Below are 57,473 nucleotides of genomic sequence, written 5' to 3' on the forward strand. Positions count from 1 at the left end.
TGCTTTGGAATAGATGCCCGCCAGCTTCATGGGGAAGGCAATATTATCCGAAACAGTTTTCGAGGAAAGCAGGTTGAAGTGCTGGAAAATCATGCCGACTTTACGACGGAACGCTCGCAGTTCTGCAGCGCCGTAGCGGGTGATATTCTCGCCATCAATCAGAATATCACCGCCAGTAGGCGGTTCCAGAAGGTTGATCAGGCGCACCAGGGTAGACTTCCCCGCACCGGAATGCCCGACGATGCCAAACACTTCGCCGTTTTCAATGGTCATGTCCGTCGGGTGCAGCGCCGGGATCGCCCGGCCGTCCACCTGATAGGACTTCTGTACCTGGTCAAATACAATCACGATCAGCGCCTTGTGGGTGCAGAATTAAAGCCGGCAATTATAGACTATTCCCATGCCAAACCCGAATCCGGATTTCCCCCACGCATGGCCGGCGCTGACCGCCTTGACACGCTCTCTAATGCAGCGCCCGCAATTGTCTCGGATACAACGCGGCGCTTACTTCCGGCTCCTCCAGGAGATCTGCCAGTTCAAGATCAACATCTGTTTCCTCTCCCTGCTCCGGCAGGGGATCAAACAGTGTGCTGAGCCAGGATGCAATCGAAGGCTCTTCATCACGCCGGTAATCCGTAGACAGCGCCTTGATCCGACGAAAGCCGATGATGCGCTGGTGCTTTGGATCCCGGATTTGCTCAAAACCACGCCAGTACACGTGATCCCGGGTATGGAGTTGTACAAACAGGGTATCTATAGGCTCATTTGACTCTTCCTCGGCGCTGTCTCTTGCCAGGTTTTCATGGCTGTCTGCCGACGCCTCAGCAGAGATTTCGGTGCCCTCACCTTCTGCAACTTCCTTTTTTTTCTGGCGAATGGTTGTCCAGGCGGGGTAGAGAACCGCCACGGCATCCGCTTCAACATGCTCGCGGGCAGCGCGGAGAATCAATCCCCAGCGCGCCTTGTCGGCATCGGTTTCCAGTGAGTTGATGGGCAAGTCATAGCTTTGTTCGCTGGACAGAACAATCGCCATCATCGGAGCATCAAGCTCCCCCATGGCCTCTGCCTGTGCTACTGATACCAGTTCATCGATTGCCATCGGTTGGTTCATAATACGCTCGCCTCCACGATGCCATCAGGGTGTGTCAGGAAAATAATCTTCCTGACACACAGCATAGCCTGTTACGGGTTGAAAGATAAACGTGGGGTTTGATTAACGGATCACAAGCCCGCTGCGGGGAACGCATTTTCAAGCCTTTCGTAATAGCCAAACCAGGGCGCAGCCTCTTCCAGCTGGGCAGCCAGTTGCAGCAAAACGCCTTCACCACCGTGCGGAGCACCCAGCTGCACGCCTACAGGTAAGCCATCCGCCGTCCAGTGCATGGGCACAGACATAGCGGGGGTTCCGGTAAGGTTGGCAAGTTGCGTGAACGGCGTGCGGGCCAGGCTTTCCATCGCCATCTGGTCTACCTGTCCGCTGCGGTGCACCATTTTCCCGGCTTTAAGCGCCAACATCAGCCTCGCCGCCAGTTTCAGATGCGCTGGCGTGTCCAACTCGCCGATCCGGGCCGGCAGCTGGCCAGTCGTGGGGCACAGATAAAGGTCATAGCCACCAAAAAATGCCCCCAGCGCCCGGGCAAATTCATTCCATTGCTGCCGGCGCAGTACGTAATCAGACAGGGGCATGGTGTTGCCCAGCATGCCAAGCAGGCGGGTATCCAACTCGAAATCCCGATCGGAAGCACCGAACTGATCTTTGGCTTTCGCCATCAGCGCAGATACTTCACCGAAATAAAGGCCCAGATAGCAGCGTGCCAGCGCCATACCATCAAATTCCGGCCGGGCATACTCAACCCTGTGCCCCAGGTTTTCCAGAATCCGCGCCGTCTCCTCAACAGCAGCAATGCACTCAGGTGCCACTTCCGTGTCATAGGGCGAGGATGTGAACAGGCCGATTTTCAGGCTACCGGGTGATTTCTGCATCAATTCCCCATAACTGGACCCGGGCGCAGGAATGATAAACGGGTCGCCGGCAGCCGGGCCGCTGAGCACATCGAGCATGGCGGCACTGTCGCGCACCGTGCGGGTGACCACATGGTCGGTGGATGCGCCGGTCCAGGACTCGCCCATAAAGGGCCCGCTCGAGATTCGGCCACGGGAGGGTTTGAGCCCGAACAGGCCATTGTAGGCGGCGGGAATGCGAATGGAGCCACCCCCATCGTTGGCACCCGCCATGGGCACTATGCCGGCTGCAGCGGCGGCGCCAGAACCACCACTTGAGCCCCCCGGTGTGAGATCCGTATTCCACGGGTTGCGCGATGGCCCCCACAGCTCGGATTCGGTAATCGCCTTGAGCCCGAGCTCCGGTGTTGCGGTTCGGCCCAGGATGACCAGACCGCTCTCACAGGCACGGCGTACAAACTCGGAATCCTGGGGTGCTATGTTGTTCTTAAAACCGCGGCTACCGTAAGTGCAGGGCTTGCCGGCCTGCTCCTGAGCCAGGTCCTTGAGCAGCAAAGGAACACCGGCAAAAACCCCTTGCGCGGGAAACTCCCGGGCCAGCGCTTCGGAAAACTGGGGAAAGCAGATGGCGTTCAGGGCACCATTCACAGAGCTTGCCCGTTCCACCGCAGCCTCGCATACTTCCCGGGAGGTCACTTCGCCACGGCGTATAAGATCAGCCAATGCGGTGGCATCATAACGAAGATACTCAGATTGCTTCATAGAGGCGTCCATTTGTTATTGTGGTGCCCGGTTGCCACGGACACACTGTTTATGAACTCAAGATTCGCAAGCTTACGTCAGCTTGTTCTGATTTTCACCCTGGCTACGCTGACGCAGGCTCCGGCCCTGGCCGAAGAGGGTCAGGCCGGGGACGAAGGCGCTGACACCGCTGGCTGGACAGCTATTGTGAGGAATTCGCCTTACTGGGCGAGCCAGGGCGTTTACAGGAATATTCTCACTATCCGCCGCTGGGTACTGAAGGAGTCCGGCTATTGCTCAAACCCTGATCGCCACATTCTGTTCGACATGCGCGGGCAGTTTCTGGGCTGGATCAGCGACGGTGCTGATCGCGCCACTACCCAGAAGCGCCTCAACGATACCCGCCAGTCTTTGCACACCAAAGGGCTCACAGAGGAATGGGTTGCCGGTGATGCACATACCAAGGGCTACCCGTTTGCTCTGGCCTGCAACCAGCCCCATGTAAACCTAGACCTTGCGGTTGCTCGCTACCTCGGAACCCGGGAACAGGACCGCGTGTGGGGCGCCTGGGACGACCTTTCTTTTGCAACCCGGGAACAACCCGGCTCACTTCACGGAGCCCTGATGTACATTGTTCAGCGCCGGAGCGAACAAAACCGGTTTGCGCTGCCGGCGGTTTTACCCAGGTATCTGGCGGGGCAAATCCTGATTGAAAGCGGCGGCCAGGCAAGGGCGCATTCCCGGGCAAATGCCAAGGGCATTCTCCAGTTGTCCCCTCCCGCCCTGAAAGACTGCCAGATCAAACCACAAAACTATTGGCACAGGCTGGCGCAAATCGATTGCGCGCTGCGCCTGATGCACCAGAATGCCCGCAACCTGCAGCCGGCCTTTGATGAACGCTTCGGTCACCTGCCAGAAAACAAACGCAACGAACTGTTCGTGCTCCTGCTGATTCAGGCCTACCACGGTGGCGCAAGCCGGGTGCAGGCACTGCTTGAAGACGAGACGCTGGCCAAGCCGGCAGAATACTTTGCAGCTAATCACGAGCGCTTTACCGCAGGCGATATTGCGTTCGGCATGGTGTTTCACAATCTGGGGCGGGACAGGCTGGGGCTGGCATCACTGTACTACGTAGCCGATGTGCAACTGGCCACCGAGGCGCTTTGCAAAACTGACACACTCGGATCTGCCCGGTTCTGTGCCGGGAAATAACTCTGGTCATTACTCTGGTGCAGGCATCACCACAACCCGGTTGCGGCCCCTGAATTTCGCCACATAGGCTGCCTCATCTGCCCGGGCGATCACGTCCTTGGGTTCGCGGTCTGCCGCCAGCAGCTCGGTCATGCCAATGCTGGCTGTGACTCCGAATGTGCGACCCTCCTGCTCTATTTCGAGCGCTTCAACACCGGCGCGTATGCGTTCGGCCAGGGTCTTTGCTCTGGTCAAACCGCAGGCAGGGAGGATAATACCGAACTCGTCGCCACCCAGCCGGGCGACGGTGTCCGTTTGGCGTACCGACTCCTTGAACAGATCGGCAAGGCGCCGAAGCAGCTCATCCCCGAGCAGATGGCCACCCTCATCGTTTACCGGTTTGAAGTGGTCAAGATCGATAAGCATCAGCACCGAGCGTGCCTCCTGGCGCACTCCGTCACTGAGGCATTTGTTCAGCGACACCGTAAATGCACGACGGTTCAGCAGTTGCGTAAGGCTGTCGTGGGTTGCTTCCCAGGACAGCCGCTCTTTCTCACGCCGGCGCTCGGTGTCGTCCCGGAGCACAAACACCAGGCGCTCATTCTGCCGCCCCTGTCGGATGTGAATCATGCTGAGGTCCACATCAAACACATCACCACTGCGATTGCGCAAGGTAACGTAAAGGCTGTCGAGGTCATCCCGGCCCAGAAACCACTCATGGGTAAGCGCCTGGTCTTCGTGATCAATGCTGACCAGCTCAAACACGTTTTTACCAAGGTGTTCTCCGTCCGCGTTCAGGAAACGGCCCACTGCGTGATTTGCATAGCGGATAACACCGCCGGTATCCACCATCATTACGCCGTCCTGCATCACCCCCAGTATGTTTTCCGCCCTGTGTTGCTCGTCCCGCAGGGCTTCTTCCACTTCCAGCTCGTGCGAAATATCCCGGATCACGGTGATTGTGCCCATGACCTTTTCAGGCGTTTCAAGAGAGGCCGTCATTGCCTGGCACCAAACCGGCCTGGGGCTATGGGGGGCCTTTAGCCTGAAGCTGTCACGGTAAACTTCCTGTTGTTCAAGAGACTGTTGCCAGCGGCTGATAACCGCATCCCGGTCTTCTTCCGAGACACAGTCAAACAGGTGGGCCCCGGTCAGTTCAGCCAGATCCAGGCCAATAATGTTTTCAAACTCCGGGTTTACAAATTCGATACGGCCAAGCACATCCGCCTGCACAATGCCGATAGGTGCGCCACTGGTAATAGACCGGAAAAACGCCTCCCGCTCTGCCAGAGAACCCAGAACATCGTCGCGCTCATCCATCACCATATTGAAGATATCAGCCACCTGCCGGATCTCCGACCCGCCAATGCCACCCACTGGTTTATTGCGTACCCCCAGGTGGCGCTCATGCACTTGCTGCCCAAGCTCCTGCAAAGGCGCCATCAGGCGACGAAACCGCCACATAACCAGAGGAACAACAAGCAGGATTACGGCCAGCAAAATCCAGAGAAAGGCATCCTTGATGCGCGTGGCAGGAGCATAGGCTTCGCCTGACGGCCACACAGCTGCCACAAACCAGGGAACCTCGGACATCTGCTGCACCGACAGAATAATACTCTCGCCGTTGCTGGTGCGTGTATTGGCCGTACCCTCAAATCCGTCCATGGCACTTTTCAGCACCGGGTTGGTGCTTTTTACCGGCTGCATAACTTCACCGCTGCGACCATTGGCAAGAATGATTCCGCTGCGGGTTACGATGGTCAGGTAGCCGGTTTTACCAATGAGGATGTCAGAAAACTCTTCAATCAGGTGTTCTCCGGCAAGGGAAATTGCTCCGCCCAGCATACCGATAAAGCGCTGCTGATGATCGAACACGGGGGCCGCCACCATTACCGCCGGCTTTCCTTCGTAGTGCGAACGATAAGGCTCGCTGATACTCGGAGTCAGTTGCGTTGAAACCTCACGGAAATACGATCGGCTGCTGGCATCCGCCCCCAGCAAGTTAAAAGCCTCGGGGTGCTCTGCAATCACTTTACCTTTTGAGTCAAAGAGATAGACACCGTCAAACAGATGTTGCAGCGCCACCTGGCGGCGCAGCAGTATCTTTGCCCGCGCTTCGAAAGCCGCCTCGGTCATCGTGAAACCCTGCGCCACATGGCTCAGCGTGTTCAGGCGCTGGGACAGTTTGTCATCCAGCTCGCCGGCAACCAGCTGAGCTATGGTGGCCACCTGATTTGTTGCCTGCTGCTCAAGCTCAGACCGGCTCAGAAGTGAACCCGCAAGCGCAACCAGAAGCGCCGTCAGGATAACGACACCAACAACAAGCAGTACTGCCCGGTTCACCAGGCTGTCAAACCAGTCCCTGATCAGCACGACCGGACAAGTCCGTTCTGCATGGGTTGCATATGAGTGGCAAAGCCTCCGGTTTCACATCTGGTTGTATCAGTAGAATGCATTTAGCGGCGACACGAATCTTAGCAGAGGCTATCAACGGGCAGGATTACAGTCTTGCAAAGGCCAGCCGACTGGCCTGGCAATTTCTCGCCCGGCCAGCAATTCCTCGCCCAAAGACAGGGTACAAGTTTGCCTGCTGCCGCCGGCAACCCCGACAAAAAATCATTAGCTTATGTTTTATATAGAGTTTTTCAACCTGGCACAGCTTTTGTTAATACCCAACCGTCCAGGGAACACCCAAGGACATTTACTCATTCAAACGTCATGGAGCAGACTATGCCAACTCCCTGTTATATCTCTATCGAAGGCAAAACCCAGGGCAACATCACCGCCGGTGCATTCACCTCCGATTCCGTAGGTAACATCTACGTTGAAGGCCACGAAGACGAAGTGCTGGTTCAGGAATTCAGCCACGTGGTCACCGTTCCTACCGATCCCCAATCCGGGCAGCCCTCTGGCCAGCGTGTCCACAAGCCATTCAAGTTCACCTCTGCGCTGAACAAATCCACACCGCTGATGTACAACGCCCTGGCGTCCGGCGAAATGCTGCCCAAGGTTGAGCTGAAGTGGTACCGCACTTCTGTTGAAGGCAAGCAGGAACACTTCTTCTCCACCATCCTGGAGGATGCCACCATCATTGACATCAACTGCAACATGCCTCACTGCCAGGACGCCGCCAACGCTGACTTCACCCAGCTGGTTACCGTGTCCCTGTCCTACCGCAAGGTAACCTGGGAGCACGCAGTTGCCGGGACTTCCGGTGCGGATGACTGGCGTTCACCGATCGAGGCGTAAGAAATTTCACTATGGGGCTCCTGCGGGGGCCCTTTTACTATCAAGACGTGTTTTTACGGCAAGGTTTTGTCTGACTCCATCCCGAAAATCTTGTAAATTAGCTGGTATCCTCTCCAAAACCCCGTTTACCAGGTCATGAGGCGTATAGTCCTTTAATTGCCATGAACAGCCCGAAATCCCAGGTCTTCAAGCTCGGCGAACTCATGTGCGCCATTACAGAGCAGGTTCTCTGGCAACCTGTCGCAAGCCGGATCCAGGAACAGACCGCTGGCAGTACCCTGGTATGTCGGGTGGGGTCTGGCCAGGCGACTTATCACCGCTTTGATCCTTCGTGCAAACAGCACCAGATTACCTACGGCGTCCGGATGATTCAGGCCAAGCATCATTCTGATGCGGCCAGCGGCTGGCTATCCAGCCGGGAGATTCACAGCCGGGGCTATTTTGATGGTGAGCTGAATACACTTAACCTGTTGGCACACACCTGCTGCCATGAGTTCGCGCACTTGCTGCAACACAGTGCCGGCCACAGGTATCGCGGTTCGGTTCATAACCGGCACTTCTACACCATTCTTGATAGCCTGCACGAGAGTGGTGAGGCGAACGCCTTGCGGCGCACACTGGCGCAGCGTGCACAGCAACTGAACATCCATCTTCCTGAACAGCCTTTCAAAATGCCCGATTTTGAAACGCAGAAAACCACCTGGAGCGTTGGTGAAGCCGTGCGTTTTGGCCACGGCCAGCGGGAGTTTGAGGGCGAGATATCCAGAGTTAACCGCAAGACCTGCACTGTGGATGGCACAGGTAATTGCCGGGGTCTGCGCTACCGGGTGCCAATGCAGATGCTCCGGCGTACAAGCTGACAGGATACTGCTACTCTTGGTTAAGAGTAACGCCGGAAAATTATAAAAGGATGCCACCGTGAAGCCTCTCAGCCCAACCGATCAGATTTTCCTGTGGCTGGAGAAGCGCCAGCAACCCATGCATGTGGGAGGGCTGCAGATTTTCTCGTTTCCCGAGGACGCACCCGGTGATTACGTGGCCCGGCTTGCGGAACAACTGCGAACCGACACTGAGGTTACAACACCCTTCGACCAGCGCCTGGATACCCGGCTGGCGCAACCGGTCTGGGTGCACGACAAGCATCTGGATCTGGAACATCACTTCCGCTTTGAAGCCCTGCCAACGCCCGGTCGTATCCGGGAGTTGCTGGCATTTATCTCAGCGGAACATTCCCACCTGATGGATCGTGAGCGGCCATTGTGGGAGTTTCATCTTATTGAAGGCCTTGGCGAGAGACAGTTTGGCGTCTATATCAAAGTGCACCATTCGCTGATGGATGGCATTTCCGCCATGCGAATGACCCAAAGAATGCTGTCTACGGACCCTGCCAGACGTAATATGCCACCGATCTGGGATCTGTCGGTGCGCCCGGGGCACAAGGGCGATAGCAGCGGCTCTTCACTCTGGCAAAGCATTGGCCGTTTACTGGGAGAATCCGGGAAACAACTGGGCACTGTGCCGGTCGTCGCGCGGGAATTGTTGCGCACCATCAACACTGCCCGCAAAGACCCGGCTTACAATTCCGTCTTTCACGCACCACGCAGCATTCTGAACCAGAAAATTACCGGCTCCCGCCGTTTTGCGGCCCAGTCCTACTGTCTGAAACGGATAAAAGCGGTTTGCCAGGCTTATGGCACCACTGTAAACGATGTCGTCACGGCCATGTGTGCAAGCGCCCTGCGCACCTACCTCATGAACCTGGACGCGCTGCCGGAGAAACCGTTAATTGCAATGGTACCGGTCTCACTGCGCAAGTATGCGCGCACTGCCGGCGACAAAGCAGATGACAATCAGGGCGAGGGCAATCAGGTGGGTGTTATTCTCGCCAACCTTTACACCGATGAGAGCCACGCCGGAACGCGCCTGAGGAAGATTCACCAGGGCATTCAGGAGGCGAAAGACCGTTACGCCCACATGACGCCAGAGGAAATCGTCAATTACACCGCACTGACCCTGGCGCCAGCAGCCTTTAATTTTCTGACCGGCCTGGCTCCGAAGTGGCAGACATTCAACGTGGTGATTTCCAACGTGCCAGGGCCGAAAGAGACCTGCTACTGGAACGGCGCCAGGCTTGAGGGCATTTACCCCGTGTCCATTGCCATGGATCGTATGGCTCTGAATATGACGCTGACCAGCTACAACGATCAGGTGGCATTCGGTCTGATTGGCTGCCGCCGCACGCTGCCAAGCCTGCAGCGGATGCTGGATTACCTGGAAGAGGGGTTACTGGAACTGGAGCAGGACGCGCTCAGTTGAACCTTACTTCGCGGTTTCGCTCGGAAATCTGATCGTTCAGTGTCCAGAAATCGTAGAGCACGCCCAGCAGGAACAGGCCTCCGGTCAGCAGGTAGATAATTCCTGTAATCCATTTGCCCATATACATCCTGTGCAAACCAAACACGCCGGTGAAGGTGAGCAGTAACCAGCCGATGCTGTAGTTCACTTCGCCCTCACGAAACCGGCTGTCGGCTTGTTCGTCCATGGAGGGAATCAGGAAAAAGTCGACAATCCAGCCGATCAGAAACAGCCCGAAGGTAAAGAACCAGATGGTTCCGGTAATGGGTTTGCCGTAGTAGAAGCGGTGGGAACCCAGGAATCCGAAGATCCAGAGCAGGTAGCCCAGTAGTTTGCTGTGGGTATCCGGTCGGGTGATCATAACGGCTCCGGTGACTGATAGTTGGTTTGTATATGGGGCTGATTCGTTAATTCCTCAAGGCTCTCGCATGAAACAGGGTCTTTGGCTTGGGTGCCGGGCTGCAGGGTGGTCAGGGCCCTAGTTCCGGCGCTGGATCGGGGCTGCCCTCACGGAATTCGCGAGCGGATTTACCGGTCCATTTTCTGAACGCGCGGCTGAAGTTGGAGAGGTCGGCATAGCCCATCTCGTAGGCGATTTCACTTACCGACTGGTTGGTGTACCGCAATAGCTGAATCGCGCGGTCTTTGAGGACGGATTCCACGATTTCACGGTAGCTGGTTTCTCTTTCCGCCAGCCTGCGCTTCAGCGTGCGGGAAGAAACACAGAAACGCTCTGCCATGGCTTCCAGCGTGGGCAAAGGCCCGGGCATCAGGCGCAGCATGTTGCGCACGGCGAGGGCCAGATCACCCTGCTCCTTCAAGGCTTTTTGCAGTTCGAACTCGCACTCGTCGCGAGCCATGCGGGAGGCTTCGGCATCCGCCAGCCTCATGCGCACATCGAGCAGCGCCTTCGGGAGTACGAGCATGTCATCCGGCTGGTTGTAGTGGAACCGGACCGGCAGCTGTTCGGAAAACCGGCGGTAATAGGCCGGTTCCGGACCGCCCAGACGCACACTGACGCCCGGTAGCTTGCCATTCTCCAGGGCAAGCCCGCGTCTTGCTGCATCGCTGCGGTCCAGCAGCTGTTCGGTGAGCAGCACCAGAGTGGCGCTGACGGTTTCTGACAGGAACGGGTAGAGGCCTGGCGCGTCGAACTCTGTGCACAGTTTCACCAGCACCTGGTCATCGCTTTCAGACTGGCTCATGCTCAGAAACGGCGCTCGTAACTGCAGGTAGCGACGAACGGAATCCAGCGCATCGGCAAAGGTAGGGCTGGTCAGCGCAGCAAGCCCGAGGGTACCGTGAATGGTTACCCGCAGCTCGCGAGCCACCATAAAGCTCAGCCCGTCATTGCCGGCGAGCTGCAGTGCGCGCTCGGCCATAACCGTGGCATCGGTAACAAACACGCGGCTATCGTTGGCTTTCAGATCTTCAGCGCTGAACCCCAAACCTTCATAGAGCCGGCGATCGTTGTGGCCAAGCTGCCGAACAGTCTGTGCCAGTACCCGCATATAGACGCCCGGCACCAGGAAGAGCCCCAGCATCTGCCGTTCTTTTTCCGATTCAGGGATCGCCATAGACTGCCCTTGATTGCCTGAGTGAGAACCTCAGAACGACTCTAGCAGAAGCCGGCAACCATCACAGTGGGGCGGATTGCACCGGTACCTGCGTCGCGTTGGTCAATTTTCTGTGGCTTTGTCCCATTTTGAATGAGGGCCGTCCCCTTTTCGCATTCATCAGGGCTCTGGACTCCGACACACTGATGCCATGACATCAGCCAATGTGAGGAGTAGACCCATGCTGAGCACCAAAACCGCGGAAAACCGGGCTGCCGCCGCCAGCCAGGCATCAAAAACGCCGGATAACGTCGACATCAAAGCCCAGCGCATGGGATTCGAGTTTGGCGAGCAGGTGCCCCGGTACTGGCTGGAGAACAGCCCTTTTCTGAGCCACATGATGAACGCACTCTCGTTGCTTTTTCCCCAGGGCGAGCAGTTTTTTGTGGATTCTGTCCGGGCCTTTCGGGATCAGATCAAGGACCCCAGGCTGAAAAGGGAAGTGCGAGGCTTTATCGGGCAAGAGGCCATGCACTCTCTGGAGCATATGGCCATGAATCAGCATGTGCGGGATCAGGGCATGCCGGTTGAAGATATGGAAAAACACCTCAAGGTGGTTCTGGATATCACCAAAAAGCTGCCCAAACGCCATCAACTGGCCATTACCTGCGCACTGGAGCATATGACAGCCATGATGGCGGATATGCTTCTGGAACGTGACGATATACGTGAAGGTATGCATGAAACCATGCGCCCGCTGTGGGCGTGGCACGCCATCGAGGAAACCGAACACAAGGCGGTGGCTTTCGATGTGTTCCGGCAGGTGGGGGGCACCTACGCCGAGCGCACCTTTTACCTGATGTTCAGCACGGTGGCCCTGGGGGTGATGACTTCCTATTTCACCGGGCGCATGATGCTGAATGACACCAAAACCTTCTCGGTTGCCGATACTGCCAGGGGCTTGTGGCGCCTGTGGGGCAGGAACGGCACCTTCTCCAGCCTGATCCCCGTCTGGCTGGCGTATTTCAAACCGGGTTATCACCCCTGGGACCACGACAACAGCGAGCTGATTGCGCGTTTTAAAGGGGAGATTCAGGCTTACATCGCGCCGCAATACCAGAGCGGAAACCGGTCAACGCTGCAGTAATTACCAGGCGCAACCAGGCAGGCCGGCGAAACAGTGCCGGCCTGTTCAGTGTCCGGCCGCTGCGTTCTGTCCGCTCACCGCCATACCTCTCGCTTCTACAATACCTTTACGCCACAAACGCCATTCACCGGGCTGGTAAATATCCCACTCTTCATCGCTGGTCAGCGGTTCGGTTACGATAACGCTGACAATATCATTCGGCGTGGTTTCAGATTCGAAATCCACAATAACGTCGGCATCTTTCAGCCTTGCCGGGCCAAAGGGAGCGCGGCGGGTAATGCTGGCCATTTTGGTGCTGCAGTATGTAAACAGCCAATCACCGTTGCTCAGCAAAAGGTTGAAAACCCCTTGCCCTGCATAGGCCTGCGAGAGTTCGACCAGGTGCCGTGCAATCACCTCTGCCGGGTCGTTCCGGTCACACTGTTTGCGCAAGTGGTTGAGGATGTCGCAGAACAGCGCCTCGCTGTCGGTATCGCCAACCGGCTCGTAAAACCCCGGCGATGGCCGAAAGTCAGAAAGCTGGCCGTTATGGGCAAACACCCAGTAGCGGCCCCAGAGTTCACGCTTGAAGGGGTGGGTATTGGCCAGGCAGATATCACCCACATTCGCCTGGCGAATGTGGCAGATGGCCACTTCGCTCTTGATAGGGTGGGTCTGGACCACTTCCGCAAGCCGTGAGTTCGAACTGGCATCTACATCGTGGAAGGCGCGCACGCCTTTACCTTCATAAAACGCCACGCCCCAGCCATCCTTGTGGGGGCCGGTGTCACCGCCTCTGCGGGTCAGGCCGGTGAAGCTAAAGCAGAGGTCGGTGGGTGTGTTGGCGCTCATGGCCAGCAGTTCACACATAGCGGGATGCGGCTCCGTTCAGATAAGCAGCCTGTTGCGGGAAAAGCGCTCCACCAGCGGCTGATAGGCGGACCCCAGTAACCGGTTAATGGCGTCTATACCCCAGGCATCCGGCCCCACAAGAATGCGGGATTCGTTTTTGAGGATGCCTTTCACAATGGTCTCTGCGGCTTTCTCCGGCGTGGTCATGGCAATTTTGTCGAACCCTTTGCGCAGGTCTGCCGCGCTTTCCAGCCTGCTCATGCGTGCAGAGTTGGCAATGTTGGTGCGGATGCCACCGGGATGTACACAGCTCACAGCCACCGGCTGCTTCTCCATTTTCATTTCCTGGCGCAGGGATTCCGTAAACCCGCGAACCGCAAATTTTGCAGCATTGTAGGCACTTTGTGTGGGCACGCCAATCAGACCAAACACACTGGAGATGTTCACCACATGTCCATCACCAGAGGCAATCAGGTGTGGCAGGAAGGCCCGCGTGCCGTGAGCGACACCCCAGAAATCGATGTCCATGATCCACTCGAAATCGGCATCAGACATTTCCCTCACCGTGGCAGAAAGCGCCACACCGGCATTATTGATGATTACATTAACCTGACCAAAATCCTTTACCACCTCGGCTGCATGGGCGTATATCGCATCCTTGTCACCAACATCCAGCCGGTAGGCCCTGACATCCGAACCCTTGATGGCTGCGACCGTTTCCGCCAGCCCTTCCTCGTTAACGTCAGACAGGGCAAGCCTGCAACCTCGTATTGCCAGCGATTTGGCAAGAGCCCGCCCGATACCGGACCCGGCTCCGGTAACAACTACCACTTTGTTTTTCAGATCTTTCATGGCCACTGGCCTCTTGTTGTGTGTTGTGCCGATTAAAGAAGATACTCTAACAGTTGCCCCTGATCAGCATATGGCTTCAAATTTCTGACTTGCATGGCACCCGGGCCACTCGGACTCAGCCCGGGCTTTTGGGTACAATTCCCCCTCCGCGAGCACAATCTCGCGGATTTCCTCAACCCTGAACCTGCGGATGTTCTGTATGGAATGGAGTCTTACGCATTTCTGGCTGATTCTGGCCCTCGCCCTGGGGCTGGCTGAGCTGGCATACGGCATATTTCTGCTGCTGGCGCTGGCTGTCGCCGCAGCCCTGACAGCCGTTCTGGCCTATGCCGGCATTTCATTCGAATGGCAACTGGCGGGCATGGGGGTGTTTTCAGGCCTGCTGGTGCCCATCGCAATTCGCTGGATTCGCCCGCGTTTTTCCCCGAAAGGCGTAGCCTATGGAACCACCGGCACTGGCGTCGAGCAGGGTAAGCGCTACCGTACCCTGAAGCGGGATTTTGATGGCGCTACAGGTATCAAGATCAACGGCGACTTCTATCGCCTGAGAGATGACAACACAGGTGCCACCGAATTGCCGGAGGGAACCGACGTTATTTTCAGCAAATTCGACGGCACCACCGCCGTTGTTCAAACCGTTACACACAAGGAACAGTAAGCATGGAACCCTATATTTCACCGGGGCTGATCATCAGCCTGATTGTTGTCGCCATCGGTATTTTCATCATCGCCAAAGGCCTGGTGATTGTCCGGCAGTCTGAAGTCATGGTTATTGAGCGCCTGGGTTCCTTCAACCGGGTTCTGGAAAGTGGCGTGAACATCATCATTCCGTTTATCGAACGGCCCCGCCCCATCACCATGATCCGCTACGTGCGCATGGGTGAGGAATACCACCCGATGACCACCGATGAAGTCCGCATCGACCGCCGGGAGACGGTGATGGATTTCCCGGGGCAGCCGGTAGTGACCACCGATAACGTAACCGTAAAAATCAACGGCGCCCTGTACTACCAGATCATTGACCCCCGCCGTGCCGTTTATGAAGTGGCCAATATGAGCCAGGCGGTTGAGGTGCTGGCCAAAACCACCCTGCGCTCGGTGGTGGGCAAGATGGAACTGGACAAGTTGTTCGAATCCCGCGCCGAGGTGAACAACGCCATTCAGGCTGAAATGGAGGAGCCCGCCTCCAAGTGGGGTGTAAAGCTGACGCGGGTGGAAGTTCAGGACATCAGTATGCCCGAGGAAGTGGAAGAGGCCATGCGCCTGCAGATGGCCGCAGAGCGTAAACGCCGGGCCACGGTGACAGAAGCCGAGGGTGAGAAAACGGCAGCCATCGCCATGGCCCAGGGCCAGCGTGAATCCGCCATTCTCAACGCCGAGGGTGACAAGCAATCCTCCATTCTGCGCGCCCAGGGTGAGCAGGAATCCATTCGCCTGGTACTCGGCGCCCTGGGCGATTCGGAAGAAAACAAGCAGACGGTGATCGGCTACCTGCTGGGGCAAAGCTACATCAAGGTACTGCCAAATATGGCGAAAGACGGCGAGCGGGTGTTTGTGCCCTACGAATCGTCTGCCCTGCTGGGCTCCATGGGCATGTTCCGGGAGCTGGCCGGCAGCCCTGAAGATGTGGTCCGCCAGTCACTGCAGCGCGATGGCCTGCGTGGCGGCCTGGTAGGTGGCGCAAGCAACGCCTGAGCCTCACGCCCGCGCGGGCAACCTGTTGGCATCAGCCCAGCAGGTTGTCCAGGGGTTCTGCATAGCTGGGCACGAACACTTCCATAAAGTAAGTCACTTCCGGCAGCCCCTCCTGCGCAAGCCGCTGCCGGATCTGCCTCTCGGCCGGTTCAAACTCGCGGTTACCCGCACGCACCTCGGCCTGGCATTTCAGCCAGGCTGACAGGCGATCTGCCGCCTTGATCAGTTCCCGACCCTCAGCCGGCAGCCGGGACTCCTGCAAATAGGGTGCAAAATCCTCACGTAAATCTTCCGGTAGCAGTGCCAGCAACTCCGCCTCTGCCTTGTGCTCAATGTCGCCAAAGGCCTCGCGCATCACCCTGGAGTGGTACTTCACAGGGGTAGGCATATCACCAGTGATCACTTCCGTGGCGTCATGGTAAAGTGCTGCTGCGGCAATCCTGTCGGCATCCACCTGCCCGCCGAAGTGCCTGTTGCGGATTATTGCCAGGGCATGGGCCAGAGTGGCCACTTCCCAGGAGTGGGTTGCTACGTTTTCTTCAATGGCATTACGCATCAGGCCCCAGCGCTTGATCCAGCGCAGGCGGGAAACATAAGCAAAAAAATGACTACTGGCCTTGGGCACGTGCTTCTGTTCCTTTTGAACGGGATTGAATGATGCTCGGGCGCTTTAACGGGCGTCCAGCGTAAAACCGACAATTACCTTGCCATCTTCCGACACCTCGGCATTGCGGGATGGGTCGAGCATGAATAACTGACTGGCGGGCACGCCATGGGTGTCTCGCAGTATTTCCTGCAGCGCAGATGCCCGGGCACTGGCAAGATTATTCAGTACTTCCGGAGCCAGGGTCCGCTCTCCCGCCAGATAGGCCTCCCGGGCCTTCTGCCAGCTCTCCTCGGTTAACTTTTCCGCCTGGCTCGCAGCCAGTTGCTCACGCAAAAGCACCAGCCCGTCAGCCTTCGGCGAAACACTGCCGCGAATGTTCAGCAGCAGGTCGGGGCGATCAAGCAGTGCTTTGGCCAGGGTGGCCAGTTTCTCTGCCTCTCCGGGTGCCAGCCTGGTGGAGCCCGGCTCAAAACGCATCTGGCCCAACTCTTCGCCGGAGAGGCCCGCAAGATCCGCGATGGACCCAAGCACACTGAAAGGCGACGTGGCTGCCTTGGCAAGCAGATTCACGAAAGCCCCCATAACCACCTGGCCCACACTGAAATCGGGGTTGTCCAGATTACCGCTGACGGGCAGGTTCACTTCTATAGTGCCCTTGCTGTCCCGAAGCAACGCCAGCCCGAGTTTGACCGGTGCATTAACCGCCTGTTCACTCGCAATACTCTGGCCAAGCCCGAGACGGTCCATAACAATATGGTTTGAGGCCTCCAGCTGGCTCCCGGTAATTTCATAATCCAGATCCAGTGCCAGTTTTCCACTGTCCACACCATAACCCAGATAGCGACCGATATATGGAGACAGCGCCGGCAACGACAGATCCTTCATGGTGAGTTTCAGATTACTGGTCTGTTCTGAACCCAGGGCGCCAATGGTGCCATCAAACTCTACACTGGCGCCGCCCCCGACACGCCCTGTGAGGGCAACTTTTCCTTGCTGGGGCGGCACATTGCTCAAGCCGGTAACCGTGCCATTGAGCTGGTCCAGCGAGGTTGTAAAAGCCGGGTCCACAGCCCGATCGGTATAATCGAGAACACCTTCTTCAATCGTTAGCTGTGCAATACGGAAGATAAACCGGCTCTGGTCCTCAGCATCCTGTTCCGACGCCCTGGATTCCGGTGCCCTGGAGGCATCCGCATCTGCCGGCGCAGGCACTATCTGCTCTACGTTATGAGCGCCGTTGCTGTTGCGCACCAGATTGACCACCGGCTGTGCGAGGTTAACCGTGCCGATTTCCAGCCTGGCCGGGTGCACGTTGTACTCAATGGGCGCCAGCCGCAGCGTTTTCCAGGAAACCAGCGGCTCGTTGCTGTCCGGCAGCTGAAGGCTCAGCCCGGCAATTTCAGCCGTGCCACTGAAAGTACCTGTCAAGGGTTCCTGCTGGCCATCCAGGTCCAGATTCCCATCCAGCCCCAGAGTGCCACCTGCAACGGCAAGATTGGCCGATTCCTGTAAATACGGCTCAAATGCCGCCAACACAATGTCCGAGCCGGAAACGGCCGCTTCCAGGGTAAAGGGTTGCGGCGTCAGCTGGCCATTCACCGAGAGGCTGCCACCGGTTTCCAGCGCTGCCTGCAGCTGATACGACAGGGGGTCTTCCATGTCGCTACTGATACCACCCATGGAAAGCGAAAGCTGCTGCAGCGCTATGTCAGCGGGCGAATCAGGCTGCTGGTCCTGCCAGAGCACGCGCCCCCCGTAAACGCTTATGCCCTCAAGGGACCAGCGAAAAGACGGGCCATCTGAAACAGGCTCTGCTGCACCGGCGCCCGGGTTCTGCGTGCCGGGTTGGCCGCTCCCGTTGTTATCATTGCTTTCGCTGGTCGCATTGAACGCCGCAAGAGCGGCAACCCAGTCAATTTCTCCGGCTTTGTTACGTGCCAGCGCCACATCTGGCTGCTCCAGGGTAATCTGCCCGACACTGGCCTCCCGGGCATTGAGGTCAAACCCGATATCGTCGATAACAATGTTTGCTGTGGTCAGGCGTGGCTGCCCGCTCTGTGTGTTCGGAGCAACCGCCAGGTTTTCCACAGACAGGTGACCGCCGTGGGTTGAGAGGTACAGGACTTCGCCCGACTGCAACTCGTAGTCTGAGCGCAGAGTCAGTTTACCGCTGCGCAAATCATAGGGCAGATAGGGTGCAAGGAAATGCCCCAGAGTCTTGTGGTCAACGCCCGTAATGGCAAGGCTGCCGCTGGAATAGAGGGGAGTCACGCTGAGATCACCCTGCCACTCCAGCGTTTGCTCGCCCAGGGCCGCCTGAAGGTGATAATCGCTGCTGCGATCATCCCGCTGCCAGGTGGCCAGGTCAGTCAGGCTAAGATCCAGCGGCGTAACCCGGAATTCTGTCATGCCGGGCTGAGTGAAATCCCGGAACAACAGTTCGCCGCCGCGCACAATGAACTGCTCAAAATACAGTGAGGGCAACGGCTGATCCTTTTCCGGCCCGGGTTGCTCCGCTGCCCTGTTGTTTTCTCTGGCGCCGGCAGCCTGAAAATCCCGGGCGAAGTTCACGCTGTAGTCTTCCAGCAGATCCAGCCGGATAAACGGCTCATCGAGCTCAATGGCCTCAAACCCGATCACACCACGAACCAGCTCGAAGAAGCTCAGGTTGATATACAGGCGCTCAAACCCCACAACTTTTGCGTTATCGCCATCCTGCGCTGACAGGTTGAGAACTTCTACGCTGAGCGCAAACGGATTACTGCTGACCTCCGCAAGGTCTGCCTGCCACCCCATCTGCTGTTGCAACTGCTCCGGCAGTGTTTGCTTCAGCCACCAGGGCAGCAACAGAAAACCGGCCAGGCTGTACAACAGGATGACAACAAGCAGGCCGATGACCAGGTTTCGGAGCAGATGACTGCGCTGACGGCTTTGGGCCACGAGTGTCTCCTTTCAGGTAGCAGGATCCGGTTAAGGCGTTAATGTACAAGGATAGTCGGCCAGGTACCTGTTTGTCAGCCACTGTGCAGCAGCCGCTGACAGCCGAATCTGAACCCTATATCCTGAGCCATGGTATCCACAGGTCCCGATCACACATTTTGTATGACTGAACCTATTCCCCGAGAATGAGGACAAGCGTTTATGGACATCGGCGATATGCGTCGCGATTTTGAAAGTGAAGGGCTGGACCGCGAGGCGCTGAATGACAACCCTGTGCGGCAGTTCGAAATCTGGTTTGGCGATGCCCGTGAAGCCGGAATTCTCGAGCCTAACGCCATGTCGCTGGCCACCGCCGGTGCCGACAGCATGCCGGATTTGCGCACGGTGCTGCTGAAATACTTTGATGAGCGCGGATTTGTGTTCTATACCAATTACCAAAGCCGAAAGGCTCACGAGATTGCAGAAAACCCGAGGGCAGCCCTGCTGTTTCCATGGATCGGGCTTAACCGGCAGGTGCGTATTCAGGGCCCGGTGGAAAAAGTCAGCAAAACGGAATCTCTCCGGTACTTTGCCTCGCGCCCGCGGGGCAGCCAGATTGGCGCCTGGGTTTCCGAGCAGAGCAAGGCCATTACCTCCCGGGGACTGCTGGAACAGAAGGTGGCAGAAATGAAACGCAAGTTCAGCGAGGGTGAGGTGCCACTGCCCGGCTTCTGGGGCGGCTACCGTGTTGTGCCGGAGCGCGTGGAATTCTGGCAGGGCCGTCCCAGCCGCCTCCACGACCGTTTTGAATACGTGAGGGAAGGTGATGGCTGGCACATCCAACGACTACAACCCTGAACACGCCAGCAACCTGCAAAAACCCGCTATTTTTCTCTGCCATCAGACAGGACAGGTTCCGGAAGCGGCACCGCCCTGGCTGTCCACTGAAGAAAAGCAGAGGTTCGCCCGCTTCAGTGGCACCCGCGCCGTTGAGTTCCTTACCAGCCGCTGGCTGATACGTCAGGCCCTGGGCAGGGCAAGCGGTTCCGGGCCGGCACAATGCTGGCCGGCCGAGGGGCGGCCAACGGTTTCCGGTAACCCGGCCGGCTGGCACCTGTCCCTGAGCCATAGCCATGGCCTCACCGCCTGCAGCATGCAGTACGGCTCTGCAGTGGGCATAGACATTGAACCCAGTAGACGACACCCAAAATGGCAGAAAGTCGTCAAACGCTGGTTTTCGCCCATTGAGCAGGAATGGCTGTTCCAGGAGGACGACCCGCACAGTTTTCTTGTAGTCTGGACGTTAAAAGAGGCCTGGCTGAAAGCCACTGGCAGAGGCATTGCGGGCAACCTGCAGACACTGGAAGTGCGCCGGAATTTCGAACTCTACGGCGACCATCCAGACAATCACTGGCAAGCCTGCTGCTTTTATGCGGAAGGTTTTCTGAGCACGCTGGTGTACAGGCAAAATGCAGGTGAGCTCCCGGGCTCCTGGCCTTTGATCACATTGCTGGAGCCACCGCCCGAGGATTATGGCCTGATCACCGCCGAATCCCTGGACGCATACTGGGAGCCGGTGTTCCAGCGGCAAATCCGCGCAAAGCCCCGATCAATAGCTCCGGGCAGCCAATCAGCACAAACCGGCTGAAAACAGCAGTCAGAAACCCAGGGAGATGGCCTTATGGCAGGCGCACCCGAAGACAACAGAACCCTGGCAGCGCCCGCCCTCGCCGAGCGCTGCCCCTGGTGTGGCACCGACCCACTGTACGTGCATTACCATGACACCGTATGGGGCCGACCGGAATACAACGATCTGGCCCTGTTTGAAAAGCTCTGCCTCGACGGCCAGCAGGCGGGCCTGAGCTGGATCACCATCTTGCGCAAACAGGAAAACTACCGGACTGCCTACGATCATTTCAACCCGGAGAAAATCGCCCGGTATGGCGATGCCAAAGTCGCTGAACTGCTGGCAAACCCGGGCATTGTCCGCAACAAGCTGAAAGTACAGTCCATCATCAAAAACGCCAGGGGGTTTCTGGAGCTGCAGGAAAAAGGCGCTGGGTTTTCCGCTTTTCTCTGGTCATTTGTGGACCACCGCCCGATCCAGAATAGCTGGCAGACGCTCGATGAGGTGCCCGTTACTACACCGGAATCCGAAGCCATGTCCAGAGCGCTCAAACGTGCCGGGTTTACCTTTGTAGGCCCGACCATTGTCTATGCGTTCATGCAGGCCACCGGCATGGTCAATGACCACATGGTGTATTGCCCTCAGCACTGGCAATGCCGATCACTGGCTCAATGATCTTAAACTCCCGCGGGCTCGTAAGTTCAGGAGTATCAGATATCCCGGAGCTTGCCTGTGAGAATCACCCTGGAACATCCCGCCACCCAGCCACGGCAGGTCATTGGCCTGCTTGAAATCATTTCCATCGAAGGTCAGCAGTACAAGGTCAGGCTGAACGTCGGCAATGAACAGCGGTTGTTATCCGATAATAAAGGCGTCACCTGTCTTTTCCGCAGCGCCTGGCAGGTTCAGGAACAAAAAGCGTGATTTCAGTCGCAAGACTTGCCATTCTGGTCGGGATAGCGGGGTTAATTCCCTTTATTGCCTGCGTTGCCGCTATTTTTGCCATGCCCCAGTACAGTGTGGCGCTTCTGGGTTATTTCTATCTCTACAGCGCCGGCATTCTGGCCTTCATGGCAGGCATTTACTGGCCCATAGCCATGCAGCTGGACAACCGGTGTTACCCGCTCTCACCCCTGATGACCATGCTGCTGAGCCAGGTCTTCTTTGTGGCGGCGGGTATTGGCCTCTTGCTGACCACGCCTGCACAGATCGTGCTCTATACACTCGCCTACCTTGCCCTTTACATCACGGATGCACGCTGGATGAGGGTGTACTGGCCGGCCTGGTATCTGCGGCTGCGCCTGCTTCTGACACTGGTTGCAGTAGCCTGCCAACTGACCGTTGGGGCCTGGTTCTTGCTGCTACATTCCAGTTAACGCGTTTAAACCCAACCCGGCTTTCTTCAGTCAGGCAGCAACAATGGCATACTCGTGGTTGTGGGGCTCGATAAGCACACCGTGCAAAGCAATGATCGCTTTCTCGTAGTTGTCTTCATCCACCACAAACTGCATATCGACCTGGCGCATGCACTGGTGCAGAGCCAGCACGTTGATGTTGGCGTCCGCCAGGGCCTTGACCGATCTCAAAAGAATGCCGGGCACCTTGATATCACTTCCGATTGCCGACACCACGGCCACCTTGCGGGTACTGATCTCGCCGTTGGGGAACTCGTCTTTCAGGGCGTTCACAACTCGTTTTACATGCTTGAGGGTGCTGCCCACGTAGTGGGTAATGGTATTGGCGTTGGTGTCCTTGGCCATAAAACGCACCTTGAAACGGCTCAGCACATCGAGAATACGGCGATCCGAGCCCGGCTCTCCCTGCATGTCCTGATCAAACACCTCTATGGCAAACACACCCTTGGCACCGGCAATAATCTCGACCTGCGGCTTTTCGCTCACATAGTCGCCGGTAATCAGGGTACCCGTATGCTCCGGTTCAAAGGTATTCATCACCCGCAGTGGAATCTCTGCCTGCCTCAGCCCTTTGCCCGCACGGGGGTGAATCGCTTCCATACCCAGGTTTGCCAGTTGATCCGCCACATCATAGTTGGTGCGGCCCAGAGGAACGACTTTGTCGGCGCCCACAATATTGGGGTCAGCGGAGCTCAGGTGGTATTCCTTGTGAATAATCGCTTCACGGGCATTGGTAATAACGGCCACGCGGCTGAACGTCATCTCACTGTAACCGCGGTCGAAGGTGCGCATCAGGCCTTCCTTGCACTGGGCGTAACCGGTCACGATTGGCAGTTCTCGGCTCAGATCAACGGCGTCGAAAGCCTGCTTCAGTTTTTCGTCCAGCGGCAGCAGTTCCGTATCGCGCCAGCCGGTAAGATCCACAAACCGTGCATTGATGCCTTCCTGCTGCAGCTTCAGGGCGGTATTAAACGCGCTGTGCGCCTCGCCGATACCTGCAAGCATTTCACGAACGGTCAGCAGGTGCTCGTCCAACTGGAACTGGCCGTATGAACACAGGCGCTGCAGGTCAATCAGGCAGCCGCGAACGCCTTCAATACGGTCGGTAATAAACTGATCCGCCTGCTGCTTGAGCATGGGGTCTTCAAACAGCTCGCTGTTAATATCCGTAATAAACTTGATCAGCTGGGTAAGGTCATCCCCCCAGGCCCAGTCGGATTCTGCATCGGCAAACAGGGCATAGACGCCCGGCTCGCCGGTTTTCTTGTGCTCCAGCAACTCGTTGGTTACACCGCCGTATGCGGATACCACGAAGATTCGCTGATAGAGATCTTCCTTGCTACGGTCCGCAACAATGATGTTGTCGCGCACCGCTTCGTAGTTACTCATTGAAGTACCGCCGATTTTCTCGACGGTGTGTAATTGACTCGTCATATTTCTACCCTGGCTTATCCTGCAGTGTAATTGTCCGGATTGATGCAGGCGTCTTATGACGCCTCGCTGATTCCTTCCTGCATGATTTCATCCACACTCTTTGCCAGCAGTTCCGCACCCAGTTTCAGGTCTTCTTTGCTGGTTGTCAGCGGCATCAGGCATTTAATGACTTCATCATTCGGACCACTGGTCTCAATGATCAGGCCGTGCTCAAAAGCTCGCTTGGTAATCGGGCCTGTAACATCAGCATGGGTAGCTTCAATACCCCGCATCAAACCGCGCCCCTTCATTTTGAACTCACCCGGGTACTTATCGCAAATGGCCTGCAAGGCATCGCCCAGGACCCGGGTCTTTTCCTTCACCTCGTTGGCAAAGTTATCATCCTTCCAGTAAGTCTCTACCGCTGCGCGGGCCGTGATAAACGCCATGTTGTTACCACGGAAAGTACCGTTGTGCTCGCCCGGATCCCAAACATCCAGCTCCGGCTTGAACAGCACCAGCGCCATGGGCAGGCCGTAGCCGCTCAGAGACTTGGACACAGTCACAATATCCGGCTTGATACCGGCAAACTCAAAACTGAAGAACTCCCCGGTACGGCCGTTACCTGCCTGGATATCGTCCAGAATCAGCAGGATGTCATGTTTTTTGCACAAGGCTTCCAGGCCCTTCAGCCACTCGGCGCGGGCCGCGTTCAGACCGCCTTCACCCTGAACCGCTTCCACAATAACTGCAGCAGGCAGTTCAACGCCGGAAGAGCTGTCAGACAACACCTTGTCCATTATTTCCAGGGTATCCACGCTCTCGCCCAGGTAGCCGTCGTAGAACATGAAATCCACGTTACCCAGCGGTGCGCCAACACCACCTCGGTGATGTTTGTTACCGGTTGCTGCAACCGCACCCATGGTCACGCCATGGAAGCCGTTGGTGAACGAGATAATACCGGTGCGGCCTTTTACCTTGCGGGCCAGTTTCAGAGCGGCTTCGACACAGTTGGTGCCGGTGGGGCCGGTAAACTGCATTTTATAATCCAGGCCCCGGGGGTCCAGAATGTACTTTTTGTAGGATTCGATAAAATCGTGCTTGGCCGTGGTAAACAGGTCCAGGCCCTGGCTTACGCCGTCTGCTTCAATGTATTCCAGCAGGGCTTTTTTCAGGATGTCGTTGTTGTGGCCGTAGTTCAGTGAGCCGGCACCGGCAAGAAAATCCAGGTACTGCTTGCCATCTTCGGTGTACAGGTATGCATTTTTGGCACGGTTAAAAATCACCGGGAAGGCACGGCTGTATACACGTACTTCGGATTCAGTGGACTTGAAAATTTCCATGGTGTTACCTCTTGGCCTTCTGGCCCTGTCAATTGAATTCTTTGGTAAAGATTTTAAAGCGGCCCGCAACCAGGCCCGTCGCGTTCGGACAGGCAGGGGCTTCAGGGATCGACGGCAGACATTCGGGCTCAGGGCTTCTTGGTAAACGGCCCGATGCGCAACAAAAACTCGGAATCGTGCTGGCCGCCAAAATGCGTGTCTTTTTCAAAATGCTCATGGTGCTCAATCTCGGCGCCCATATCCCGCGCGAACGAGCGGAACAACGCCCATGAGGCCTCGTTGTCGGCGGTAATAGTGGTTTCCATGTGGGTTACGTCTTTACACGCTTCCCGAGCCACAATGGCTTTCAGCATCCGCTTGGCCAGGCCCTGCCCGCGACCTTTCTCATGCACGGCAACCTGCCATACAAAGACGGTTTCGGGTTTTCTGGGGGGAATGTATCCGGAGATGAAGCCGACCAGGTCGCCGTCTTTCTCCGCAGCTACGCCGGTGTCGGCGAAATCGCTGCACTGCAGGAGGTTGCAGTAAATTGAATTGGGATCCAGAGGAGGGCACTCGGCTACCAGCTGGTGTAGTCTGAAGCCATCATCCTTGACGGGTGTACGCAGGGTGATGGCGGTGGTATTCGATCCATCTGATGTCATAACGTAGGTAGGTCGCCTTTAAAAAGTTAGCGTTAAATTATATAGACCACAAAATATATTTCAAGTCACGTCAGGGCACAGCGCCCGGCACAAGCCAACTATTACCATGATAATAGACCGGATTACCGCATTCGCAAGCATCAGAAAGATTAAAAAACCGAAGGGCAGGGTACCCATGGCTGGTGGGCCGGCGTCCAGCCAGGGATTCCGGGGCGCCATGCAATACAAGAACCTTTAGGCCTCCAAACAACAGCGTCACGCGGCGCCCATGCCGCCAACTCCATAATCAGCGCGCTACCGGGCAAAAACACCTAAACAGGCGCCGAACAACTGGCCCCATAGCGATAACAGGAAAAACACCGATGGTGCCGCAACATAATGCGCTCACTCATGCTTGCCGCCAGCGACCCACCCAAATCATACTGAGGATCATCATCCACCAGCGTGCACGCATAAACCCGCACCGAATCGCCCTTTTTTACCAGCATACGCGTGTAGGTACACATGAAATGCGCCCGGCTATCCACCGTCGGATACTTCTCCATACAACTCTCGGTAATCTCCGGGCTGCCGTCCTCCGAACCCGGGGTTCCCAGGTCCGGGAACGCCGTAAACGCCAGGTTTTCCGGAATCTGCCATTCGCGGAATATTTCCCGGAAAGCCGCCTCTACCTCTGAAGGTATTTCGTCAGGATCGGTCTGGCGGGCAATCGACACCTTGAACCCCTGATCAATCAGCCACTGAATGCCTTTCAGGGCCTGGTCAAAACTGCCCTCGCCACGATCCTTGTCGTGGCGGGCGCGGTCCGGGAAATCCAGGCTTACGCGGAAGTGGATCGGGAAGGGATTGTCCAGCAGCGGCAACACCTGGTGCCGGCGCTTCAGCAGCGGTTCGGTGGCATTGGTCAGCACGAAACAGGGCCGGTACCGGCTGGCATAATCCAGAATGTTTACAAAATCCCGAATCACGAAGGGTTCGCCGCCGGTGAAGGAAAACTGCTCCACGCCCATATCCAGTGCTTCGTGGATAAACGGCTTTACATCACCCAGCTTCATGCCCGGAATGCGGCCATCACCGGGGTGGCTGCCCTCCAGGCAGAAGGGGCAGGCCAGGTTGCAGGCGGTGCCGGTGTGTATCCACAGTTCTTTGAGCTTGTCCGCGTCAATGTAACCCCGTGGGTCACCGTTGCGGGTGTGGGTCCAGCTGTCATTAGCTCTGGGCTCCAGCACTTCCAGCGCCGGAATGCGCTGCCTGGCAGGTCGTGTTTCAGTCAGGGGCATGGATGCTCCTTGGTTTTGTGACATCAGGGCGTCACGTTTGATGTATCGGGCAGGCGACGCTTGCTTTTGCCGCGCCGCCAGCCGTGTAATTTTTCCAGCAGCTTGAGGATGGTCTCAGGCGCATTGGCACGCTTCCACTCGCCGGCTGCGTACTTGGCGGATTCGTTCCATGTGGGGTACGGGTGAATAGTTCCCAGAATCTTGTTCAGGCCCAGGCCGTGTTTCATGGCCAGGGTGAATTCCGCCAGAATTTCAGCAGCGTGGGCGCCCACCACCACGGCGCCGAGGATTTTATCCTTGCCCGGCGGCGTGAGCACTTTGATAAAGCCATAGTCCTCACTGTCAGTAATCGCCCGGTCGAGATCGTCCAGGCCGTAGCGAGTTAGCTCGTAGGCAACACCCTGCTCTTTTGCTTCTACTTCACTAAGGCCCACACGGGCCACTTCCGGCGAGGTAAAGGTTACCCAGGGCATCACCCGGTAATCCACCTTGAACCGGCGGAACTGGCCGAACAGGCCGTTTACCGCCGCATACCAGGCCTGATGTGAGGCCGCATGGGTAAACTGATAAGGCCCGGCCACATCGCCGCAGGCGAACACGTTGGGGTAGCGCAGGCTCATATCGTCTTCCACTGGCACTGTGCCGTTGGGCAAAGGCTCAATGCCAATCCGGTTGAGATTCAACCCTGCAGTATTTGCGGCGCGGCCCACGGCCACCAATACCTGATCGAATGGAATACGCACCTGCTCACCCTTATGGTCGCAGTAGGCTACTTTTTCGCCATCTTCCATGCAGAATTTTGTGGCCGCATGGTTCAGGCGCAGATCAATACCGTCTGCCTCAAACTGCGTCTTCACCACCTCCGAAACATCAAGGTCTTCTTTTGCCAGCAAACGATCGTCGCGCTCCACCAGAATCACCTGGCTGCCCAGGCGCGCAAACGCATGGGCCAGTTCCGAACCGATAGGGCCGCCACCCAGCACCAGCAGCCGCTCCGGCTGTTCCTGCAAGTCCCAAAGGTTGTCTGAAGTCAACGGGTTCATATCTTCCAGCCCCGGTATCGGAGGCATGGCCGGTTTGCCACCGGTGGCGACAACGATACTGCGGGCGGTCAGGCGCTCGGTACGGCCATCGTTGTGTTTTATTTCCAGTTCCCAGGGAGATACGAAGCTGGCCTCACCAAAGATGCAGTCCACGCCCAGTTTCTGGTAGCGCTCGGGAGAATCGTGAGGTTCTATCTTGGCAATCACCTCTCTTACCCGGTTCATGATGTTCCTGAAGGAGCCCCTCACGGGCACGGATTCCAGCCCGTAACGATTGGCGTGGCGCAGGGTATCCGCGGCTTTGGCACTGCGAATCAGCGCCTTGGAAGGAACGCAGCCGGTGTTGAGGCAGTCGCCACCCAGCCTGTGCTTCTCAATCAGCGCCACCTTGGCTTTTACCGCAGCGGCAATATAGGCCGACACCAGGCCCGCAGAACCACCGCCAATGACCAGCAGGTTGTAATCAAAGGACTCGGGTTTTTGCCAGCCCGCATAAACACGGCGCCGGCGAATATAGCTCACCACGAACTTTGCAATCAGCGGGAAAAGGCCCAGCAGAGCAAAGGAAAGCAACAGATCTGCAGAAACGATATCAGAGGTGGACTGTATCTGGCCCAGTTGCGTGCCTGCATTCACATAGATGAAGGTTCCCGGCAACATGGCTACCCAGCTCACCAGGGCATAGGTGCGCAGCTTCATGGACGTCAGGCCCATGGCAAGATTAATCAGGAAAAACGGGAACACCGGCACCAGCCTGAGCGTTGCCAGATAGAAGGCGCCATCTCTCTCCACTCCACGATCTACCTTGGCCACGGTTTCCCGATAGCGGGAGCGCAGCGCGTCGCGCATCAGAAACCTGGCCACCAGAAAGGCGAGGGAGGCACCCACGGTAGACGCCACTGATACCGCCAACAACCCGTAGAGATTGCCAAAAAATGCACCACCAGCGAGGGTCATGATCACCGCGCCGGGCAGGGAAAGCGCCGTCACCACCACATATATAGCGGTATAGCCTGCAACCGCCAACAGAAGATTTGCGTCAATCCACCGGGTCAGGCTCGCCTGATGGGATTGCAGATTTGCCAGGGTCAGCAGCTTATGGCCGTCCAGACCAATAAAAATGGCAACCAAGGCGACAATGGCCAGAATCAGTATGAACTTGCTTCGATTCATGTTTGAACCTGTTGGAAATATGTCAATCAATACGTCTATCGCTCTGACACGATCACTGTGCAAATGTTACGGCGAATATGAATTGAATTTGAGAAACTTACCTGAAAAGGGGAAAACCAATATACACAACCGGAGTGAGAAATGTTCCTGAACTGGCTGGCGAAGCGCCTTGCCGCCTACCTTACCAAGCAGGTAGCGCAGCAATCCGTGCGCACATCAACCTGGGAAGCCCTGGAAAGGTCTGTCAGGCCGGGAGATGTGTTGCTTGTAGAGGGTGATACCCGCATCAGCGTGGCAATAAAGTACCTGACCCAGTCTACCTGGTCTCACTCCACCCTCTACCTGGGGCCGGATGCTGGCCTGGGCACATCCGACGCTGGCGAGCCCCACACACTGGTTGAGGCAGACCTGGAGGTTGGCATTCGCTCTCTGCCACTGTCGTTCTACCGCAACAGCCATACCCGCATCTGTCGCCCGGTCGGGCTTGATGACGAGAACATCCGTGAGCTGACCGAATACGCCCTGAGCCGGCTGGGCAATCAATACGACCTGAAAAACGTGTTTGATCTGGCGCGCTATCTTATCCAGACACCGCCCGTTCCTGCGCGGCACAGGCACAAGCTGCTGTCTTTCGGGAGCGGGGATCCAACGCGGGCAATTTGTTCCACGTTTATTGCAGAGGGGTTCCAGCGCCTGCGTTACCCGATACTCCCCACCATCGACTCAATCCCGTCTGACGACCCCAACTGCCGGCATTGCATCCGCGAGCACTTCCGCATTCGGCAAACCTCCCTGTTCACACCACGGGATTTCGATGCATCCCCGTATTTCCGGATTATCAAGCCGACCCTGGAAGAGAAGTTTGATTTCAGAGCCATCAACTGGGCAGATCTGTAATCTGCCTCAGTTGCGGGTTGAGGGGCAGGGTGCGCCGCAAGGGGCACAGGCAGACTCGTCCCTTTGTGTCAGCGCAGTTGGCACATTTCCCTGCCCGGAATTGAAGGCGAACGTGGGGCTGTTCACGTGATCCACCACAATCAGCGCGAGAATCGCGCCGAGCATCATCAGAATCCGGGCCCGGCTGTATGCTTTATCCATATTGGCAAGCTCCTCTGTCAATCAGGTAGCCGGAACCAGGGCCGCAGGCGTATGCCGATCAGCGATCCGGCAAAGGCACAGGCAAACCAGATCCACGCGTGCAGGCTCGCCGAGGCAATGCCGGAGAACAAGGCGCCGATATTGCAGCCAAAACCCAGACGGGCGCCATAGCCCAGAAACAGGCCACCCACGACAGCCGCCAGCAATGGCCGGCGCTGCGGGCGATTGCGGCTGGCTTCGTTAAAGCGGTTGGCAAGGCCGGCTGCCAGCATGGCACCCAGCAGCACACCAAAGTTCATTACCGAGGGGATGTTGGTCAGCAGGGAATCCTTGAGTGCCATCGCAGGATAATCCCACTGCCAGAACTCGAATTGCGACATGTTGACGCCGATGGCTGCCAGCGCCTTGGCCCCCCACACGTTGAAGGCAAAGGTTACGCTCCAGGGAGCGCCCCCGATACCCAGTGTCAGGGCATTACCCGCGGCCAGGATCAGAATCGCCCAGGTAAACGGCCAGCGACCGCTGATCAGGGTTCGCACGAAGCCATGGCCCTGGCTTTTCCAAAGCAGCTCATCGCGCTCAAGGTTGCCATGAGCCTTGCGCTCAACCCGGTTAACCCAGCGGGCTATCAGGCCCAGCCCCAGAAGCTGCACAACAATTGCACCACTAACCCCAAAAGTGTTGACCAGCGGCACCGGGTCAAAACCCGGCTGATCCAGCCACCAGGGCAGGTGGATAGAGCCGAGCACTGCACCGGCCACGAAAAACGCCAGGGTCACCACCATGCGGATGTTGCCCGCCCCTACAGTAAACAGGGTGCCGGAGCCACAGCCGCCACCGAGCTGCATCCCGATACCAAACAGGAAGGAGCCTACAACAAGAGATGTGCCCACGGGGGCAACAGCACCCACCAGGCCCGGCTGACCGCTGTATAGCATGGGCACCATAATCAGCGAGGAGAGGCCGAACAGCATCAGCTGGGCACGCATACCGGCGCCGCGCTTTTTGACCACCAGATTGCGCCAGCCGGCGGTAAAGCCGAAAGCACCATGGTACAGGGCCATGCCCAACACCGTGCCTGTAGCAAACAGGGCCACCATAAAGGGGGCGGTTTCAAGCCAGATCAACCCACCAAGCACCGCCACACCCGCAAGTGCAGTCAGCACCACAAAACGATCAACAACCCAGGCTGTTTTTCGCAGCCCGGGCTGAAGCACAGCAGATTCACTCATCGAACCAACGCTCAGTTAAAGAAATCGAGAAGTTTCCCGAGGCCCCGCTTGGCAACCTGCATCGGGCGATCGCTATCCTGGCTCCACTCAGACATGGAACCGTCGTAAAGGGCTACTTCGCTGAAACCCGCAAGCTCACTCAACACAAACCAGTCAGTAGCGGCCCAGTGCCCGGTATTGCAGAAGGCAATAGTGCGGCTTTGTGCGTTCAGCTTTGCTTTATCTATGTTCGCAGTGATGCTGTCTTCGTTGAGGTACCACACGTCGGCCTTCTGGCTGATAAACTGCTGGTGGGGCAGGTTAAAGGAGCCCGGAATGGTTCCCGGCGCCGTGGCCGCCGGCGAAGATGTCTCTCCACTGAAGTAGTCCTCCGGACGGGCGTCCACCAGTTGCCCCTGGTGCTCGCGGGCATTCTGAACCTCACTGAGGGATGCAATCAGTTCTTCCTGCACAGAGCCCTTGAAGTCCGCAAAGGGGCGACTGGCGCCTTCGCCACTGGCTACCTCATACCCTGCCGCCTGCCAGCCGGCAAACCCTCCATTAAGAATGGTGACGTCCTCGTGCCCCAGAACGCGGAATGTCCAGAAAACACGGGCAGCACTGCCAAAGTCGGTAGCACCTGTGCCTGCAGGAACAATGACCACGGTATCGTCGTTACCAATGCCAAGGCCGCCGATCAGCCGCTCCATGCTACTGACCGGGGGCAATACGCCCTGAACACCATCACGGCTTTCACGCCAGCCATCGTCGGTATAACTGCTGTAGACCGAGCCAGGAATATGCGCCTTCCTAAAACTGCTGCGGTCACCACCCTTGTCGATACCGGATCTCACATCCAGCACCACAATATTGTCTTGACCCAAGTGGGAGTTCAGCCAGGCCGCATCAACCAGCGGCGGCGTATCGGTACCTGCTGTTGCCAGTGAACTGGCCAGAAGCAGAAGAACTGGGAATAGACGGCCCATGCGGTTGTCTCCTTAACGGATGAATTCACGGGCGTCATTATGAACCTGCAAAAAAAGAATTTACAGACTGCCTTTTATTCTATTTTAGAATATCAAAATACCTGAAGCACAGGTGGCCTCTCCGCCAGGGAGCACCACCTGGGCCTGCATTTTCCCCTGCGAGAACTAGCGCAGGTCCGGATTCAGTGTGTAAGTACCGGTAACCCGGGCACTGGCCAGAACGTGGCCTTTCATGGCCTTGCGCACCGCCTCGCCATCAAATTCCCCGGAAAGCCCCAGAGACTCCACATCCAGCGCATGCACTTCATAGTGATAGCGATGCACCAGTTCATCATTCCAGGGCGGGCAAGGGCCATCGTAGCCGAAGTAGGTGCCAGCCATGTCAGGGTCGCCAGCCAGAAACTGGGTAAAGTTATTCACCCCGCGCACACCTGCCGGGCCAGGGCCGCCATCTTTGCCCTTGGGCGTTACCCCATCGCTGTCTTCGCCTTCCGGTATGCGGCTTACACTGGCGGGAATATCAACCAGCAGCCAGTGGAAAAAATCCACCCGGGGAAGATCTTTCGGGATTGTTTTACCTTCCTGGTTTGCGTCATCCGCCACACTGGGCACATCCGGATCAAACATCATGATCACAAAGCTCTTTGTGCCCTCCGGCGCACCTTCCCAGTACATTCCGGGGTTGCGGTTGGGGCCAAAGCTCATCCGATCCTCCGGGTGGAACACGCCGAACGCGAATATATCCGGGACCGGCTTGCCCTCTTCAATACCCTCAACGTTCAGTTTCATGGTGCTTTCTCCTGTCATTTTATTGCGGTTAATAAGCGAACTCTCACATGGATTGTGCCAGAGACCAGCCTATTCTGTGATAATACCTTGTAACAACGGTATCCTGTCCATGTCCAACCTGCCTGCCAGTGGCCGTCCTTGAAAAGAGCTCCGCATGTTCAACAGAGGCGAAATTATTCACCACAGCCGAGATAAACTTGGCAGTATTCTGGTGATTGACTACCGCAAACACCGGGTTCTTACCTTCAATTCGGTGTTTGAACAAAGCAAGATTGACCGACGATATCCACACCTTCCGGTGCACGAATACAACCGTGCCATGCTGCTGCCTGCAGCATTTAACTGCCCCCGACACGTGACGGTTCTGGGGCTGGGCGGCGGCGTGATGGCCAATGCGTTTCTCCACTTGTACCCGGGCTGCCGGGTACACGCGGTTGAACTGAGGCGGTCGGTTCTGGAGGTAGCCCGCGAGTACTTCGGCTTGCCGGAGAGCGATCGCCTAAGCGTAACCATTGCCGATGCCCGCGATGCCCTGGGCAATCTTCCGGATGCCAGCACGGACATGATTCTGGCCGACCTGTACAACGCTGACCGCATGAGCCCTGCACAGGCGCAGCGGCAGTTTGTGGAGAGTTCAAGCCGGGTCCTTGGCAGCCGGGGCTGGCTGGTTCTCAACTACCACCGCACGCCAGACCCGGACGGCCCTTACTTCCGCCAGCTCAGGAAACACTTTGCTGCTCTGTTGGTATTCAAAAGCAAAACCAACAACACCGTGGTGTACGCCAGCAAACAGCCCGTTGAACCCCTTAACCCCAAAGACCCGGTGCTCGTCAACCTTGAGAAACGGTTACCGATCGACTGGGGCCGTCTTATGGGCAGGGTCAGCCGGCTTTGAGTTTTATGCCGGTTGAAGGATGCGCATTAGCATTATCCCGGCCGCACCAGTATCCTACCTCGCAAGCAGATCCCAGTGACGACAGCCAAGCGTTTTTTTGCAAGAGCGCTTGGCTTTCTTCACTTAATGGTCTGATTTCTATGGATAACCTTCATCATATTGTGGTGGTTGGCGGCGGCGCCGGCGGGCTCGAGCTTGTTACCAGCCTGGGCAAAAAGCTTGGCAAAAAGGGCAAGGCACGAATCACCCTCGTTGACGCAGGGCTGACCCACGTGTGGAAACCGCTGCTGCACGAAGTTGCCTCCGGTTCACTGGATGCCAACTCCAACGAAGTGAACTACCGTGCCCATGCCCGCAAGCACCACTACGAATTCCAGCTCGGGCGCATGCACGGCCTGAACCGGCAGGCCAGGGAACTGGTCATAGCACCTTTTATGGATGACGACGGCAACGAAGTGGTTCCTGAGCGCCACCTGAAGTACGACACCCTGGTGATTGCTGTAGGCAGCACCGCAAACGATTTCGGCACACCGGGCGCACAGGAACATTGCCTGTTCCTGGACAGCCTGAAGCAGGCGCGACGCTTCCACAAGCTCATGCTCAACGCCTTTCTGCGCAAAAACCACGAAGCCCAGCTAGGCCGGGACCACAAACTTAACATCAGTATTATAGGTGCCGGGGCCACAGGCGTTGAGCTGGCTGCCGAACTACGGATGGCTTCGCGGGAATTGCCGGTGTACGGCATGAACCACCTGAAAGCATCAGATGTGTCGATTACCGTTATAGAAGCCGCCGACCGGATTCTGCCTGCACTGCCCGGCAGGCTCTCGGCCGCCGCCTCCAAAGAACTCGAGCGCCAGCACATAAAGGTTCTGAATGGTCAGCCCGTCAGCGAAATTCGCGCCGCCGCCGTCATCATGAAAGACGGTACCGAACTGCCCTCGGAAATGACCATCTGGGCCGCCGGCATAAAAGCGCCCGGGTTTCTGGCAAACCTGGATGGCCTGGAATCCAACCGCGGCAATCAACTGGTGGTGCAACAGACCCTGCAAACCACAAAAGACACCAACATTTTTGCCTTCGGCGACTGCGCTGCCTGCCCACAACCGGATTCCGACCGGCCCGTTGCCCCACGCGCCCAAGCCGCCCATCAGCAGGCCGACACCCTTTTTAAAACCCTGTGCAACCGCCTGGAAGGCAAAGAAGCCGTACCCTTCGTGTATAACGATTACGGATCGCTGATCAACTTCAGCCGTTACACCACGGTGGGCAACCTCATGGGCAACCTGTCTGGCCGCAGTATGTACATTGAAGGCAAGGTGGCCCGGCTGTTTTATCTATCCCTTTACCGCATGCACCAGGTAGCGTTGCACGGTTTTCTGCGGACCGGAGTGATCTGGTTTATGGACAAGATCAGCCGGGCGATGCAGCCCAGGTTGAAGTTGCATTGAGTATAATCACAAGAGCTTGTTTATTCAGTTAACGAGTTTAAGAGGCTAACGCGCCTAATCGGAAACGCTATACTCTAGAAGTCGAGCAGCCTTTATGCCCTCTTCAGAATAACACTCATAGGTCTACTGCCCTTATGGCTTTGGTAATCCATTTGACCGTAGTAAGTAAATGGTGCCGCTTTTTTATTTTGCAGCCTGTTCTCTCGAATAAATAAATGTATTGATAAGCCAAGCTCTCGATGACGTATCAACTCCTGGCCACGTTTGCTTTCAGGGGCGGTGCTATCCTGGCTCTGCCAGTGGAATTGCTGCTCGTCTATCCAATGATCCACGTAGCGATGGTTAGCAGCCCTGCCTTGTTTGTTCAGGGTGACCAACAATACGTGCGCAGCCGCGCCCTTTAAAAACACGTGTCCCACATTCCACTTGCCTGGGTTGAAAACCTCGCCGAATAGTCGGGGAATATCCTCCCGCATAAAGCTCTGACCTACCGCCAACTCCAGTGGATCAATCACCGCCTCAAGCCGCGCAAACGTTCGAAACTGCTCGTTCAGTTCATCCGTCACCAGAATATCTTCATAGCTCGGATTCTTTGCTTTCAGAACGTATTGGCCTTGGCTTGTTTTCTCCACCACGCGAAGCAAATACTGCGTGTCGCCCGTTTCATCCATTCGCTCAATGGCCAAAGTCTTTCCGGTGATGCTTCCCGCCTGGTCTGGATTGATTTGTTCCAGCAGCAAATAATCGCCGCTATAAATTGGGTTTTTGCCGCCATTCATAGAGTCGCCCGAAGCTTGTGCTATAAAGTGCCGGCTGGGGTTGAGTCGGCCATAGCCTTCACCAATATGGCGGTATTCTTCGGCCTCGGCAGAACTGCTGCGAAAGTGTCCGCAGGCGATCTTCAAGGTGGGGAAATATGGAAGCTCAGTGCCTGCTAAACCACTGCCAGGGAGTACAGATACGTTCTGATCGACCGGCTCTATGTTGCCCCGAGCCTCGTAACTGGCTAACCGATAATCCACCAACTCCTGAACCAAAGCTGTGAAGCTATCTATCTGGTCACTCGCCAGGCTAATGGCTGCAGCAAAGCGCCCCTCCGTGATTTTGAAGGAGCCTGCTGCCTTGGTGTTTTCGCCAATCCACGCCCTGACTGGATTTCGTCGCCAATAGGCCTGCCAGGCTCTTGGCTCAGGGCTTTCACGCATCTCTACCGGCAGCTCTCCCAGCAAAGTACGACGACGCTGTAATACGTTCAACGACTGACTGGCCAGTGCTGATAATTCTGGCGGGTTACGCCAGCCGTCCAGCTCTTGAAAGGCCTCAAGAAGAACCATTTTGAACGACTTGGTCATAGCCGTTTTTTCAAGTTCCGCAAGAAACGCGGCGTGCTGCTCTACCAGCTTGGATTCCGTTTCGTCCAAGTCCTCCATGTGCGCCACTAACGCAAACCAGTGGCCGAACTGTTTGCGCAGTTGAGTGAGATTGGCACCAAAACGATAGAACTCGGTGAGAGTGGGGCGTCGACCTAGAGTATCCCGCAACAATCGATAGTCTTTTTCGGTGCCCTGCCCATCCAACGACTTCAAAAATTCGATAAGTTGCAGGTCGTAATTGATGAAGCAACCATCCGGTAGGTCCAGCTTTTGCGACTCGGCCTTGCGCGCATACTGCGCCAACTGCCGGTGGTTCATGTCCGCGCCCATCAGCGCTTGCGGCTTATGCAAAAACCCTTGGTGGTTACCAATAAAGTCCAGAACCACCAGCTTGTCTTTGCCTTCTGCTTTACGGAGACCCCGGCCAAGCTGCTGTAAGAATAAAATTTTTGATTCCGTGGGACGCAGCATCATCACCGTATCAATGGCGGGCAAATCAACGCCTTCGTTAAACAGATCTACCGAAAACAGGATGGCCAACTCGCCAGACTTCAACTGCTCTAACGCCTCCCCTCGAGACAACTCAGAGTGGCCATGAACAGAAGCTGCCGCAAACCCTCTTTTACGAAACTGCTTGGCCATGAAGTCTGCATGGTTGATCGAAACACAGAACGCCAAGGTGCGTTTTTGGCGGTGCTTCTGCCACACACGCTCTGCGTGACGAGCACGGCCTAAAGTGGCAAGCTTGTGAGCAAGTTGATCGGGGTCGAACTTGCCGTTACGCCAGGGGATTTCGGCGTAATCAACCGTGTCATCGAAAATTCCATAGTAGTGAAAAGGTGCCAACAGCTTACTGCGGATACCCTCAAATAAGTTGTGTGTGTAAACAAGATTGTCATCACACAAAGAGAGAATATCTGAGCGGTCGGTTCGATCTGGTGTGGCTGTTAAACCAAGCATGAAGGTGGGGGCAAAGTAGCTCAGCAAGCGGTAATAGGTGGGTGCTGCTGCGTGGTGAAACTCGTCCACCACAATGTAATCAAAATGCTGGGGTGTAAATCGCTCCAAATGCGCATCTTTGCCCAATGTTTGTATTGAGGCACACAGCACATCGACCGCCATATCCCGCTGTTTGCCCATATAAAATCCCACGCGGTTTTGCGGGCGAATGCGGATAAAGGTTTCAGCCGCCTGATGCAGAATTTCTTCACGGTGGGCGACAAACAGAACTCGCCTCGCACCCATTTGAGCCGCATCAAAGGCAGACAGCCAGGTTTTACCCAAGCCCGTCGCCAGGACTACCAAGCCTCGACTGTACCCCTCAGATCGTGTTTCGCGCAGAGCCTCTAGCGCCGCAGTTTGTACCGGCGTTGGTTCTGGTGGGTCTTCAACCTCATGGCTGCCGGCTTCCATGGGGCGCGGCGGCAGAACCCGACGAGCTTCGTACTCGTCAATCCAGCCGTCCGACAAGGACAGTGTATTCTTGTGACGGAACAACTCTTCAAAGCGGCTCTGCGCTTCAAAAAAGCCGTTATCGCTGGGGTAATCAACCCGATAGTTCCACTCCAAACCATCCTGAAGCGCTTGGCGACTGATATTGCTCGATCCAATAAAAGCGGTTCCCTGACGGGACGATTCACCCAGAACGTAGGTAAAAATATAGGCTTTCAGGTGAAAGCTTGAGCCAGCACTCTCAAATACCCGAACCTGCGCACCTCTCTCTTGCAGCAGCATTAAACTGCGCAAGGCTTCCGGATCGGTAATGTCCATATAGTCACTGGTGAGAACCCGAACCCGCGCAGGCCTTTGTTTTCGGCCAAGGGCACTCAGCAGGTCGGGGAGCAGTAGTTTCAATCCGGTGGACTTTACGAACGCCACCGCCATATCAACTTCGCGGGCTCGACTGATACTGGCACAAAGATGCGGCAAGAAATGCTGATACCTGCCACCCGTAATCAGTTTGTCATGGGTCTCGACCTGCTTATGAAAAACCCCATTCACCCAATACCCATCCCGCCCCGGTCTGCGGTCTGCGGTTTGCCAGGTGGTTATCTTCTCCACCCCCGGTAAGGCGCTTGCCCAGCGTTCAAGTTGGGACTCAGTTGCATCGGTAAAGTGGCGGCCATTGTGTTCTCGCTGCCCTTCACCCCGTTTAAAACTGAGGTACAGAAGGCCGCCGGGCTTCAAGGCCTGCCAAAGCCGGGCAAGTGCATGGGGTATCTGTTGGTGAGGGAGGTGGAGCAGGCTGGCACTGGCCCAGATGCCATCGTAGACCTGGTATTCGTGGACCTGATCAAACGTACGAACGGTAACCGGGTGGCTTATCGCTTTGGTTGCCAAGGCGGCCAGCTTTTCAGAGGCATCGAACGCAGTAACGCGATAACCGCGAGCCAGAAATTCCCGGGAATCCCGGCCGGAACCGCAGCCTGCGTCAAGAATGTGGGCATTTTCAGGGAGATGGGGCAAAAATGCGTCGTACAGCGCGGTCATATCCACGTGCAGCGTTTCGTCGAAAAACGCCTGCGCATGGGCGTTGTAATAGGCAACCGATTGGCTCATGCCGGGCGTGGCTCTTTTTTGTGTCGAAAAACCACAATATAAGCGACTGTTTTATAATAACAAACTGCACAGGTAATTTATTGCCTGCCGGCAAGAAATCACCCCACCTGAGGCACTGACAGCGAGTGATCTTTAACGGCGCAGCTCAGTGGACTGCGCTTTCAACCCTAATGACTTGCTTGTTTAAGGCGCCGGCAATGGGCAAACTTGGGGAAGCTTACAAGCGCTTCCGCCGGTTCCCGGCAAGCCTCTCTGATGGAGTTCTGATGGATCCAATGCTCACCCTGGTAGGTGCCCTGATGCTTGTCATCAGCATCCTTCTGAGCCCGCTTTCCAGCCGGGTAGGTATGCCGGTACTGCTGGTTTTTCTGGTGGTGGGCATGATGATGGGCAAAGACGGCCCGGGCGGCATTGAATTTGACGATTTCCAGCTCTCTTTTCTGGTCGCCAATCTGGCACTGGGAGTAATCCTGCTGGATGGTGGTATGCGCACCCGGGCAGAGACCTTCCGTGTGGGCCTCAAGCCTGCCCTGGTGCTTGCCACGATTGGTGTTGGCATGACCGCACTGGGGGCGGCGTTAGTCGCCTGGATGGTGTTCGACCTGCACTGGATGACCGCGCTGCTTGTAGGTTCCATCATTTCATCCACCGACGCGGCAGCGGTATTTTCGCTGCTGCAGGGGCGCGGGCTGCACTTGAATGAACGGGTCAGCGCCACGCTGGAAATCGAGTCCGGCAGTAACGACCCCATGGCGATCTTTCTGACGCTGATGATGGTCACCCTGATTGCCAGCGATGGCGACCACGCCATTCAGGATTCGCTGATTCTTCTGCTCAAGCAGTTCAGCATTGGTGGCGTTGGCGGTATCGTCGGCGGCTTCATGATTGCCGAGCTGGCCAACCGGATTCGCCTTACGCCCTCACTTTATCCTCTGCTGGTGGCCGCCGCCGGTATTTCGGTGTTTTCTGCCATCAACGCGCTTGGCGGTAGCGGCTTTCTGGCTATTTACCTTTGTGGCGTTGTGATCGGCAACCGCCAGGTTCGAATGATGCCCATGATTCTTCAGGTACACGATGGCCTGGCCTGGCTGGCACAGCTTTGCCTGTTCCTGATTCTGGGCCTGCTGGTGAACCCGTCCGATTTGCTGCCGCTGGCGGGAAGCGGCCTGATACTCGCGCTGACGCTGATTTTCGTGATCCGCCCCCTGACCGTCCTGCTGACAATCTGGCCTTTTGGCTTTAACCGTCGCGAACTCGGGTTCATAAGCTGGGTAGGGCTGAGAGGGGCCGTACCCATCGTGCTGGCGCTTTTCCCCATTATCGCCAACCTGCCTGAGGCACAACTGGTTTTCCATGCGGCCTTTTTTATTGTTCTGGTTTCGTTGCTGGTTCAGGGCACCACCCTTACCCCTCTGGCGCGCCTGCTGCGCCTTGAAATCCCGGCCAACGGGGAACCCTATCGACGCTTGCCGCTGGACGCCCCCGCCGCAGGCGACCACGAACTGATGCTTTTCCCCCTGCGGGGAGAAAACTGGGAAAGCCCGAGGGTTCTGGGGCAATTGCGCTTTCCGGAAAACACCGCGGTTGCCGGCGTATTCCGGAACCGGGTCTGCCTGCAACCCAAGGCGGATCTGGAGGTATCCAGCGGTGATATGGTGGCGATGTTTGCCACGCCCAGCGTGCTGAAAGAACTGGGTAAGTCTCTCAGTGGCCGCCACACGCCAAAATACCTCGCAGACAGAGCCTTCTTCGGGGACTTTGTGCTGAATGGCGATGCGCTGCTCGGGGATGTGGAACAGGTTTATGGCATTGAGTTTGATGAGTTGCCACCGGAGCTGTCGCTGGCAGAGTGCTTCGCGCGGCGCACGAAAGGGCATCCGGTCATTGGCGACACCGTTGTTCTGGGGCCGGTTACCCTGGTGGCAAGGGCCACCGAGGCGGACCAGGTCACCAAAGTTGGCCTGAAAATGGACAAGTCACGAAATGCCTGACTTGCTAACCGGATAACTGTCAAAGTTAACAAAACCCCTTAACAATTACCCGGTTGGATATGCTATAACACCAATACGCAAAGATTAATCATTGGTAAGTTAAGGTTATGCTGATTCCCGGTTTATTAACCCGTTGCCTTCTGGCTCTGTTGTTTGTTGCAAGCCTCCCGGCCTATGGCGCCGGACTGCTGGCCAAGGCCGATAACCGCATGCCGGTGGTACAAACCTCGCCCGGCGACTCTTCCTCATTTGATGACTCCCTGGTGGTTAATAAGGTCCTGGTAAAAAAAGGGCAGCGTCGGCTCTACCTGATGAACGGTGAAGAGGTGGTCCGGAGTTACCGCATATCGCTCGGGGACAACCCGGAAGGGCACAAACTCTACGAGGGCGACGAACGCACGCCAGAAGGCGACTACACGCTGGACTGGCGCAATGCCGGCAGTGATTTTTACAAATCCATTCACATTTCCTACCCCAGCGAAAAAGACCGCGAGATGGCCGAAAACTGGGGCCTGGATCCCGGAGGCAGCATAATGATCCACGGTCTGCCCAATGGAGCGGAAGACATGGCGTTTGCGTATACAGGCCTGGACTGGACCAACGGATGCATCGCTGTTAACAATCAGGAGATGGATGAAATCTGGCAGTTGGTCAACGATGGCACGCCCATACGAATCACCCCCTGACCATTTCCCCATGACGCCAGCATTAAGTTGTTGTCATAACCTAAGAAAATTTACGTATACTTAGTTAACATTTCCTCTCAGAGTGTTTTACACTGTTTTACGACTCCGGTAGTCAACGCCTATCGGGCCGAAGCTAAAAAAGGAAGTCGTCTGAAAAGACTTTCGGATCAACAGGAAATAACTCGACCAAAAAGGGGATTTACAATGCGTAAACTGACGATCGCCGGAATCGCACTGGCTACTGCCATTACTGCAGGTTGTGCAACGACCGACCAGGGTGCTCTCGACGAAGCCAATGCAACTGCCAGCTCTGCTGAACAAACTGCAGATAAGGCACTGAACACAGCCAACAGTGCTGCAAGCTCCGCGCGTTCAGCACAGCAGACCGCTGACCGTGCTCTGGCTGCTGCCCAAGCCGCTCAGAAATCTGCTGATGAGGCTAACGAGCGTGCCAAGCGTATGCTCGAGCGTGCCAGCCAGAAGTAAGGCTCAGCATTGCGAAAAAGGCCGGGACTCCCGGCCTTTTTTATTGCTCATGATTAACCTGCCAAACTGCTTTCATACCGCCGCGCGTCAGGGCTCAGGCTGCTTTGGCTGGCCGGCAGCGGGTGCTTTCTCCATGAACGTCTTTAACAGGTCCAATGGTAGCGGAAAAACAATGGTGGAGGAGTTGGTGTTACTCATGTCAGACAAGGTTTGCATATAGCGCAGCTGCATGGCGCCGGAATTGGCTGACATAACCTCCGCAGCTTCTACCAGCTTTTTGGAAGCCTGTAGTTCACCTTCCGCATGAATCACTTTCGCCCTCCGTTCCCGTTCGGCTTCAGCCTGGCGGGCAATCGCACGAATCATGCTTTCGTTGAGATCCACATGCTTGATTTCCACGTTGGCGACCTTGATACCCCATTCCTCTGTCTGGGAATCAATGATCTCCTGGATATCGGCGTTCAGTTTGTCCCGCTCAGACAACATCTCATCAAGATCGTGTTTGCCCAGCACCGATCGCAGTGTGGTCTGGGACAACTGGCTGGTTGCGGAATTGAAATCTTCCACGCGGATAATCGCACGCTCCGGGTCCACCACCCGGAAATAGAGCACCGCATTTACCCGCACGGTGACGTTATCCCGGGAAATCACATCCTGGCTCGGCACATCCAGGGTAATGACGCGCAGATCCACCCGTACAATCTGTTGAATACCCGGAACGACAATAATCAGCCCGGGCCCTTTTACGCCCTGAAACCGGCCCAGAAAGAACACCACGCCGCGCTGGTACTCCGGCAGGATTTTGATGGCAGAGCCCAGAATCAGCAGCAGGACCACTGCGGGTACCAGCCAGGGAATCAGATCACCAATCATACAGCCTCCTCGTTTCGCTGCTGGTTATCATGCGCCCGGTCAGCCGGCTCTACATTGACAGTCAAGCCCTCAATGCCGGTAACCTGCACATCATCGTTCTCACGTACAGGATAGCAGCTGACCGCTTTCCAGCGCTCTCCACTGAGCCGCACATGGCCGTGATAGGTATCACGCTCTTTGCGGAAATCGTTCAGAGCTACCGCTTTCTCCCGGATGATCTGCTCGGTACCGCTCACCGGGTGTCTTTTCCGCAGCCCGACAAACCGGGTGACAGTCCACAGAATGAAGCCCGCCGCTACCGCCGCAGTGCCGCCGATGGCAGGCAGGGAAATCGCCCTGTGGCTGCCATCCATCAGGATGACCGAACCGGTCACAAACGCGACCATGCCACCCACTCCGAGAATGCCAAAACTGGGCACGAAGGACTCGCCGACAATAAACGCCAGCCCCAAGAGAACCAGCGCCAGCCCCGCATAGTTTACCGACAGCACCTGAAACGCAAACATGGCCAGGATCAGGCAGATAGCGCCCACAACGCCCGGTACCACGGCACCCGGGTTCGCCAGCTCGAAAATAATGCCGTAGAACCCGATAATCATCAGGAAATAGGCAACATTGGGATTGGTTATGACCGAGAGCAGGCGCGTGCGCCAGTCCGGTTGCATCCGCACAATCGTCAGCCCGGCGGTCTGCAGGGTTCTGTCACCGGTCGCCATACGCACACTCTGGCCATCAAGCTGGCGCATAAGGCCGGGCAGATCTGCCGCAATAACATCGATAACGTTTCGTTCAAGGGCCTCACTGGCCCCAAGGTTGACGGCTTCGCGCACAGCCTCCTCAGCCCAGTCAGCGTTGCGACCGTGGCGCTCCGCCAGCCCCCGTATGTAGCTTACGGCGTCTTCCAGAACCTTACGCTCCATGGCCGTTGCGCCACGGCGCTTGTCATCTGCGCCGGTGTTTTCCTTGTCGGCTGTTTTTGAGTCGTCACCAGCGCTGTCTTCATCGGGCTCTTCTGCAGGCTCCGGGCTGCCTGGCAAGCCACCCATCTGAACCGGTGTTGCCGAACCCAGATTGGTTGCCGGCGCCATTGCCGCAACATGGCTGCCATAAAGAATATAGGTACCGGCGCTGGCCGCCCGGGCACCCTGGGGGGAAACGTAAGTCACCACTGGCACGTCGGAGCCGAGAATGGTTTTGATAATTTCCCGCATGGAATCCATAAGGCCCCCGGGGGTGTCCATTTCCAGCACCACCAGTTCCGCACCTTCAGACTCCGCCCGGCGAATGCCGCGAACCAGGTAATCCATGGTAGCCGGGCCAATCGCACCCTCTACCGTCAGCACCAGCGCCGTTCCGGAGTTTTGCTGTTGCGCCAGCACCTGATGGGCCAGGGATACAAGGCCGAGCAAAATGCCTACTGCAAAAACCATGGCCCACATTCCGAGCCGGTTAAGGCGTTCTGATCTTATGGGTCGATCGCACTGCATACCGCCTCCCCGGATCCGAAAGAGAGTTCAGAACAGTCTGGCAAGCACCGATACCGGCAACCGCCGCAACACAAAACCGATAGGTGTCCAGGGCCACCTTGGCACAAAACTCTCACGTTTGCCCGACTCAATGGCTTTTACCATGGCCTTGCAGCCTGTATCCGCATCCACAATAAACGGTGTGTTCTTCACTTTCTCGTTTATTTCCGTGCGAATATAACCCGGGTAAAGCATTGTTACCTTGATGGGCGATTTCGCCTTGGCAAGTTCGACACGCAGTCCTTCGGAAAGTGCCGCAAGGCCCACCTTGGTTGCAGCGTATGTGTTTACATTACCCGGCATGCCCCGAACAGCGGTTACCGACGACACGGTAACCAGGTGCCCCCGGTTCTGCTTGCGGAAGATCTCCATGCCCGCTTCCATCTGCGCCAGAGCCGCCACAAAGTTGGTTTCTGCGGTTTGGCGGTTGGCGTTGAACCTGCCCGTACCCAGGGGCTGGCCCTTGCCGATTCCGGCATTAACAATAATGCGGTCAAGACTGCCGAACTCTTGCTGAAAAGCGCGGAAAACCTCAAAAACCTGATCGTGGTTGTTTACGTCCAGGGCACGAATGCTGATGGTTATTTCCGGGTGCCTGGCGGCCAGTTCCTCCCGCAATGCCTGCAACCGGTCGGTGCGGCGGGCGCACAGGGCAAGATTGTCACCCCTTGCGGCAAACTCGCGGGCCATGCCCTCACCAAGGCCCGAACTGGCGCCGGTGATCAGTGTGGTGCGACTCATGGTCTCTCCTGATTTTTATACGCTTTTATTTATGGGGAAAGCCCGCGGCGCCGGCGGGATCAGAAATACAGCTTCTGCTCGGGCTTTTCCGGTGCAGGGCGCTGCTCGTCTTTTGAGGTTTTGTCCGAGGCCAGGCGCGAAACCTGCTCACCAACCATGGCCGGAATGCCGTCAGCCTGCTCTACCGCCAGTTCTATCGCCCTGCGCTGGAGCTCAACACCCGGGTGTTTCTGGCGGAAGGCTTCGACTTCCCGGGTGACTTCCTGCCACAGCCTGTCCCTGTCCTGCCGGGAGTATTCCTCGTGGGGGCGATGCACTTCCAGCCAGACCTCACCACCGGACATGCCCAGCTTTACCGGATCATGCACGATCTGAACCGGTGTGCCCTTGCTCACCTGATAGACAAAACGGGAGATATCCTCGTTATACATGCGAAAGCAGCCGTGGCTGACGCCCATGCCCACACCAAATTTCTTGTTGGTGCCGTGAATGAGGTACCCCTTCTCGCTCAGCATCAGGGCATGGCTGCCCAGCGGGTTATCAGGCCCCGGGGGAATCATGCGCGGGAGATAATCGCCGGAAGCCTCGTACTCTGCACGAATGCTGGCAGGGGGATACCATGCCGGCGATTCCAGAGGCATGGTGACTTCTGCATTTGCCAGCGGGGAAGGGTTTTCAGCCGTGCCAACACCAACGGGGTAAACCTGAACACCCTCGTCAGTGAAATAGTAAAGCCGGTATTCGGCCAGGTTAATAACAATCCCCTCCCGGCGCGCCTCCGGCATCACGTACTGCCGCGGCAGTGTAATTGTGGTGCCTTCGCCGGGCAGCCAGGGGTCCACACCCGGGTTGGCTTTCACCAGTTCCAGATAGCCCAGCGCAAGCTGGTTACCTACTTCAGCAAAGGTATCTTCATAGCGGGTAACGAAGACATCCAGCCGCCCCGCCAGATCCCCCTTCACTTCGAAGGTCGGCACCCGCGGGCTGCGATCAACTGCCTGTTCGGAGGCAGGTTCCTGCCGTGTGTTATCCTGCTCTTCGGCATGGACAGGCTGCAAAACCAGAGCACCAGCCAGCAGAAGTACCAGCGCTGAACACTTTTCAAATCCCATAGGTCCCATTCCAGAAAAACTGCTCCTGAGCGTGCAGTGACAGCAGAACTCTCCAGGGGTTCCAGTCAGAAGTTCCAGAACACCGACGAGAGCGTAACGACCGCCATTGCAGCAAATATCATACTTGCACATATACGGGCGCTCGCCAGTGGCAACCGCTCCATCAACCAGTGCCCCGCCATGATAACCGGTACATTGGCCAGCAGCATCCCGACAGTTGTACCAATGATAACCCAGATTGTCTCACTAAAGCGGGCGGCCAGTACAACGGTCGCGACCTGGGTTTTATCACCTATTTCCGCCAGAAAAAACATGACAACAGTAGCCATAAAGGCGCCCATACCGAGAAATCGGGAATCTTCGCTGTCATCTTGGTCGGGAATCAGCAACCACAATGCGATCAGCACAAAACTCACGGCCAGAGCCCATGGCAACCAGGTTTCGGGAATCCATTCGGCTAGCCAGGCTCCCAGCCAGGCCGAGAGCGTATGGTTGAGAATGGTTGCGACCAGAATGCCTGCAATAATGGCCAAACGCCGGGAATACCGGGCAACGAGGAAAAGCGAGAGCAACTGGGTTTTGTCGCCGATTTCGGCAATGGCAACGGCTGCTGTTGAAGTGAGAAACGCGTCCATGAAATCTTCCGGGGCGGACAATCAGACATGAGACAGCGCACCTTCCGCCCTTGGAGGTGGCACTGCCTCAGGTCTTGCCAATTTCACCGAAACCGGGTGAAACACGGTAGCCATGGGGATTGGGCCCCAAGTATGTTGACTAACGTTCGCCCCGGACACCGGATGCGAAGGCTACTCCCCTGAAGAGTTGAGCCAATACTAGTTAATTACGCCGGGCATGGCAAACCGCTACGCCCGCATGCGCCAGACAGGTATAACGGCCATGGCAACAAACACAGCAACCAGCCACCAGGCCGTATGGAAGGCATTGATTGTGGGTACGCCGCCACTGTGCTCGCCGAATTCAATGGTCAGTGCCACGATATTCACCCCGAAAGCACCGCCCAGTTGCCGGGTAAAATTGATGGTACTGGAGCCGGCGCCAAGTTCTTCGGGTTTGAGCGGGTTCAGCGCGCCTATGGACAGCGACGGCAACATGAATCCGATACCTATCCGGCCAAACACAGTCCATAGCGCAAGCCAGCCGAAAGCCAGGGTGAGATCCGACAACGCAAACAGGATGGCAGACGAGGCAAACATCGCCATGCCGAAAATAACCAGTTTGCGGGCGTCGCCACCCCGGTCGGCCAGCTTTCCGGCCAGCGGGAAGGTCATGCCCAACACGATGCCCGCCGGCAGCATCAACAGGCCTGCCTGGGTGGCTGTATAGCCCAGGGCCGTTTGAACATATAAAGGGATCAGGTAGGTGGATCCAAACAGCGCCAGCCCCAGCGCCATGGCGCCCAGATTGGCGTACAGGAAGCTGGGCGTGCGCAGCAGGTTGACGTTAACCAGAGGGTGTTTTGTGCGCTTTTCGCGAAGCACAAACATTACCAGAAGCGCCAGTGCCACCAGCCCTTCGATGGCAACCCCGGTTTCCTGGCCATCCAGATCCTGCAGGCGGTTCAGGGCGTCGAGGGCAATCCCGATGGTGGCGCCAAGCAGCACCAGCCCGGGCAAGTCAAATCGATAGGGCGGCGGCTGGGAGGCAGGCGTGGGCAGAAAACGCAGTGCCATAAAGACGCCGACCAGTGTGACCGGGGCTGGCGCAAACATTACGAAACGCCAGTCCAGCTGATCCACCAGAAAACCACCGAGCACAGGCCCGAGCGCTGGTGCCAGTACAACCCCCATACCGTAGATACCCATGGCCTGGCCCCGTCGATCACGGGGGAATATGCGGAACACCAGGTACATGCCCATGGGCTGCATCAGGCCGGCCATGGCACCCTGGCCGATGCGGGCGGCAATCAGTTGTTCCGGCGAGCTGGCAAACCCTCCAGCTACCGAGATCAGCGTAAACACCGCCATGGCAAACGCCAGGGTCTTGCGCACTCCGAAATGATCAAGCAGCCAGGAAGAAGCCAGCATGGTTGTGGTCATGGCGGCAATAAACCCGGTTGCCAGCCAGTGCACCATGCCCTGGCGGATATTGAATTCCACCATGATTTCGTGCAGCGCAACGTTCACCACAGTGGCACTCAACACCGTAGCGATGGTTCCCATCATTACCGTCAAAACAGCCAGCCAGCGCCAGCCGGGGCCATAACGGGCAGTCAGTCCTGCAACAGAGTTATCGCGCAAGTGTTTATTTCTGCTTTTCAGCATTATCCATTATTTTATGGAACACCCTCAGTGCGACTTCAATATCGTCGCTGTCCACACCGGCAAGCATTTCTTCGCATAAAGCATCGGCACGGGCAGTCAGCACTTCCATGAACTCACGGCCAGGCTCGGTAAGGTGCAGGCGACGGGCCCGACGATCGTTCGGGCAGGCCCGGCGCTCGATCAATCCCTGTTGCTCCAGGCTGTCCAGCAGGCGCACGAGCGTGGGGTTTTCAATGGCCATAAGACTGGCCAGTTCGCGCTGGGTCAGGCCTTCGCCGCCTTGCTGCAGGTACACCATGGTGGTCCAGCGGGCCTGGGTAACACCCAGGTCTTTCAGGCGTTCGTCTAAGAGTTTGCGCCAGCGACGGGTTACCCGGGCGACAGCAAAGGGAAACTGGTCTTTCATGGTTAATACTCCGTTCCGGGGCCGGAATCGCGCTTCGCGAGTCACACAGTACCGACCGAAAGGCTTACATTACGGGAAAGCTACCAATAGTAAGCTAACCATTGATATAAAAACAGATACTGATTGAAAACTGTTTCGAGAAACCGATAGCGGCATGCCGGAAAGCGGGTCAGCTGGCCTGGCTCCGGAACTCCTCATCCATTTCCGTAGCCACGGTGGACTCGTGAAACTCGGTATTCCGCGGATCCAGTTCCGTCAGCACAGCGGAGGTCTCTGGCATTGCAGGCACATAGTGCTCCTGGTCCTCTACCGCGACATCGTCTGTGTAAGTTATCCGCAGAGAGGTAACGACCGCAAGAACCAGCAGGAACCCGGCGCTGCCCATGAAGAGCCCCCTGGGGCCCATCAAACCGATCAGTTCGGCCATCACGATGGGGCCGATCACACTGCCAACGCCATAGCTGAGCAACAGGGTGGCACTGGCGGCAACAATACGGGTACTTTCCATGCGGTCGTTGGTTATTGCCACAGAAATGGGATAGACCATCGCCGAGAGGCCGGTGAACACACCCACCAGAAGCATGAGCAGTTGCGGGTTTGCGGCGCCGGTAAAGCTGACGGCAATCGCGGTAAGAGACGCAAAAAAAGCCACCCAGAACATAACCCGGCGGCGGTCAAAACGGTCGCATAAACGCCCCAAAGGCCAGGCCATCAGCATGGCTGCAACAATGGCGCTTGCCATGAACGTTGAAGTGCCTGCAACATCCAGCCCCACAAGGGTTGCATAGACCGGCCCCAGGGCATAAAAGCTGCCAATCAGCACACCACAGATCAGGGCGCCGGAAACACCCGTGAAAGACTCGCGGGCGAGTGTAAAAATGGAGATTCGCTGAACCTGCTCTATCAAGGGTGCTTCCATGCGTGTCAGGGACAGGGGCACCAGCGCCAGAGTCAGCAGAATGGCCGCCAGGGAAAAGGGCATGAAGCTTACCGGGTCGCCCAGGTTAACAACAAGCTGGCCACCTGCGGCGGAAAGATAAAATACGATCTGATAGACTGCGAACAGGGCGCCGCGATTGCTGTTGCTGGCCCGGCTGGAGAACCAGCTCTCGATGACCACTAAAACACCGGCCATACTGAAGCCCGAGAGCACCCGCAAAAATGCCCAGAACACCATCGAGACAGCCATTGGGTACAACAATGATGTAACCGCCGCGAATGCGGCGAAAACGGCAAATGCCCGGATATGCCCGACACGTTCGATGATATGGTGTACGTAAAGCGTGCCCAGGACAAAACCAACGGAATAGCACACCAGTACCCAGCCGATGATGTTGGGCGGAACCGATTCGATACTCAGGCGAATACCCAGCAAGGTCATCAGGGAGGCATTTCCGCCAACCAGCAGGATGATGCTCAGGAGAAGAGCAGACAAAGAAGTGACCATTCGGGTCATTACAGGCACTCCGGGCTTCGCGATACGGATTCCAGGGGCTGAAAACCTGATCAGCTGCAAGATCCGGACATTAATGGCAAGATATTACACCAGCCCTTCCAGGGCTTGACCACTAAGCAATTCCCGCAGTTTTGCACAGCAATTGAAAAAGTCAGATGTGATTCTGGCGCCATTTCACACTATTTCACATTAATGTGTCGTAACAGACCCGTCGTGGCATAGTTAGGTAACATTAATGGCAATTATTCATTAAACCCGTGAGCGCCTGGTTATGAAAAAAACGGACTGGCCCATCCGATGGGATTTGCTGCTTCGCTACCGACTCATTGAAACCATCGCACTGTGGGAAGGTCGCCTGACGACAAACCACATTTGCCACAGTTTTGGTATTGGCCGGCAGCAGGCATCCAAGGATATAAACACCTACCTGCGCGAACTTGCCCCGGGCAACCTTGTTTATGATCGCCACCTCAAGGGTTATGTGCCCGCGGCCCGCTACCGGCCTGTTGTAACCCGGGGACATGTGAGCGAGTACCAGGATCTCATTGCGCGGCAGCAGGGTCTGGACAACACCTTTGAAACCCTGAATATCGGCCTGCCGGACAGCACCGTTGTACTCGGCCCCAGTCGCGTTATTGCACCTGAGACCATGCGAGCCGTTGTGGCCGCAACGCGCTATGGCCGCCAGCTCAGGGCAAGCTACTCATCCCTGAGCCGCCCGGAAGCGGTGGAGGGGATTCTTGAACCCCATACGCTGGTCTGCACTGGCAATAGCTGGCATCTGCGCGCCTGGTGTGATTCCAACCGGGAGTTCCGGGACTTTGCCCTCAGCCGTTTTCATTCGGCTCCCGCCGCCCTGCGACAGAAATCCAAGCACACAATCCAGCAGGACGATGACTGGAATCGCAAGGTGGTCATGACAATTTCCCCGGACCATCGCCTGACCGAAGCCCAGCAAAAAATCATCGAGCTGGATTATGGCATGGACAATGGCCGCCTGGAGGTTGCTACCCGGGCCGCCCTGGCGCCCTACGTATTGTCGCAGCTGGGAATAACCCTGGATAACCAGCACCCCGATCCGTTAATCCAGCAACTGGAACTGACCAACCCGGATCAGCTCGGTTTTGGCAGCAAACGGGAACGCGCCCTGAAAGCTGTCGCGGGCCTCAGATAAGCGTCACGCATCAATGTGAACCCGAGCCTCCGGTGCTTTTGCACCCTCACGTTTGCCCTGTTGCTGCTACCCGCCTCTCAAACGCTGGCATCCGTTGCCTGTGGCAAGCCGGCAACAGCCATCTCTGATATTCAGGGACAGGGCGACACCTCACCTCTGGCAGGCCATACCGTTACGGTTGAAGGCATTCTCACCCTGGACGCCCGCCCGGACGGCGGTTTCTCGGGCTTTTACCTGCAACAGGCGGATGGCGAAACCGACAACAACCCGGCAACCTCTGAAGCTCTCTTTGTTTATACCCGCAAGCAGACAGGTACAGTGGGTGATCGCCTGCGGGTGACCGGCACCGTCAAGGAATTTCACGGCCTGACCGAACTGGCCAACATCCGCACCGTCGTAGCCTGCGGTTCCGCCTCTCTGCCGCAAGCCCGGGCTCTGGCATCGCTGCGGCCCGACATGTTCGAATCCCTGGAAAACATGCGAGTTGCCACAACCCTGCCCTTAACAGTTATCGACACCTGGAACCTGGCACGTTACGGCGAACTCACATTGGCAACAGGCGACCAGGTGGTACCTACCGAATACATTGAGCCCGGACCCCGGGCCGCAGGAATAGCCGCCCGTAACCAGCATCAGCGAATACTACTGGACGACGGACGCGGCGTTCGCCAGCCGGACCCGATTCCCTGGCCCCCGGGCGGTCTGACGCGCAGCAATACGGTTCGCAGCGGTGATACAGTGCGGGACATTACCGGCATTCTGGATTACCGGTTCGGAGCCTGGCGCCTGCAGCCAGAAAAACCACCGGTTTTCGAGCCTGTAAATACCCGGCCTGCCCCTCCAGAGCGGCCCGAAGACCCTCATATCCGCATAATGACGCTCAACCTGGAGAACTTTTTTAACGGTGATGGTGAGGGCGGAGGGTTTCCTACAGCACGAGGGGCTGCTACAGGCCGGGCCTTTGGCTTACAGCAACGGCGGCTGGTGAACGCCCTGCAGCAGCCGGATCCAGACATTCTGGCAATCACGGAACTTGAGAACGACGGCTACGGCAGGCACAGTGCCATAGCGCAACTGGCCCGCGCACTCGGCAGCGAATGGGCTTTTGTGGCAACTCCGGGCGCCGACGGCCATGACGAGATACGCACCGGTTTACTGTACCGCAGCGATCGTGTTACCGCTGAAGGACAACCGGCCCGCCTTGACACCGGTGTATTCAGCCGGCAGGGCCGCCCTCCGCTGGCACAGACATTCCGGCCAAAAGGCCAACGCCTTGCGCTTCGCGTAGTGGTGCCGCACCTGAAATCAAAATCCTGCCGGGGCGCCAGCGGAGAAAACCGCGACAGGAATGATGGCCAGGGCTGCTACGCCAGGCGCCGGGCAGTCGCGGCCCAGGCCCTGGCGCATTGGATCGGAGGGCTGCCTGAGACCAACGACCTTGCCGGCACATTAATCACCGGGGATCTCAACAGTTATTTCCGGGAAGCTCCGCTGCAGGTTCTGCAGCGCGAAGGCTTTACCAGCATGGTGCACCACTTTCATCCCTGCACGGCCCAACAGTGCGAACATTACACTTACCGATACAAGGGCGAAAAAGGATCGCTGGATTATGCGCTTGCGTCCTCTGCGCTCAAGCCCCGGATTCTCAATGCCAGCACCTGGCTCATTAACACCGATGAGCCACCGGTTCAGGACTACAGACACGGGTTCTCCGGCACACCTGCAACACCCTGGCGCTCCTCTGATCACAACCCGGTGATCACCGACATCCGCCTGTAAGCCGCCCAACAACAGAAAACTTCCACCGGATACCCACCAATTGGCCTTTTCTGCCCATTGACGCGTCACTGAAGTCATGGGGGCGGGGTGCTGCAAAGGTCATAATCACTGAAAGCACCTGAACATACCGACAATAAAACAGCTTACAACAAGGATTCCCATGCGTGTTTCTGCCTCATCTTCACAGGATCTGGGTATGCCCGCTATCTACCTGCATTTACTGGCAGAGCGCCTGCGTACTCTCGGCCTGGACGAGCGTGACCTGCTCATGCGGGTCGGCCTGGACCCGGTTCGGCTGAAATCCGCCGATGTCCGGGTGAGCCAGGCGCAAGCCAGCGAGTTTGTAACCCGTGCCATGATCGAGAGCGGCGAGCCCGGCCTCGGCATTATGCTCGCCAGCGATCTCACGCTGCCCCTGCACGGGTCGCTGGGCATTGCTGTAATGAGCAGCCGCACGCTGCGGGATGCCCTGGAACTGATGACCCGTTACCTTACCCTGCGGGCCCCGCATTTGAGCGTGAGTTGCCAGCAACGCGGCGATTCGATGTACTACACCATTCGTTGTGATGACGACCCGGGGCCTTTGCAGAGATTCGTTATGGACGCCATGCTGTTCGGCTGTGCCTTCATGGGCAAACAGTTGACCGGTGCTGCAATCGAGGGAATGCGAATTCTCAGAAAAGGCCCGGAGCCTTCCAGTTTCCAGCGATTCCGCCCGCACATTCCGGCTCCCGTTGATTACGACGCTCCGGAGGATGCGCTGGTTATCCCGGCCAACGGGCTGTCAGCGCCTACCCGCTTCAGCGACGATCAGCTTGCGGAATCGTCCCGCGCCCAGTGCGAAGATGCCCTGAGGCAACTCACCGAAGATGCCGGTTTTGACTGCCGGGTCAGACGGGTGATTGAAACCAGTTACCCATTCCCCCCCAAACTGGCGCGGGTAGCCGCTACCCTGTTTGTTTCCGAACGCACGCTGAAGCGGCGGCTGCAGGAAGAAAACGCCAGCTTTCAGAATCTTGTTGATCAGGTTCGGCTGGAACGGGCCCGGGAACTGCTGACCGGAACACGCATGAACCTGAACCAGATTGCAGACGTTCTGGGCTATGCAGACGCTGCAAACTTTACCCGGGCGTTCAAGCGCTGGACGGGGCTCAGCCCGAGCCAATACAGAAGCAGGAGTACGGAACAGCAATCACCCGAGGGGGGTGTGCGTTCCCGCACACTGGCTCCGGCGTAATCAGTCGATGCCGATAATTTTGTGCATCTGCAGGGTCAGTCGCCAACGGGGATTAGCCAGGCAGTACTCCGTTGCCTTGCGGGTATTGCTCTGTTTGACAGGGTCGGCACCACCATCCGGAGCGGACGGGGAGGCCATGGGCGACAGGAAAAAATGCCGGGCGTTTATGTGCGTGAACCTTTCCGGCATGGCCTTGGCCTGGGGATACACCAGCTTCAATTCATCGCAGCTTTCAATCACCACCGGGGCGTCGGCCTTGGGGCTTACACACAGCCAGTCGATACCCGCCGGCGCAGGGAGCGTGCCGTTGGTTTCCACCCCCACTTCAAAGCCCGACTGGTGAAAGGCCTCAATCAACGCTTCGTCCAGCTGCAACAATGGCTCTCCGCCGGTACACACCACGTAAGGCACTCCCGGTGCATCCGGCCACAAGCTGCGAATGTGGGCTGCCAGCGCTTCTGCGGTTTGAAAAACGCCGCCATTCTGGCCATCGGTACCCACGAAGTCGGTATCACAAAAATTACAGACCGCATCTGCACGGTCTTTCTCCCGACCGGTCCACAGATTGCATTTACTGAAACGGCAGAACACTGCTGCGCGGCCTGCTTGCGCACCCTCACCCTGCAGCGTATAAAAAGCTTCCTTGACCCGGTACATCAGCGCCCCGCCTCGTAGGCCAGCGGATCGGCCAGGCCGTTTTCCGCAAAGGCTTCCAGCCGTTCTACGCAGGAACCACAAAGCCCACACGCCTTTTCACGACCGTTGTAGCAGGTCCAGGTATCCGCGTAATCCAGCCCCAGTTTCAGGCCCTCCGCCAGAATCTCGCCCTTGTTCATGTGCATGAATGGTGCCTCTATACCTACAGGTTCATAGTTGGCTACCCGGCACACGGCATCCATTTTTTCCACAAACTCCGGTCGGCAATCCGGGTAAATGGCGTGATCGCCACCATGAGCCCCATACCACACAGCGCCGGCACCGACGGTTACGGCATAGCCCGTTGCCAGCGCCAGCAAAATCATATTGCGGTTGGGCACCACCGTTGCCTTCATGTTTTCTTCTTCGTAATGGCCCTCGGGTATGTCGCCACCGGTGGTCAGCGCTGATCCCGACATAACCTCACTCATGGCGCGGATATCAATAACCTTGTGGGGGATATCCAGAGCGGCGCAAACGGAGCGGGCAACGTCCAGCTCACGCACATGACGCTGGCCATAGTTGAAGGATAACGCATGAACCCGCAAGCCCTGCGCACGGGCACGGTGAAGCAGTGTAAAAGAATCCATACCTCCGGAATAGATTACAACCACGGTGTCAGTCATGCAGGCTCCTGAAAAGGCATCAAAGGTTCTGTAAAGACCGGGTAACAGAATCAGCGTATTGTAACAGCGCAAATGCGGGTTGGGTTCGCGTCCGTGCAGATGGGCGGGTAAACTGCCCCCAAAACAAACCGAAAACCAGGCGGAAAATGACCACCAGACTGCCCCCGGCATTTATCGATTTCGAGGCATCAAGCCTGGATCTGATTGCAAGCTACCCCATTGAGGTAGGCGTCTGCATGCCCGACTGCTCGCTGCACAGCTGGCTGATTACGCCCCACGAGCTCTGGCAGGACTGGTCGGAGAGCGCCGAACGGATTCACGGCATTTCGCGGGCGAGGCTTGCCGTGGAAGGCGAAACGGTAACAACGGTGGCTTATGCGCTCAACCGGCTATTGACCGGGCAGGTGTTCTGTGATGCCTGGACTTTTGACAGTTTCTGGCTGTACAGGCTGTTCCGGGCTGCCGGTGTGGAGCCCGGATTTCAACTGGAGTCTGTGTCTGTGCTACTGGACCCCCGGCAGGTAGAGCTCTGGCCATCTGCACGGCAGCAGGTTATTGACAGCCTTGGCCTGCCCGTTCACCGGGCCGCAAACGATGCGCTGATCCTGCAAAAAACCTGGGAATACGTCAGTGCCTGAGGCCGCGCGTCCTGACAACAATCATTTCCAGACCACCTCTCAGAGTGTACAGCGTCCAGTAGGTAAGCAGCGCCATCAAGCCGGCACCGGCAACGGTGAACACAAGGTCATCACCAACAACCTGTCCCTTTGCCATCAGCATATAGACAGCCAGGGCGGCTAAAAGAATAATTTCTATAACAAAAAGAGAACGGAACTTATTGCGGGCAGATCCGGATTCCTCGGACATTTTCTTGGGTTTCAACCTCTGGGTATTTTTCAGTATGCGTGGTTATTTAGTGTTCAAATTATCGCCCAGAACCACAGGAAATATCTGTACGAGTTAGTGGCTACGGACTTTCCACTACTGAAAAAAACGC

At 56.9% G+C, this 57,473-nt stretch carries 53 protein-coding genes (1 of these 53 only partly in view); 22 read left to right on the forward strand and 31 right to left on the reverse strand.

Going from position 1 to position 57,473, the window contains the following annotated elements; all coding sequences use genetic code 11:
- The 3 genes from CDH48_RS04160 to CDH48_RS04170 all read right to left on the reverse strand — a co-directional run.
- Nucleotides 1-348, reverse strand: the 5' end (the start) of a protein-coding gene (locus CDH48_RS04160) for a methionine ABC transporter ATP-binding protein (RefSeq protein ID WP_100687465.1). It extends 660 nt beyond the left edge of the window; 348 of the gene's 1,008 nt are visible here — the first part of the coding sequence; it begins with the start codon at nt 346-348; the stop codon falls past the left edge of the window.
- A gap of 115 nt (nt 349-463) precedes the next feature.
- Entirely contained in the window at nt 464-1,111 is a 648-nt protein-coding gene (locus CDH48_RS04165; RefSeq protein WP_100687466.1) for a hypothetical protein, read from the reverse strand.
- 110 nt (nt 1,112-1,221) lie between these two features.
- On the reverse strand, nt 1,222-2,724 hold the full coding sequence (locus CDH48_RS04170; protein ID WP_188437667.1) for an amidase: 1,503 nt from the start codon (nt 2,722-2,724) through the stop codon (nt 1,222-1,224).
- A 51-nt stretch (nt 2,725-2,775) separates the two neighbouring features.
- Here CDH48_RS04170 and CDH48_RS04175 point away from each other — a divergent pair, with 51 nt between their 5' ends.
- Nucleotides 2,776-3,915, forward strand: coding sequence for a transglycosylase SLT domain-containing protein (locus tag CDH48_RS04175; RefSeq protein WP_188437665.1), 1,140 nt, complete (start codon nt 2,776-2,778; stop codon nt 3,913-3,915).
- A 9-nt stretch (nt 3,916-3,924) separates the two neighbouring features.
- Here the strand turns inward: CDH48_RS04175 and CDH48_RS04180 are convergent, their stop codons facing one another.
- Nucleotides 3,925-6,267 carry a sensor domain-containing diguanylate cyclase gene (locus CDH48_RS04180; RefSeq protein WP_227520936.1) on the reverse strand — a complete coding sequence of 781 codons (2,343 nt, stop codon included), beginning with the start codon at nt 6,265-6,267 and terminating at the stop codon, nt 3,925-3,927.
- A gap of 357 nt (nt 6,268-6,624) precedes the next feature.
- Between CDH48_RS04180 and CDH48_RS04185 the strand changes: the two genes are divergently transcribed.
- From CDH48_RS04185 to CDH48_RS04195, 3 genes are all read left to right on the forward strand, one after another.
- Nucleotides 6,625-7,143 (forward strand): Hcp family type VI secretion system effector, encoded by a 519-nt coding sequence (locus CDH48_RS04185; protein WP_100687468.1) that lies wholly within the window; start codon nt 6,625-6,627, stop codon nt 7,141-7,143.
- Between the two features lie 161 nt (nt 7,144-7,304).
- The gene (locus tag CDH48_RS04190) at nt 7,305-8,003 is read left to right on the forward strand and encodes a hypothetical protein (RefSeq protein ID WP_100687469.1); all 699 of its coding nucleotides are present in this window, start codon (nt 7,305-7,307) and stop codon (nt 8,001-8,003) included.
- Between the two features lie 58 nt (nt 8,004-8,061).
- Nucleotides 8,062-9,459 (forward strand): WS/DGAT/MGAT family O-acyltransferase, encoded by a 1,398-nt coding sequence (locus CDH48_RS04195; RefSeq protein ID WP_100687470.1) that lies wholly within the window; start codon nt 8,062-8,064, stop codon nt 9,457-9,459.
- On the opposite strand, the gene CDH48_RS04200 is transcribed toward CDH48_RS04195, so the two are convergent.
- On the reverse strand, nt 9,452-9,859 hold the full coding sequence (locus CDH48_RS04200) for a TM2 domain-containing protein (protein ID WP_100687471.1): 408 nt from the start codon (nt 9,857-9,859) through the stop codon (nt 9,452-9,454). The genes CDH48_RS04195 and CDH48_RS04200 overlap by 8 nt on opposite strands.
- Before the next feature lie 109 nt (nt 9,860-9,968).
- Entirely contained in the window at nt 9,969-11,075 is a 1,107-nt protein-coding gene (locus CDH48_RS04205; protein ID WP_100687472.1) for a helix-turn-helix domain-containing protein, read from the reverse strand.
- Nucleotides 11,076-11,295: 220 nt separating this feature from the next.
- Between CDH48_RS04205 and CDH48_RS04210 the strand changes: the two genes are divergently transcribed.
- Entirely contained in the window at nt 11,296-12,201 is a 906-nt protein-coding gene (locus CDH48_RS04210; RefSeq protein ID WP_100687473.1) for a metal-dependent hydrolase, read from the forward strand.
- Between the two features lie 45 nt (nt 12,202-12,246).
- Here the strand turns inward: CDH48_RS04210 and CDH48_RS04215 are convergent, their stop codons facing one another.
- Nucleotides 12,247-13,050 (reverse strand): class II glutamine amidotransferase, encoded by an 804-nt coding sequence (locus CDH48_RS04215; protein WP_100687474.1) that lies wholly within the window; start codon nt 13,048-13,050, stop codon nt 12,247-12,249.
- An 18-nt stretch (nt 13,051-13,068) separates the two neighbouring features.
- The gene (locus CDH48_RS04220; protein WP_100687475.1) at nt 13,069-13,884 is read right to left on the reverse strand and encodes an SDR family NAD(P)-dependent oxidoreductase; all 816 of its coding nucleotides are present in this window, start codon (nt 13,882-13,884) and stop codon (nt 13,069-13,071) included.
- Nucleotides 13,885-14,083: 199 nt separating this feature from the next.
- Here CDH48_RS04220 and CDH48_RS04225 point away from each other — a divergent pair, with 199 nt between their 5' ends.
- Entirely contained in the window at nt 14,084-14,542 is a 459-nt protein-coding gene (locus CDH48_RS04225; protein WP_100687663.1) for an NfeD family protein, read from the forward strand.
- A 2-nt stretch (nt 14,543-14,544) separates the two neighbouring features.
- Nucleotides 14,545-15,579 (forward strand): SPFH domain-containing protein, encoded by a 1,035-nt coding sequence (locus CDH48_RS04230; RefSeq protein ID WP_100687476.1) that lies wholly within the window; start codon nt 14,545-14,547, stop codon nt 15,577-15,579.
- 31 nt (nt 15,580-15,610) lie between these two features.
- On the opposite strand, the gene yfbR is transcribed toward CDH48_RS04230, so the two are convergent.
- Together yfbR and CDH48_RS04240 are read right to left on the reverse strand one after the other, a co-directional pair.
- The gene (yfbR, locus tag CDH48_RS04235) at nt 15,611-16,204 is read right to left on the reverse strand and encodes a 5'-deoxynucleotidase (RefSeq protein WP_100687477.1); all 594 of its coding nucleotides are present in this window, start codon (nt 16,202-16,204) and stop codon (nt 15,611-15,613) included.
- 45 nt (nt 16,205-16,249) lie between these two features.
- Complete coding sequence (locus CDH48_RS04240; protein WP_100687478.1) at nt 16,250-19,126, reverse strand: DUF748 domain-containing protein; 2,877 nt, start codon at nt 19,124-19,126, stop codon at nt 16,250-16,252.
- A gap of 201 nt (nt 19,127-19,327) precedes the next feature.
- Here CDH48_RS04240 and pdxH point away from each other — a divergent pair, with 201 nt between their 5' ends.
- Genes pdxH through CDH48_RS04265 form a run of 5 tightly spaced genes read left to right on the forward strand, consistent with a single transcriptional unit; the run spans nt 19,328 to nt 22,108 of the window.
- Nucleotides 19,328-19,963: a pyridoxamine 5'-phosphate oxidase gene (gene pdxH / locus CDH48_RS04245; RefSeq protein WP_100687479.1), complete on the forward strand. Its 636-nt coding sequence runs from the start codon at nt 19,328-19,330 to the stop codon at nt 19,961-19,963.
- Nucleotides 19,932-20,753, forward strand: coding sequence for a 4'-phosphopantetheinyl transferase family protein (locus CDH48_RS04250; RefSeq protein WP_100687480.1), 822 nt, complete (start codon nt 19,932-19,934; stop codon nt 20,751-20,753). Before pdxH ends, CDH48_RS04250 begins: the two co-directional genes overlap by 32 nt.
- A 33-nt stretch (nt 20,754-20,786) precedes the next feature.
- The gene (locus tag CDH48_RS04255) at nt 20,787-21,407 is read left to right on the forward strand and encodes a DNA-3-methyladenine glycosylase I (protein WP_100687481.1); all 621 of its coding nucleotides are present in this window, start codon (nt 20,787-20,789) and stop codon (nt 21,405-21,407) included.
- A 57-nt stretch (nt 21,408-21,464) separates the two neighbouring features.
- The gene (locus CDH48_RS04260; RefSeq protein ID WP_100687482.1) at nt 21,465-21,656 is read left to right on the forward strand and encodes a DUF6482 family protein; all 192 of its coding nucleotides are present in this window, start codon (nt 21,465-21,467) and stop codon (nt 21,654-21,656) included.
- Nucleotides 21,653-22,108: a DUF3429 domain-containing protein gene (locus CDH48_RS04265; protein ID WP_100687483.1), complete on the forward strand. Its 456-nt coding sequence runs from the start codon at nt 21,653-21,655 to the stop codon at nt 22,106-22,108. The genes CDH48_RS04260 and CDH48_RS04265 overlap by 4 nt, the downstream gene beginning before the upstream one ends.
- Before the next feature lie 30 nt (nt 22,109-22,138).
- Here CDH48_RS04265 and CDH48_RS04270 read toward each other — a convergent pair whose 3' ends face one another.
- The 5 genes from CDH48_RS04270 to CDH48_RS04290 form a co-directional block, all read right to left on the reverse strand.
- Nucleotides 22,139-23,581, reverse strand: coding sequence for an aspartate kinase (locus tag CDH48_RS04270; RefSeq protein ID WP_100687484.1), 1,443 nt, complete (start codon nt 23,579-23,581; stop codon nt 22,139-22,141).
- Between the two features lie 53 nt (nt 23,582-23,634).
- The gene (gene ectB / locus CDH48_RS04275) at nt 23,635-24,903 is read right to left on the reverse strand and encodes a diaminobutyrate--2-oxoglutarate transaminase (RefSeq protein ID WP_100687485.1); all 1,269 of its coding nucleotides are present in this window, start codon (nt 24,901-24,903) and stop codon (nt 23,635-23,637) included.
- Between the two features lie 128 nt (nt 24,904-25,031).
- Nucleotides 25,032-25,547: a diaminobutyrate acetyltransferase gene (gene ectA / locus CDH48_RS04280; protein WP_100687486.1), complete on the reverse strand. Its 516-nt coding sequence runs from the start codon at nt 25,545-25,547 to the stop codon at nt 25,032-25,034.
- Between the two features lie 311 nt (nt 25,548-25,858).
- Nucleotides 25,859-26,827: a radical SAM protein gene (locus CDH48_RS04285; RefSeq protein ID WP_100687487.1), complete on the reverse strand. Its 969-nt coding sequence runs from the start codon at nt 26,825-26,827 to the stop codon at nt 25,859-25,861.
- A 23-nt stretch (nt 26,828-26,850) separates the two neighbouring features.
- Entirely contained in the window at nt 26,851-29,043 is a 2,193-nt protein-coding gene (locus CDH48_RS04290) for an FAD-dependent oxidoreductase (protein ID WP_100687488.1), read from the reverse strand.
- Between the two features lie 141 nt (nt 29,044-29,184).
- Between CDH48_RS04290 and CDH48_RS04295 the strand changes: the two genes are divergently transcribed.
- Nucleotides 29,185-29,940 carry a C40 family peptidase gene (locus CDH48_RS04295; RefSeq protein ID WP_100687489.1) on the forward strand — a complete coding sequence of 252 codons (756 nt, stop codon included), beginning with the start codon at nt 29,185-29,187 and terminating at the stop codon, nt 29,938-29,940.
- Between the two features lie 6 nt (nt 29,941-29,946).
- Here CDH48_RS04295 and CDH48_RS04300 read toward each other — a convergent pair whose 3' ends face one another.
- The 4 genes from CDH48_RS04300 to CDH48_RS04315 form a co-directional block, all read right to left on the reverse strand.
- Nucleotides 29,947-30,141, reverse strand: coding sequence for a hypothetical protein (locus CDH48_RS04300; protein ID WP_100687490.1), 195 nt, complete (start codon nt 30,139-30,141; stop codon nt 29,947-29,949).
- A gap of 17 nt (nt 30,142-30,158) precedes the next feature.
- On the reverse strand, nt 30,159-31,373 hold the full coding sequence (locus CDH48_RS04305; RefSeq protein ID WP_100687491.1) for a YeeE/YedE family protein: 1,215 nt from the start codon (nt 31,371-31,373) through the stop codon (nt 30,159-30,161).
- Nucleotides 31,374-31,384: 11 nt separating this feature from the next.
- Nucleotides 31,385-32,338 carry a sulfurtransferase gene (locus tag CDH48_RS04310; RefSeq protein ID WP_100687492.1) on the reverse strand — a complete coding sequence of 318 codons (954 nt, stop codon included), beginning with the start codon at nt 32,336-32,338 and terminating at the stop codon, nt 31,385-31,387.
- Nucleotides 32,339-32,503: 165 nt separating this feature from the next.
- Complete coding sequence (locus tag CDH48_RS04315) at nt 32,504-33,127, reverse strand: YbhB/YbcL family Raf kinase inhibitor-like protein (protein ID WP_100687493.1); 624 nt, start codon at nt 33,125-33,127, stop codon at nt 32,504-32,506.
- 154 nt (nt 33,128-33,281) lie between these two features.
- Here CDH48_RS04315 and CDH48_RS04320 point away from each other — a divergent pair, with 154 nt between their 5' ends.
- On the forward strand, nt 33,282-34,022 hold the full coding sequence (locus CDH48_RS04320) for a spermidine synthase (RefSeq protein ID WP_100687494.1): 741 nt from the start codon (nt 33,282-33,284) through the stop codon (nt 34,020-34,022).
- Nucleotides 34,023-34,162: 140 nt separating this feature from the next.
- Entirely contained in the window at nt 34,163-35,473 is a 1,311-nt protein-coding gene (locus CDH48_RS04325; protein ID WP_100687495.1) for an NAD(P)/FAD-dependent oxidoreductase, read from the forward strand.
- 92 nt (nt 35,474-35,565) lie between these two features.
- Here CDH48_RS04325 and CDH48_RS04330 read toward each other — a convergent pair whose 3' ends face one another.
- Nucleotides 35,566-39,405 (reverse strand): DUF3427 domain-containing protein, encoded by a 3,840-nt coding sequence (locus CDH48_RS04330; protein WP_100687496.1) that lies wholly within the window; start codon nt 39,403-39,405, stop codon nt 35,566-35,568.
- 266 nt (nt 39,406-39,671) lie between these two features.
- On the opposite strand from CDH48_RS04330, the gene CDH48_RS04335 reads away from it, so the two are divergent.
- From CDH48_RS04335 to CDH48_RS04345, 3 genes are all read left to right on the forward strand, one after another.
- Entirely contained in the window at nt 39,672-41,396 is a 1,725-nt protein-coding gene (locus CDH48_RS04335; RefSeq protein ID WP_100687664.1) for a potassium/proton antiporter, read from the forward strand.
- Between the two features lie 107 nt (nt 41,397-41,503).
- Nucleotides 41,504-42,082: a L,D-transpeptidase family protein gene (locus CDH48_RS04340; protein ID WP_100687497.1), complete on the forward strand. Its 579-nt coding sequence runs from the start codon at nt 41,504-41,506 to the stop codon at nt 42,080-42,082.
- A 204-nt stretch (nt 42,083-42,286) separates the two neighbouring features.
- A complete protein-coding gene (locus CDH48_RS04345) occupies nt 42,287-42,568 on the forward strand; it encodes an Lpp/OprI family alanine-zipper lipoprotein (RefSeq protein WP_100687498.1) in 282 nt (93 codons plus the stop codon).
- Between the two features lie 87 nt (nt 42,569-42,655).
- Here CDH48_RS04345 and CDH48_RS04350 read toward each other — a convergent pair whose 3' ends face one another.
- The 8 genes from CDH48_RS04350 to CDH48_RS04385 all read right to left on the reverse strand — a co-directional run bounded on the left by CDH48_RS04350 (nt 42,656) and on the right by CDH48_RS04385 (nt 50,964).
- Complete coding sequence (locus tag CDH48_RS04350; RefSeq protein ID WP_100687499.1) at nt 42,656-43,441, reverse strand: slipin family protein; 786 nt, start codon at nt 43,439-43,441, stop codon at nt 42,656-42,658.
- The gene (locus CDH48_RS04355; RefSeq protein ID WP_100687500.1) at nt 43,438-44,928 is read right to left on the reverse strand and encodes an NfeD family protein; all 1,491 of its coding nucleotides are present in this window, start codon (nt 44,926-44,928) and stop codon (nt 43,438-43,440) included. The genes CDH48_RS04350 and CDH48_RS04355 overlap by 4 nt, the downstream gene beginning before the upstream one ends.
- A 27-nt stretch (nt 44,929-44,955) precedes the next feature.
- Nucleotides 44,956-45,708 (reverse strand): SDR family oxidoreductase, encoded by a 753-nt coding sequence (locus CDH48_RS04360; protein WP_100687501.1) that lies wholly within the window; start codon nt 45,706-45,708, stop codon nt 44,956-44,958.
- A gap of 59 nt (nt 45,709-45,767) precedes the next feature.
- A complete protein-coding gene (locus CDH48_RS04365; protein ID WP_100687502.1) occupies nt 45,768-46,820 on the reverse strand; it encodes a L,D-transpeptidase family protein in 1,053 nt (350 codons plus the stop codon).
- Nucleotides 46,821-46,885: 65 nt separating this feature from the next.
- Nucleotides 46,886-47,455 (reverse strand): TMEM165/GDT1 family protein, encoded by a 570-nt coding sequence (locus CDH48_RS04370; RefSeq protein WP_100687503.1) that lies wholly within the window; start codon nt 47,453-47,455, stop codon nt 46,886-46,888.
- A 228-nt stretch (nt 47,456-47,683) separates the two neighbouring features.
- Nucleotides 47,684-49,078 (reverse strand): DHA2 family efflux MFS transporter permease subunit, encoded by a 1,395-nt coding sequence (locus CDH48_RS04375; RefSeq protein WP_100687665.1) that lies wholly within the window; start codon nt 49,076-49,078, stop codon nt 47,684-47,686.
- 4 nt (nt 49,079-49,082) lie between these two features.
- Nucleotides 49,083-49,508, reverse strand: coding sequence for a MarR family transcriptional regulator (locus CDH48_RS04380; protein WP_100687504.1), 426 nt, complete (start codon nt 49,506-49,508; stop codon nt 49,083-49,085).
- Nucleotides 49,509-49,677: 169 nt separating this feature from the next.
- Nucleotides 49,678-50,964 (reverse strand): MFS transporter, encoded by a 1,287-nt coding sequence (locus CDH48_RS04385; protein ID WP_100687505.1) that lies wholly within the window; start codon nt 50,962-50,964, stop codon nt 49,678-49,680.
- Nucleotides 50,965-51,235: 271 nt separating this feature from the next.
- Between CDH48_RS04385 and CDH48_RS04390 the strand changes: the two genes are divergently transcribed.
- From CDH48_RS04390 to CDH48_RS04400, 3 genes are all read left to right on the forward strand, one after another.
- Nucleotides 51,236-52,138, forward strand: a complete 903-nt coding sequence (locus CDH48_RS04390) for a helix-turn-helix transcriptional regulator (RefSeq protein ID WP_100687506.1) — start codon at nt 51,236-51,238, stop codon at nt 52,136-52,138.
- A 15-nt stretch (nt 52,139-52,153) separates the two neighbouring features.
- Nucleotides 52,154-53,917 (forward strand): ExeM/NucH family extracellular endonuclease, encoded by a 1,764-nt coding sequence (locus CDH48_RS04395; protein ID WP_227520938.1) that lies wholly within the window; start codon nt 52,154-52,156, stop codon nt 53,915-53,917.
- Nucleotides 53,918-54,077: 160 nt separating this feature from the next.
- Nucleotides 54,078-55,154: an AraC family transcriptional regulator gene (locus CDH48_RS04400; protein ID WP_100687507.1), complete on the forward strand. Its 1,077-nt coding sequence runs from the start codon at nt 54,078-54,080 to the stop codon at nt 55,152-55,154.
- Here the strand turns inward: CDH48_RS04400 and queE are convergent, their stop codons facing one another.
- On the reverse strand, nt 55,155-55,811 hold the full coding sequence (queE, locus tag CDH48_RS04405; RefSeq protein ID WP_100687508.1) for a 7-carboxy-7-deazaguanine synthase: 657 nt from the start codon (nt 55,809-55,811) through the stop codon (nt 55,155-55,157).
- Nucleotides 55,811-56,476 carry a 7-cyano-7-deazaguanine synthase QueC gene (queC, locus tag CDH48_RS04410; protein ID WP_100687509.1) on the reverse strand — a complete coding sequence of 222 codons (666 nt, stop codon included), beginning with the start codon at nt 56,474-56,476 and terminating at the stop codon, nt 55,811-55,813. Before queC ends, queE begins: the two co-directional genes overlap by 1 nt.
- A gap of 146 nt (nt 56,477-56,622) precedes the next feature.
- Here queC and CDH48_RS04415 point away from each other — a divergent pair, with 146 nt between their 5' ends.
- Entirely contained in the window at nt 56,623-57,114 is a 492-nt protein-coding gene (locus tag CDH48_RS04415) for a 3'-5' exonuclease (protein ID WP_100687510.1), read from the forward strand.
- Here the strand turns inward: CDH48_RS04415 and CDH48_RS04420 are convergent.
- Complete coding sequence (locus CDH48_RS04420; protein WP_100687511.1) at nt 57,104-57,343, reverse strand: hypothetical protein; 240 nt, start codon at nt 57,341-57,343, stop codon at nt 57,104-57,106. The genes CDH48_RS04415 and CDH48_RS04420 overlap by 11 nt on opposite strands.
- Between the last annotated feature and the right edge of the window lie 130 nt (nt 57,344-57,473).

This window comes from Marinobacter aromaticivorans, from assembly GCF_002806975.1.
Lineage (GTDB): Bacteria > Pseudomonadota > Gammaproteobacteria > Pseudomonadales > Oleiphilaceae > Marinobacter > Marinobacter aromaticivorans.

Coding starts and splice junctions, on each gene's coding strand:
- CDH48_RS04165 (WP_100687466.1), bottom strand. CDS start 1,111: ATGAACCAACCGATGGCAATCGATGAACTGGTATCAGTAGCACAGGCA.
- CDH48_RS04170 (WP_188437667.1), bottom strand. CDS start 2,724: ATGAAGCAATCTGAGTATCTTCGTTATGATGCCACCGCATTGGCTGAT.
- CDH48_RS04175 (WP_188437665.1), top strand. CDS start 2,776: ATGAACTCAAGATTCGCAAGCTTACGTCAGCTTGTTCTGATTTTCACC.
- CDH48_RS04185 (WP_100687468.1), top strand. CDS start 6,625: ATGCCAACTCCCTGTTATATCTCTATCGAAGGCAAAACCCAGGGCAAC.
- CDH48_RS04190 (WP_100687469.1), top strand. CDS start 7,305: ATGAACAGCCCGAAATCCCAGGTCTTCAAGCTCGGCGAACTCATGTGC.
- CDH48_RS04200 (WP_100687471.1), bottom strand. CDS start 9,859: ATGATCACCCGACCGGATACCCACAGCAAACTACTGGGCTACCTGCTC.
- CDH48_RS04205 (WP_100687472.1), bottom strand. CDS start 11,075: ATGGCGATCCCTGAATCGGAAAAAGAACGGCAGATGCTGGGGCTCTTC.
- CDH48_RS04210 (WP_100687473.1), top strand. CDS start 11,296: ATGCTGAGCACCAAAACCGCGGAAAACCGGGCTGCCGCCGCCAGCCAG.
- CDH48_RS04215 (WP_100687474.1), bottom strand. CDS start 13,050: ATGTGTGAACTGCTGGCCATGAGCGCCAACACACCCACCGACCTCTGC.
- CDH48_RS04220 (WP_100687475.1), bottom strand. CDS start 13,884: ATGAAAGATCTGAAAAACAAAGTGGTAGTTGTTACCGGAGCCGGGTCC.
- CDH48_RS04225 (WP_100687663.1), top strand. CDS start 14,084: ATGGAATGGAGTCTTACGCATTTCTGGCTGATTCTGGCCCTCGCCCTG.
- CDH48_RS04230 (WP_100687476.1), top strand. CDS start 14,545: ATGGAACCCTATATTTCACCGGGGCTGATCATCAGCCTGATTGTTGTC.
- pdxH (WP_100687479.1), top strand. CDS start 19,328: ATGGACATCGGCGATATGCGTCGCGATTTTGAAAGTGAAGGGCTGGAC.
- CDH48_RS04250 (WP_100687480.1), top strand. CDS start 19,932: ATGGCTGGCACATCCAACGACTACAACCCTGAACACGCCAGCAACCTG.
- CDH48_RS04255 (WP_100687481.1), top strand. CDS start 20,787: ATGGCAGGCGCACCCGAAGACAACAGAACCCTGGCAGCGCCCGCCCTC.
- CDH48_RS04270 (WP_100687484.1), bottom strand. CDS start 23,581: ATGACGAGTCAATTACACACCGTCGAGAAAATCGGCGGTACTTCAATG.
- ectB (WP_100687485.1), bottom strand. CDS start 24,903: ATGGAAATTTTCAAGTCCACTGAATCCGAAGTACGTGTATACAGCCGT.
- ectA (WP_100687486.1), bottom strand. CDS start 25,547: ATGACATCAGATGGATCGAATACCACCGCCATCACCCTGCGTACACCC.
- CDH48_RS04285 (WP_100687487.1), bottom strand. CDS start 26,827: ATGCCCCTGACTGAAACACGACCTGCCAGGCAGCGCATTCCGGCGCTG.
- CDH48_RS04290 (WP_100687488.1), bottom strand. CDS start 29,043: ATGAATCGAAGCAAGTTCATACTGATTCTGGCCATTGTCGCCTTGGTT.
- CDH48_RS04295 (WP_100687489.1), top strand. CDS start 29,185: ATGTTCCTGAACTGGCTGGCGAAGCGCCTTGCCGCCTACCTTACCAAG.
- CDH48_RS04300 (WP_100687490.1), bottom strand. CDS start 30,141: ATGGATAAAGCATACAGCCGGGCCCGGATTCTGATGATGCTCGGCGCG.
- CDH48_RS04305 (WP_100687491.1), bottom strand. CDS start 31,373: ATGAGTGAATCTGCTGTGCTTCAGCCCGGGCTGCGAAAAACAGCCTGG.
- CDH48_RS04310 (WP_100687492.1), bottom strand. CDS start 32,338: ATGGGCCGTCTATTCCCAGTTCTTCTGCTTCTGGCCAGTTCACTGGCA.
- CDH48_RS04315 (WP_100687493.1), bottom strand. CDS start 33,127: ATGAAACTGAACGTTGAGGGTATTGAAGAGGGCAAGCCGGTCCCGGAT.
- CDH48_RS04320 (WP_100687494.1), top strand. CDS start 33,282: ATGTTCAACAGAGGCGAAATTATTCACCACAGCCGAGATAAACTTGGC.
- CDH48_RS04325 (WP_100687495.1), top strand. CDS start 34,163: ATGGATAACCTTCATCATATTGTGGTGGTTGGCGGCGGCGCCGGCGGG.
- CDH48_RS04330 (WP_100687496.1), bottom strand. CDS start 39,405: ATGAGCCAATCGGTTGCCTATTACAACGCCCATGCGCAGGCGTTTTTC.
- CDH48_RS04335 (WP_100687664.1), top strand. CDS start 39,672: ATGGATCCAATGCTCACCCTGGTAGGTGCCCTGATGCTTGTCATCAGC.
- CDH48_RS04340 (WP_100687497.1), top strand. CDS start 41,504: ATGCTGATTCCCGGTTTATTAACCCGTTGCCTTCTGGCTCTGTTGTTT.
- CDH48_RS04345 (WP_100687498.1), top strand. CDS start 42,287: ATGCGTAAACTGACGATCGCCGGAATCGCACTGGCTACTGCCATTACT.
- CDH48_RS04350 (WP_100687499.1), bottom strand. CDS start 43,441: ATGATTGGTGATCTGATTCCCTGGCTGGTACCCGCAGTGGTCCTGCTG.
- CDH48_RS04355 (WP_100687500.1), bottom strand. CDS start 44,928: ATGCAGTGCGATCGACCCATAAGATCAGAACGCCTTAACCGGCTCGGA.
- CDH48_RS04360 (WP_100687501.1), bottom strand. CDS start 45,708: ATGAGTCGCACCACACTGATCACCGGCGCCAGTTCGGGCCTTGGTGAG.
- CDH48_RS04365 (WP_100687502.1), bottom strand. CDS start 46,820: ATGGGATTTGAAAAGTGTTCAGCGCTGGTACTTCTGCTGGCTGGTGCT.
- CDH48_RS04370 (WP_100687503.1), bottom strand. CDS start 47,455: ATGGACGCGTTTCTCACTTCAACAGCAGCCGTTGCCATTGCCGAAATC.
- CDH48_RS04380 (WP_100687504.1), bottom strand. CDS start 49,508: ATGAAAGACCAGTTTCCCTTTGCTGTCGCCCGGGTAACCCGTCGCTGG.
- CDH48_RS04385 (WP_100687505.1), bottom strand. CDS start 50,964: ATGACCCGAATGGTCACTTCTTTGTCTGCTCTTCTCCTGAGCATCATC.
- CDH48_RS04390 (WP_100687506.1), top strand. CDS start 51,236: ATGAAAAAAACGGACTGGCCCATCCGATGGGATTTGCTGCTTCGCTAC.
- CDH48_RS04400 (WP_100687507.1), top strand. CDS start 54,078: ATGCGTGTTTCTGCCTCATCTTCACAGGATCTGGGTATGCCCGCTATC.
- queE (WP_100687508.1), bottom strand. CDS start 55,811: ATGTACCGGGTCAAGGAAGCTTTTTATACGCTGCAGGGTGAGGGTGCG.
- queC (WP_100687509.1), bottom strand. CDS start 56,476: ATGACTGACACCGTGGTTGTAATCTATTCCGGAGGTATGGATTCTTTT.
- CDH48_RS04415 (WP_100687510.1), top strand. CDS start 56,623: ATGACCACCAGACTGCCCCCGGCATTTATCGATTTCGAGGCATCAAGC.
- CDH48_RS04420 (WP_100687511.1), bottom strand. CDS start 57,343: ATGTCCGAGGAATCCGGATCTGCCCGCAATAAGTTCCGTTCTCTTTTT.